The 57,671-nt window shown below is 69.1% G+C and carries 53 protein-coding genes and 1 pseudogene (2 of these 54 only partly in view); 17 read left to right on the top strand and 37 right to left on the bottom strand.

Going from position 1 to position 57,671, the window contains the following annotated elements; translation table 11 throughout:
• Positions 1–4 carry the end of a TetR/AcrR family transcriptional regulator gene (locus ACQPYS_RS19550; protein ID WP_245664713.1) on the top strand. Its footprint begins 560 nt before the window's first position, so the window shows 4 of its 564 coding nt (coding positions 561–564); its start codon lies off the left edge, out of view; its stop codon occupies positions 2–4.
• A 66-nt stretch (positions 5–70) separates the two neighbouring features.
• Here the strand turns inward: ACQPYS_RS19550 and ACQPYS_RS19555 are convergent, their stop codons facing one another.
• Positions 71–949, bottom strand: a complete 879-nt coding sequence (locus ACQPYS_RS19555; protein ID WP_433490411.1) for an alpha/beta fold hydrolase — start codon at positions 947–949, stop codon at positions 71–73.
• Between the two features lie 371 nt (positions 950–1,320).
• Here ACQPYS_RS19555 and ACQPYS_RS19560 point away from each other — a divergent pair, with 371 nt between their 5' ends.
• Positions 1,321–1,905, top strand: coding sequence for a TetR/AcrR family transcriptional regulator (locus tag ACQPYS_RS19560; protein WP_433490412.1), 585 nt, complete (start codon positions 1,321–1,323; stop codon positions 1,903–1,905).
• 215 nt (positions 1,906–2,120) lie between these two features.
• On the opposite strand, the gene ACQPYS_RS19565 is transcribed toward ACQPYS_RS19560, so the two are convergent.
• Positions 2,121–3,260, bottom strand: coding sequence for a serine hydrolase domain-containing protein (locus tag ACQPYS_RS19565; protein WP_433490413.1), 1,140 nt, complete (start codon positions 3,258–3,260; stop codon positions 2,121–2,123).
• Here ACQPYS_RS19565 and ACQPYS_RS19570 point away from each other — a divergent pair.
• Together ACQPYS_RS19570 and ACQPYS_RS19575 are read left to right on the top strand one after the other, a co-directional pair.
• Complete coding sequence (locus tag ACQPYS_RS19570; protein ID WP_433490414.1) at positions 3,259–3,387, top strand: hypothetical protein; 129 nt, start codon at positions 3,259–3,261, stop codon at positions 3,385–3,387. The genes ACQPYS_RS19565 and ACQPYS_RS19570 overlap by 2 nt on opposite strands.
• Positions 3,388–3,487: 100 nt before the next feature.
• Positions 3,488–4,108: an alpha-ketoglutarate-dependent dioxygenase AlkB gene (locus ACQPYS_RS19575; protein WP_433490415.1), complete on the top strand. Its 621-nt coding sequence runs from the start codon at positions 3,488–3,490 to the stop codon at positions 4,106–4,108.
• Between the two features lie 7 nt (positions 4,109–4,115).
• Here the strand turns inward: ACQPYS_RS19575 and ACQPYS_RS19580 are convergent, their stop codons facing one another.
• Positions 4,116–4,730: a TetR/AcrR family transcriptional regulator gene (locus ACQPYS_RS19580; protein ID WP_433493082.1), complete on the bottom strand. Its 615-nt coding sequence runs from the start codon at positions 4,728–4,730 to the stop codon at positions 4,116–4,118.
• Between the two features lie 37 nt (positions 4,731–4,767).
• Here ACQPYS_RS19580 and ACQPYS_RS19585 point away from each other — a divergent pair, with 37 nt between their 5' ends.
• Complete coding sequence (locus ACQPYS_RS19585) at positions 4,768–5,742, top strand: quinone oxidoreductase family protein (RefSeq protein WP_433490416.1); 975 nt, start codon at positions 4,768–4,770, stop codon at positions 5,740–5,742.
• Here the strand turns inward: ACQPYS_RS19585 and ACQPYS_RS19590 are convergent, their stop codons facing one another.
• The 4 genes from ACQPYS_RS19590 to ACQPYS_RS19605 all read right to left on the bottom strand — a co-directional run bounded on the left by ACQPYS_RS19590 (position 5,743) and on the right by ACQPYS_RS19605 (position 8,880).
• A complete protein-coding gene (locus ACQPYS_RS19590) occupies positions 5,743–6,276 on the bottom strand; it encodes a DUF4334 domain-containing protein (protein ID WP_433490417.1) in 534 nt (177 codons plus the stop codon).
• A gap of 353 nt (positions 6,277–6,629) precedes the next feature.
• Positions 6,630–7,142, bottom strand: coding sequence for a transcription antitermination factor NusB (gene nusB, locus ACQPYS_RS19595; protein WP_063039975.1), 513 nt, complete (start codon positions 7,140–7,142; stop codon positions 6,630–6,632).
• Between the two features lies 1 nt (position 7,143).
• Positions 7,144–7,707 carry an elongation factor P gene (efp, locus tag ACQPYS_RS19600; RefSeq protein WP_063039977.1) on the bottom strand — a complete coding sequence of 188 codons (564 nt, stop codon included), beginning with the start codon at positions 7,705–7,707 and terminating at the stop codon, positions 7,144–7,146.
• Between the two features lie 36 nt (positions 7,708–7,743).
• Entirely contained in the window at positions 7,744–8,880 is a 1,137-nt protein-coding gene (locus ACQPYS_RS19605) for a M24 family metallopeptidase (protein ID WP_431939629.1), read from the bottom strand.
• A 169-nt stretch (positions 8,881–9,049) separates the two neighbouring features.
• On the opposite strand from ACQPYS_RS19605, the gene ACQPYS_RS19610 reads away from it, so the two are divergent.
• From ACQPYS_RS19610 to aroB, 4 genes and pseudogenes are all read left to right on the top strand, one after another.
• On the top strand, positions 9,050–9,541 hold the full coding sequence (locus tag ACQPYS_RS19610) for a prepilin peptidase (protein WP_433490418.1): 492 nt from the start codon (positions 9,050–9,052) through the stop codon (positions 9,539–9,541).
• Between the two features lie 96 nt (positions 9,542–9,637).
• A complete protein-coding gene (gene aroC / locus ACQPYS_RS19615) occupies positions 9,638–10,855 on the top strand; it encodes a chorismate synthase (RefSeq protein ID WP_431939798.1) in 1,218 nt (405 codons plus the stop codon).
• Positions 10,855–11,373: pseudogene (locus ACQPYS_RS19620) on the top strand (shikimate kinase); the annotation flags it as partial. The gene aroC and the pseudogene ACQPYS_RS19620, both read left to right, overlap by 1 nt.
• A gap of 368 nt (positions 11,374–11,741) precedes the next feature.
• A complete protein-coding gene (gene aroB / locus ACQPYS_RS19625) occupies positions 11,742–12,860 on the top strand; it encodes a 3-dehydroquinate synthase (protein ID WP_433490419.1) in 1,119 nt (372 codons plus the stop codon).
• 204 nt (positions 12,861–13,064) lie between these two features.
• On the opposite strand, the gene ACQPYS_RS19630 is transcribed toward aroB, so the two are convergent.
• From ACQPYS_RS19630 to ACQPYS_RS19660, 7 genes are all read right to left on the bottom strand, one after another.
• Complete coding sequence (locus ACQPYS_RS19630) at positions 13,065–13,535, bottom strand: B-4DMT family transporter (protein WP_245664714.1); 471 nt, start codon at positions 13,533–13,535, stop codon at positions 13,065–13,067.
• Positions 13,536–13,603: 68 nt separating this feature from the next.
• Complete coding sequence (locus ACQPYS_RS19635; protein WP_433490420.1) at positions 13,604–14,443, bottom strand: shikimate dehydrogenase; 840 nt, start codon at positions 14,441–14,443, stop codon at positions 13,604–13,606.
• Entirely contained in the window at positions 14,433–15,905 is a 1,473-nt protein-coding gene (locus tag ACQPYS_RS19640; protein ID WP_431939634.1) for an endolytic transglycosylase MltG, read from the bottom strand. The genes ACQPYS_RS19635 and ACQPYS_RS19640 overlap by 11 nt, the downstream gene beginning before the upstream one ends.
• Entirely contained in the window at positions 15,902–16,492 is a 591-nt protein-coding gene (ruvX, locus tag ACQPYS_RS19645) for a Holliday junction resolvase RuvX (protein ID WP_063039993.1), read from the bottom strand. Before ruvX ends, ACQPYS_RS19640 begins: the two co-directional genes overlap by 4 nt.
• Entirely contained in the window at positions 16,492–19,170 is a 2,679-nt protein-coding gene (gene alaS / locus ACQPYS_RS19650; RefSeq protein WP_433490421.1) for an alanine--tRNA ligase, read from the bottom strand. Before alaS ends, ruvX begins: the two co-directional genes overlap by 1 nt.
• Before the next feature lie 36 nt (positions 19,171–19,206).
• Positions 19,207–20,577 (bottom strand): replication-associated recombination protein A, encoded by a 1,371-nt coding sequence (locus tag ACQPYS_RS19655; protein WP_063039997.1) that lies wholly within the window; start codon positions 20,575–20,577, stop codon positions 19,207–19,209.
• A gap of 102 nt (positions 20,578–20,679) precedes the next feature.
• The gene (locus ACQPYS_RS19660; RefSeq protein WP_063039999.1) at positions 20,680–21,846 is read right to left on the bottom strand and encodes a hypothetical protein; all 1,167 of its coding nucleotides are present in this window, start codon (positions 21,844–21,846) and stop codon (positions 20,680–20,682) included.
• A gap of 191 nt (positions 21,847–22,037) precedes the next feature.
• On the opposite strand from ACQPYS_RS19660, the gene ACQPYS_RS19665 reads away from it, so the two are divergent.
• The gene (locus ACQPYS_RS19665) at positions 22,038–23,042 is read left to right on the top strand and encodes a hypothetical protein (protein WP_433490422.1); all 1,005 of its coding nucleotides are present in this window, start codon (positions 22,038–22,040) and stop codon (positions 23,040–23,042) included.
• A 4-nt stretch (positions 23,043–23,046) separates the two neighbouring features.
• On the opposite strand, the gene aspS is transcribed toward ACQPYS_RS19665, so the two are convergent.
• Complete coding sequence (aspS, locus tag ACQPYS_RS19670) at positions 23,047–24,870, bottom strand: aspartate--tRNA ligase (RefSeq protein WP_433490423.1); 1,824 nt, start codon at positions 24,868–24,870, stop codon at positions 23,047–23,049.
• 145 nt (positions 24,871–25,015) lie between these two features.
• Between aspS and ypfJ the strand changes: the two genes are divergently transcribed.
• Entirely contained in the window at positions 25,016–25,942 is a 927-nt protein-coding gene (gene ypfJ, locus ACQPYS_RS19675) for a KPN_02809 family neutral zinc metallopeptidase (RefSeq protein ID WP_433490424.1), read from the top strand.
• A gap of 18 nt (positions 25,943–25,960) precedes the next feature.
• Here ypfJ and ACQPYS_RS19680 read toward each other — a convergent pair whose 3' ends face one another.
• Positions 25,961–27,574, bottom strand: a complete 1,614-nt coding sequence (locus tag ACQPYS_RS19680; RefSeq protein WP_433490425.1) for a hypothetical protein — start codon at positions 27,572–27,574, stop codon at positions 25,961–25,963.
• Positions 27,571–27,888: a type VII secretion target gene (locus ACQPYS_RS19685; protein ID WP_063040005.1), complete on the bottom strand. Its 318-nt coding sequence runs from the start codon at positions 27,886–27,888 to the stop codon at positions 27,571–27,573. The genes ACQPYS_RS19680 and ACQPYS_RS19685 overlap by 4 nt, the downstream gene beginning before the upstream one ends.
• A 200-nt stretch (positions 27,889–28,088) precedes the next feature.
• On the opposite strand from ACQPYS_RS19685, the gene ACQPYS_RS19690 reads away from it, so the two are divergent.
• From ACQPYS_RS19690 to ACQPYS_RS19705, 4 genes are all read left to right on the top strand, one after another.
• Positions 28,089–29,090: an NAD-dependent epimerase/dehydratase family protein gene (locus tag ACQPYS_RS19690; RefSeq protein WP_431939640.1), complete on the top strand. Its 1,002-nt coding sequence runs from the start codon at positions 28,089–28,091 to the stop codon at positions 29,088–29,090.
• 31 nt (positions 29,091–29,121) lie between these two features.
• Positions 29,122–30,138 (top strand): Rv2578c family radical SAM protein, encoded by a 1,017-nt coding sequence (locus ACQPYS_RS19695; protein ID WP_433490426.1) that lies wholly within the window; start codon positions 29,122–29,124, stop codon positions 30,136–30,138.
• A gap of 420 nt (positions 30,139–30,558) precedes the next feature.
• Positions 30,559–32,520 carry a 2-oxoacid:acceptor oxidoreductase subunit alpha gene (locus tag ACQPYS_RS19700; RefSeq protein WP_433490427.1) on the top strand — a complete coding sequence of 654 codons (1,962 nt, stop codon included), beginning with the start codon at positions 30,559–30,561 and terminating at the stop codon, positions 32,518–32,520.
• Positions 32,517–33,605: a 2-oxoacid:ferredoxin oxidoreductase subunit beta gene (locus ACQPYS_RS19705; protein WP_433490428.1), complete on the top strand. Its 1,089-nt coding sequence runs from the start codon at positions 32,517–32,519 to the stop codon at positions 33,603–33,605. The genes ACQPYS_RS19700 and ACQPYS_RS19705 overlap by 4 nt, the downstream gene beginning before the upstream one ends.
• 16 nt (positions 33,606–33,621) lie before the next feature.
• On the opposite strand, the gene ACQPYS_RS19710 is transcribed toward ACQPYS_RS19705, so the two are convergent.
• On the bottom strand, positions 33,622–34,266 hold the full coding sequence (locus tag ACQPYS_RS19710; protein ID WP_431939643.1) for a hypothetical protein: 645 nt from the start codon (positions 34,264–34,266) through the stop codon (positions 33,622–33,624).
• Positions 34,267–34,429: 163 nt separating this feature from the next.
• Positions 34,430–35,692: a histidine--tRNA ligase gene (gene hisS / locus ACQPYS_RS19715; RefSeq protein ID WP_431939644.1), complete on the bottom strand. Its 1,263-nt coding sequence runs from the start codon at positions 35,690–35,692 to the stop codon at positions 34,430–34,432.
• A 192-nt stretch (positions 35,693–35,884) separates the two neighbouring features.
• On the opposite strand from hisS, the gene ACQPYS_RS19720 reads away from it, so the two are divergent.
• Positions 35,885–36,772, top strand: coding sequence for a peptidylprolyl isomerase (locus ACQPYS_RS19720; RefSeq protein WP_433490429.1), 888 nt, complete (start codon positions 35,885–35,887; stop codon positions 36,770–36,772).
• A 323-nt stretch (positions 36,773–37,095) separates the two neighbouring features.
• Positions 37,096–37,689: a hypothetical protein gene (locus ACQPYS_RS19725; protein ID WP_063040019.1), complete on the top strand. Its 594-nt coding sequence runs from the start codon at positions 37,096–37,098 to the stop codon at positions 37,687–37,689.
• A 78-nt stretch (positions 37,690–37,767) separates the two neighbouring features.
• Here ACQPYS_RS19725 and ACQPYS_RS19730 read toward each other — a convergent pair whose 3' ends face one another.
• The 18 genes from ACQPYS_RS19730 to ACQPYS_RS19815 all read right to left on the bottom strand — a co-directional run.
• On the bottom strand, positions 37,768–38,199 hold the full coding sequence (locus tag ACQPYS_RS19730; protein ID WP_245664716.1) for a DUF4913 domain-containing protein: 432 nt from the start codon (positions 38,197–38,199) through the stop codon (positions 37,768–37,770).
• Entirely contained in the window at positions 38,196–40,145 is a 1,950-nt protein-coding gene (locus tag ACQPYS_RS19735) for a type IV secretory system conjugative DNA transfer family protein (RefSeq protein ID WP_431939645.1), read from the bottom strand. The genes ACQPYS_RS19730 and ACQPYS_RS19735 overlap by 4 nt, the downstream gene beginning before the upstream one ends.
• Before the next feature lie 28 nt (positions 40,146–40,173).
• Positions 40,174–40,779, bottom strand: coding sequence for a hypothetical protein (locus ACQPYS_RS19740; RefSeq protein WP_431939646.1), 606 nt, complete (start codon positions 40,777–40,779; stop codon positions 40,174–40,176).
• A complete protein-coding gene (locus tag ACQPYS_RS19745) occupies positions 40,776–42,401 on the bottom strand; it encodes a peptidoglycan DD-metalloendopeptidase family protein (RefSeq protein WP_431939799.1) in 1,626 nt (541 codons plus the stop codon). Before ACQPYS_RS19745 ends, ACQPYS_RS19740 begins: the two co-directional genes overlap by 4 nt.
• Before the next feature lie 67 nt (positions 42,402–42,468).
• Positions 42,469–42,777, bottom strand: a complete 309-nt coding sequence (locus tag ACQPYS_RS19750; protein ID WP_063040026.1) for a transposase — start codon at positions 42,775–42,777, stop codon at positions 42,469–42,471.
• Positions 42,774–44,813, bottom strand: coding sequence for a hypothetical protein (locus tag ACQPYS_RS19755; protein ID WP_431939647.1), 2,040 nt, complete (start codon positions 44,811–44,813; stop codon positions 42,774–42,776). Before ACQPYS_RS19755 ends, ACQPYS_RS19750 begins: the two co-directional genes overlap by 4 nt.
• A 7-nt stretch (positions 44,814–44,820) precedes the next feature.
• The gene (locus ACQPYS_RS19760) at positions 44,821–46,311 is read right to left on the bottom strand and encodes an SCO6880 family protein (protein WP_063040030.1); all 1,491 of its coding nucleotides are present in this window, start codon (positions 46,309–46,311) and stop codon (positions 44,821–44,823) included.
• Positions 46,308–47,870, bottom strand: coding sequence for a hypothetical protein (locus tag ACQPYS_RS19765; RefSeq protein ID WP_157107390.1), 1,563 nt, complete (start codon positions 47,868–47,870; stop codon positions 46,308–46,310). Before ACQPYS_RS19765 ends, ACQPYS_RS19760 begins: the two co-directional genes overlap by 4 nt.
• Before the next feature lie 5 nt (positions 47,871–47,875).
• Positions 47,876–48,682, bottom strand: a complete 807-nt coding sequence (locus ACQPYS_RS19770) for a hypothetical protein (protein WP_063040032.1) — start codon at positions 48,680–48,682, stop codon at positions 47,876–47,878.
• Entirely contained in the window at positions 48,679–49,329 is a 651-nt protein-coding gene (locus ACQPYS_RS19775) for a hypothetical protein (protein ID WP_245664718.1), read from the bottom strand. The genes ACQPYS_RS19770 and ACQPYS_RS19775 overlap by 4 nt, the downstream gene beginning before the upstream one ends.
• A gap of 31 nt (positions 49,330–49,360) precedes the next feature.
• Complete coding sequence (locus ACQPYS_RS19780; RefSeq protein WP_030521531.1) at positions 49,361–49,630, bottom strand: hypothetical protein; 270 nt, start codon at positions 49,628–49,630, stop codon at positions 49,361–49,363.
• A gap of 7 nt (positions 49,631–49,637) precedes the next feature.
• Entirely contained in the window at positions 49,638–49,937 is a 300-nt protein-coding gene (locus tag ACQPYS_RS19785) for a hypothetical protein (RefSeq protein ID WP_030521532.1), read from the bottom strand.
• Between the two features lie 96 nt (positions 49,938–50,033).
• Positions 50,034–50,699, bottom strand: a complete 666-nt coding sequence (locus ACQPYS_RS19790) for a hypothetical protein (protein WP_063040037.1) — start codon at positions 50,697–50,699, stop codon at positions 50,034–50,036.
• Between the two features lie 61 nt (positions 50,700–50,760).
• Positions 50,761–51,630, bottom strand: coding sequence for a MinD/ParA family ATP-binding protein (locus ACQPYS_RS19795; protein ID WP_433490430.1), 870 nt, complete (start codon positions 51,628–51,630; stop codon positions 50,761–50,763).
• Positions 51,631–51,644: 14 nt separating this feature from the next.
• Positions 51,645–52,574 carry a hypothetical protein gene (locus tag ACQPYS_RS19800; protein WP_433490431.1) on the bottom strand — a complete coding sequence of 310 codons (930 nt, stop codon included), beginning with the start codon at positions 52,572–52,574 and terminating at the stop codon, positions 51,645–51,647.
• Between the two features lie 57 nt (positions 52,575–52,631).
• Positions 52,632–54,278, bottom strand: a complete 1,647-nt coding sequence (locus ACQPYS_RS19805; RefSeq protein WP_063040043.1) for a cutinase family protein — start codon at positions 54,276–54,278, stop codon at positions 52,632–52,634.
• Positions 54,279–54,714: 436 nt separating this feature from the next.
• Positions 54,715–57,111, bottom strand: a complete 2,397-nt coding sequence (locus ACQPYS_RS19810; protein WP_433490432.1) for a RelA/SpoT family protein — start codon at positions 57,109–57,111, stop codon at positions 54,715–54,717.
• Between the two features lie 176 nt (positions 57,112–57,287).
• A protein-coding gene (locus ACQPYS_RS19815; protein WP_063040051.1) for an ABC-F family ATP-binding cassette domain-containing protein crosses the window boundary here: on the bottom strand, positions 57,288–57,671 show its end. The gene runs 1,194 nt beyond the window's last position; the window shows 384 of its 1,578 coding nt (coding positions 1,195–1,578); its start codon lies beyond the right edge, outside the window — the gene reads right to left on this strand; the stop codon is at positions 57,288–57,290.

Genomic DNA, 57,671 nt, shown 5'->3' on the forward strand with positions numbered 1-57,671 from the left:
GTGACCGCACCGCCGACAGGGCCGCACGGTCGAACTACTCGCCGAGTTCGGCCGGCGAGAACCGGTGCCCTCATTCCTCCGTATGCGTGAGCACGGCCGCGGCCAACTCCTCGTGTACCTCCTCCGGCAGCGTATGACCCATACCCGCCACGATCATCAGTCGTGCCCCGGGGATCCGCTCGGCGATATGCGCGCCGTGGCCGGGTTTGGCCGGCTCATGGCTGCCTTCGACGACCAGCGTGGGCGCCTGCACCCGATGCAGCACGCCCACCGGTTCGAAATCCGGCTGCGCCGCCGCAGCCAGCCGATGGTTGGCCACGGCCGACAGATCGCGGGCGCGATCGTGGATGCGTTCCTGCAGCTGGCGTGCCGCGTCCTCGTCGAACGGCAACCCGGTGCCGTGCAGTACGCGCTGCTCGGCGACCATGCCGTCGATCCGGTCCTGCCGGTTGTCCGGTGGCGAGCCGGCGAGCAGGGTGCGGTAGAACGCGACGAACTCCGGCGTCGGCTCGGGCAGGCTCCCCGCCTGCTGCGGCTCTCCCAGTATCGCCCGCATGAGGACCGCTCCTTCACCGCCGCCGAGCGGCGAGGAACCGATCACGGTCAGCGAGCGCACCCGCTCCGGCCGCTCCACGGCGATGAACTGGCCGAGCAGCCCACCCGCCGAGTGGCAGACCAGATGCGCGCTCCGCAGGCCGTGCGCGTCCAGGACGCGGTAGACGTCGTTTTTGATTTCGTTCCACGTGTACGGATGCGCCGCGAAATCGACGGTGTCCGACCGGCCGGTGTCGCGATGGTCGTACCGGATCACCCGGCGACCCCCGGCGACGAGGCGGCCGACGAACTCGTCCGGCCACAGAATGCCCTGCGACATCGATCCCATGATCAACAGGATCGGCGTTTCCGTCGCGGTGCCGAATTCTTCACTCCAGAGATTCACGTCGTGCACGGGGTGTCCTCTTCTGTAGACGCACCGGTCGCGCCGGTGTCGATTCGAGCTGCGTTTCGCTTCGTACTGCCCCGTCCCGGGCGGGGCGGACTTCCGGCTCCGCCTCAGCGGGCGCCGCGCCGGCCGGTCCGGGGTCCTGCATCGCGAGCGACTGTCCGCGGAGGTACGGGACGAGCCACGAACCGCTGCGGATTGTTTCGAACGGGGTAGGTGCTGCGCTGCTTTCGCATCTCGGTTGCGCCTTTCGTGTACCGGTGTGCACCGGGCCTTCGAGGGGACGGTGCCGGGGGGCTACCCACCGCTACCACCTCAGGTGTAGTACTCTGATCGAAGTGGTTTGAACGGTAGTACTACAGATGGAGTGGTGTCAAGTGGTCCGCACGAATCCCGAACGCCGCCAGGCGTTGCTGGACGCATCGATCGAGGTCCTGGCCCGAGACGGAGCCCGGGGACTGACCTTCCGCGCGGTGGACAAAGCGGCGGAGGTACCCGCCGGAACCGCCTCCAACTACTTCAGCAACCGCGACGATCTACTCGTCCAGGTGGGCCACCGGTACTACGAGCGGTTGATCCCGGACGAATCGGCCATGGCCGCCCTGCACGGACCACGCACCCGCGAGACGGTCACCACGCTCATGACCGAGGTCGTCAGCCGCGTCACCCACTTCCGCACCGGCTACCTCGCCCTGCTCGAACTCCGATTGGAAGCCACCCGGCGGCCCGAACTACAGGCCCTGCTCACCGAGCGCGTGCGCGCCGATCTGAACTTCAATATCCGCAACCACCTGGACTACGGGATGCCCGGCGACGAGGACACCGTCGTCCTACTGTTCCTCGCCCTGAACTGGCTGATTCTCGAACGACTCACCCTGCCCGGCGTATTCACCGAGGAGCGGGCCCGCGAGCTGGTGCGTACGGCCGTGGCGCGCGCTATCCCCGCCACCGCCGATTCCTGATATCCGCCCGCCGGCGCGTCGGTTCCGCCCGGGCCGCGACCACCGCACCCGGATGCGCGCCACAGACCACTCGACGGGCGGCACGGTTCGCGCCGGGGCAGACCGCGCCGAGCCCGGAAGCTCGGCGCGGCCGCGGATCGGCGTTCCGCCGCACGGACGACCGCCGGTCCGGCCCGCGCGGCCGGTGCTCATTCCGCCGGACGAGCAGGATCGTCCTATCCGCCGCCGAACACTTCGTCGACGAGTCGTCGTGTCGCCTGCCGGAACGCCGCCGAGAGCGACAGCGCGGCATCGTCCACATAGTTCAGCGTGCCGGTCAGCGTCGCGGCGCCGTCGGGCGTGCTGTACATCAGCGCCGCATGCCCCCCGGCGCCGCCGTTGTGCATGACGAGGGTGCCGCCGCCGGCGATCTCCTGAACGAAAACTCCCAGGCCGTAGCCCATCCCGGGGATACCCGTCGGTCGCGGAGCCCGCATCTCGGCCAGCAGGTCGCCCGGTAGGAGCTCGCCGCTGTTCAGCGCGGCAATGAAGATGTGCAGGTCCCGGCTGGTCGAGATCATGTCACCGCCACTGGAGATCCAGGAGGGATTGTGTTCGGTGACGTCGATCGTCCGGTCCGCGCCGGTATCCTCGTAGCGGTAGTAGGCGTGCGCGTGCGGCTCGGGGATCCCGGTCTGCGTGGTCGGGGCTATGGTGCCCGTCAGTCCCAGCGGTCCCGAGATCAGCCGCTGCATCTCCTGGGCGAGTGGGCGTTCGGTGACCTTCTCCACCAGCAGACGCGCCACCACGTAGTTGGTATTGGAATAGCTCCAGTCCGCCCCCGGCTCGAATCGCGCCGGCTTCGACAGCGCCAGCCGGACCAGCCCCTCGGGCGCATAGCTGTGAAACCGGTTGTCCACCCATTCCTTGCCCGAGATGGTGCAGGCGATCCCCGGCACGACCGTGCCGTCGCTGTGATACTCCCCGGTGAAGTTGAAGAGTCCGCTGGTGTGCTGCAACAGCATCCGCACGCTGATCCGGGGGTCGAACCCGAACTCCGGCAGATGGTCCCCCACCGAGTCGTCCAGCCCGATACGTTCCTCACCCACCAGCCGCAGCACCAGGGCCGCGACGAAAGTCTTGGTATTGCTGCCGATCCGGACATAGCCGTCGATCGGCGGCGGCACCGAACCGCCCAACTCGGCCACCCCCGCGCTGCCGGCCCATTCGCCCAACTCGTCGTGCACCCGCACCGTGATCCCGGTGAGACCGGATTCGACGATCTCCTCCAGCGCTTTGCGCAACGCGGGGCGATCCGGCCCGCCGCCCGCCGGCTCACGGGTGACTTCGTGCCGATCGGGCGGGGTGACGGACATGGCAATGCGCTCCTTCGACGGTGCTGCGGCGGATTCCGATCGGTGGAACACCATGTCCGGTCCGGTCGCGCTGTTGGCTGTGCTGCTCATGGGATCACTGTCGCCGGGTCCGCTGACACCGCCCTGACGTCGGTCCGACACCGCCGCTGACACGGCATGAGCCCCGTTCAGAGCAACGGATCGACCCGATGGGAACATACGTTCGAATTGCGGGGTAATCTGTCGGCATGACACTGCAGGGCTCGCTGTTCGACGGTTTCGGGGCGGCGGAACTCGCCCCGCTGACCGGCATCGGGCGCACCCCACTCACCCACGGCGCCTGGGTCGATCTGCGCCCCGGCTGGCTACGCGGCGCCGACGACCTGTTCGAGCAGTTGGCCGCGACCGTACCGTGGCAGGCCGAGCGCCGACAGATGTACGACCGGGTCGTCGACGTACCACGACTGCTCTGTTTCTACGGCGAATCCGACCCGCTGCCGGACCCTGTCCTGGCGAAGGCCCGCGAAGCCCTCAGCACCTACTACGGGCCCGAACTCGGCGAACCGTTCCGTACCGCGGGACTCTGCTACTACCGCGACGGCCGCGACAGCGTGGCCTGGCACGGCGACACCATCGGACGCGGTGCCGCGCACGACACCATGGTCGCCATCCTCACCCTGGGCGCCCCGCGGCCACTGCTGCTGCGACCCCGCGCCGGCGGGCCGAGCCTGCGCTTCCACCCCGGCCACGGCGATCTGTTGGTCATGGGTGGCTCGTGTCAGCGCACCTGGGAGCATGCGGTACCCAAGACTCGGCGGGCGACCGGACCGCGGATCAGCGTCCAGTTCCGGCCGCGCAATGTGCGCTGAACAATCGCTACGGCGCGCGTAGTACCGCGCGCACCTGCTGATCGATCGCCGCCAGCAAGCGATCGGTCGATCCGGCACGAACCATATCCGGCACGGTTTGGCCCGCCAAGCCGTCCAGCAGCAACCTGCCGACCGTCTCCGCGTCCAGATCCGGGCGCGCCTCGCCCAGCAACGCGGTGATATGGGCGCGCCAGAACCGATGGAACTCCTCGGTGCGCGGATGTGGCGGCACCACCCGGTAGACCTCCATGAGCGACAGATTGTCGATCACCAGCCGGGCCATGGCGGCGAAGAAGGCGAGCAGCCGGTCACCGGCCGGGGCCCCGGGCCCCAACGGCGGGGGGCCGTCGGTCACGGCGGACATCAGGGTCACCGCGCTTTCGGCGACCATTTCGTGCAGCAATCCGGCACGGTTGCCGAAACGATGGAAGATCGTCCCTTTCCCCACACCGGCGGCCGCCGCGACCCGGTCCATGGTGACCGCCTCCGGGCCGTACTCGGCGAGCAGCGCCGCGGTCGCCTCCAGGATGGCGCGCCGGTTACGGGCGGCGTCCGCGCGTTCTTTCGGAATTGTCGCACCACCTTCCTTGACAACTTGACCGGCGGTCCATATGTTGAGTATTCGATATCTGGACCGTCAGTCAATTTACGGAGTTCCAATGCAGGCAATCGTAATGACCGATATCGGCGGCCCCGAGGTGCTGGTATCCCGGGAAGTCCCGGAGCCGACCGCCGGGCCGGGCGAAGTAGTGATCAGAGCCGAGGCCATTCCCGTCCTGTACCCCGAAACCCAGCTGCGGTCCGGCGCGTTTCCGATGGCCGCGCCGCCGCCGGTCGTCTTCGGCTTCCAAGCGGCCGGAGAGGTGATTGCCGTGGGCGAGGGCGTGGGCGCCGAGTACCTCGGGCGGCGAGTGGTAGCCGCCACAGACGGGACGGGAGCGTACGCCGAATCGGTCCGCGCGAGAGCGGACGCCACGACCCCGATTCCCGCGGGCGTCACGGCCGCCGACGCGGCGGCGGTGATGATGAGCGGTTCGGTGGCGCTGGCACTGCTGGAAGCCGCGGCACTCACCGGCACCGAGACAGTGCTGGTCGAGGCCGGTGCCACCGGAGTGGGCGCGCACCTGGTCGAATTGGCCCGCGAATTCGGCGCGGCCCGGGTGATCGCGACCGCGGGCGGCCCGGACAAAGTTCGGCGCGCGAAGGAGCTCGGCGCCGACGAGGTGCTGGACCATCACGACGAGCACTGGCCCGCACAACTGCGCGAAGAGCCGGGCCGCACGATCGATATCGTGTTCGACTCGCTCGGCGGCCCCTCAGCGGCCGCGCTACTCGCGACCATGACACCCGGCTCCGGGCGAATGCTCAGCTACGGCTGGCTGTCCGGGGAACCCGCCCTCGTCTCGGCGGCCGACCTCATCCCGCACGGGCTGACACTCACCGGATGCTCCGGCCCCGCCTGGCACGGACGGGTGGGCCGCGCCCGCACCGCGATCCTCGAGCGGGTGCCGGCCCTGGCGGCGCCGGTCGAGACGTTCATGCCGCTCGACCGCGCCGCCGCGGCCCATGAGCTGCTGGAATCCCGGGCACCGCTCGGCAAGATCATCCTGCGGCCGGGCCGGGGGGCGGACTGATCAGCGCGTCAGGACGAAGAAGTACGGTTCGGCCAGACCGCGCATATCCATGACGCCGAGCAACCTGTCGTCATCGAGCCGGCGGAAATGATCGATGATCGGCAGATGGTCGTAGACCATGGCGGCGCTGACCACGCCGCGGTACTCGATATCGCGTAACCGGGCGGTCGCTTTACGGGTACGCAGCAGCGGGCCGAGGGTGCGCAGATTATTACGGACCGGGCGCAGCCAGTGCGCCGGAATCCGGCCCGCCAGGGAGAGCGGGACCCGGCGCGGATCCACCGCGAACACGGTGCCGCGCTCATCGGTGAACAGCAGCGGATGCACCTGGTCGGGCGCATCGAACTGTTTGCCGTACCAACCGGATTCGGACAGAATGTCATCCATCGGGTGACCGGTGGGCAGCTCCGAACCGCGCCAGCGGCCGGTGGTCACCTCGTCCACCCGTGCGGCCGGCAACCGGTCGAAGATCTCCCAGGCCTCCGCGGCGGTGCATCCGACGTCGGGCAGGGTGACACCCGCGTTCTCGGTCATGGTCCGCACTCCTCGACATCTGGGACGTTGCGATGAACAGCCTATCGCCCTCTCATCGAGTCGCACGGCGGACCCGGGCCAGAGCGAGGTTCGGTCCGGGCTCAGCCGGTGATCTCCCATTCGTGGACCGTGATCGCCGACGAGACGGTGGTGTGCAGCGGATCTGCGTACACCACCGCCTCGGCGGCCGCGAGCGAATCCGCGAGCACAAGGTACGCACCGCCACTACCGTCGGTGAACGGGTCAACTCGACTGCAGCATGTCCTTCGCGCGCAGGTCGGCGAGGAACCGGCGGTGCGGTTCGGCCAGGCCGGAGTCCGGAGGGCCGGCACCAGGCACTTGCGTTGCGCCTCTCAGTCCTCCGATTCCGGCTCACCGGCGCGCCCGGCGGCCGCAGCGGCCGCGCGGATCTGCGGAGCCACCAGCACCACCTGCCCGAGCACCCCGTTCACGAACCCCGGTGAATCATCGGTGGACAGCTCCTTGGCCAGTTCCACCGCCTCGTCCACCGCGACGATCGGCGGGACATCGGGCGCGTACAGCAGCTCCCATACCGCTACCCGCAGGATGGCGCGATCCACCGCGGGCAACCGGGGCAGCGTCCAATCCTGCAAATACGACTCGATGGTCCCGTCCACCCGGTCGAGTTCTTCGGCGATACCGTCCACCAGGGTGCGGGTATAGGCGTGTACCGGCGCCACGCCCTGGTCGCGGGCCGCGAGCTCGATCCGCTCGTCGGCCAGATCGGCGGGATCGACATCGCGGGCCTCGGCCTCGAAGAGCAGGTCCACCGCCCGGCGGCGCGCCTTGTGGCGGGCGCCGAGCTTCTTGTAGGCGGATTTCTTGTCCGCGGACTGATCGGGCACGTCAGGAGTTGACGCGGCCCAGGTAGCTGCCGTCGCGGGTATCGATGCGGAGTTTGTCACCGGTGTTGATGAACAGCGGGACCTGGACCTCGGCACCGGTCTCGACGGTGGCGGGCTTGGTGCCGCCGGTGGAGCGGTCGCCCTGCAGACCGATATCGGTGTGGGTGACCTCGAGCTCGGCGGTGACCGGGAGCTCCACGTACAGCGGCGCGCCCTCGTGCATGGCGACCTGCACGGTCATGTTCTCCAGCAGGAACCGGGCCTGCTCGCCGATGGTGCTCTCCGCGATGGCGATCTGGTCGAAGGTCTCGCCGTCCATGAAGACGTAATCGGAGCCGTCGTGGTACAGGTAGGTCATATCGCGGCGGTCGACCGTGGCGGTCTCCACCTTGACGCCCGCGTTGAAGGTTTTGTCGACGATCTTGCCCGACAGCACGTTCTTCAGCTTCGTCCGCACGAACGCGGGACCCTTGCCCGGCTTCACATGCTGGAACTCGACGATCTGCTGGAGATTACCGTCGATCTTCAGCACGAGGCCGTTCTTGAAGTCGCTGGTGTCCGCCACTGTCTTCGGGTCTCCTCGGTTCTCGGGCGATCGTCGTCATCCGACGACGATCAGATCTTTGCTGGTGTTGGTGAGCAGTTCCGGGCCCCCCTCGCGCACCACGAGCGTGTCCTCGATCCGGACCCCGCCGCGGCCGGGAAAGTACACACCTGGTTCGACGGTCACCGCCACGCCAGACTGGAGTGTACCCGTGCCGGTTTTGGCGATTCCGGGCGCTTCGTGGATGCGCAACCCCACCCCGTGCCCCAGCCCGTGGACGAACAGCGGACCGTGACCGGCGGCCGCGATGACCTCGCGGGCGGCGGCGTCCACATCGGCGCACGGCACACCGGGCCGCAGCGCCTCACGGCCGGCCCGCTGGGCGGCGTACACCAGGTCGTAGACCTCACGCTGCCAGGACGCGGGTTCGCCGAGTACGAAGGTCCGGGTCATATCCGAGTGGTAGCCATCCACCACGGCGCCGAAATCGATCTTCACGAAATCACCGGCGACCAGTACCGCCTCGGTGGGCCGGTGATGCGGAACGGCGGAATTCGCCCCGGACGCGACAATGGTCTCGAAGGCGATCCCGGCCGCCCCGCGCTCGAACATCGCCCATTCCAGATCCCGGGCCACCTGACGCTCGGTACGGCCCGGCCGCAGCGCCCCGGTCTCCAGCAGTGCCGCCAAGGCCCCGTCACCGACGGCGCAGGCGCTGCGCAGCCGGTCGATCTCGTACTCGTCCTTGACCATGCGCAACTGCTCGACCAGGCCCGGCGTCGCCACGAACTCCAGACCGGAGCCGAGCTCGAGCAGCGCGCGGTACTGATCGACGGTCACGATATGGCTCTCGTACCCCAGCCGCCCGAACTGCCACTCCCCCGCCAGTTCCACCACCCGGCGCGAGACCGCCCGGGCGATCTCGGCACGTAGATCGGGAACCTGCTCGGCGACCTGGGTGTCGTAGCGGCCGTCGGTCGCGATCACGGTGCGGTCCTCCGCGCCCGGGGTGTCCCACGAGTGCACCAGCAGCGCGGCGTTCGATCCGGTGAATCCGGTGAGATAGCGGATGTTCACCAGATCGGTGACCAGCAGGCCGTCGATCTCGTTCTGGACCAGCAGGTTGCGCAGTGCACCGCGCCGGGCAGCGTAATCGGGCCGGACCCGCGGGCCCCGACCGGCATCAGCAGACATGGCATAAAAGTACCGCCGACCCGGCCCGCGCACACGGGCCGACCGGACCACGGACGGTTCCGAAGATGAGGACCACTCGCTGTTCACACCTCGGCCACGGCGGCACACGTTATCCACAGATCGCTTTTCCCGCCCCCGGCAGGGCCCGCCGGCGGCGATCGTGGACGGCATGACGACCCTCGGCTTCCTGACGTTGACCGTCTGGTGCGCGGCGCTGAGCGTCGGCGATATCCGTTCCCGACGCCTACCGAACCTGCTCACGGTGCCCGGAGCCGTCGGCGTGCTCGGTTACGCGGCGCTGACCGGGCGCTTCCACACCGCCGCCTGGGGTGCGGCACTGCTCGCGACTCCTTATCTGCTGATCCATCTGACACGCCCGGCCGCGCTCGGGGCCGGTGATGTGAAACTGGCCGTGGGGCTGGGTGCGGCCGCCGGGCTGGGTGGCGGGCAGGTCTGGGTCTGGTCGGCCGTCGCGGCACCGGTGTGTACCGCGATCGCCGGAGTGGGCGCACTGCTCGGATCCCGGGCGGGCCGCCGGATGTTCGGCGGCCGGTACCGCTTCGCCGACCCGCGGGCACCCGCACCGGAACACGCCGGACGCACGGTCCCGCACGGTCCGTCGATGTGTGCGGCGACACTTCTCGGACTGGCCCTGTGGTGACCCCGCGGCAATCCCGGCGACGGTGCACTTCCCGGGGCGATGAGCACCGCCGACCGCCTCCCCCGTCCGTCGCGCCGACATGGGAAGATGGTCGGCGTGCTGCGCTGGATAACTGCTGGAGAATCCCATGGACCCGCTCTCGTCGCCATCCTGGAAGGGATGGTCGCCGGTGTCGAGGTGACCTCGGAGGAGATCTCCGCACAGCTGGCGCGCCGACGGCTGGGCTACGGTCGCGGCGCCCGGATGAAGTTCGAGGCCGATAAGGTCACCGTGATCGGCGGGGTCCGCCACGGCCGCACCATGGGCGGGCCGATCGCCGTCGAGATCGCCAATTCCGAATGGCCCAAGTGGACCACCGTCATGTCCGCCGACCCCGTCGACGAGGCCGAACTGGCCGAACTGGCCCGCAACGCCCCGCTCACCCGCCCCCGCCCCGGCCATGCCGACTACTCGGGCATGCTCAAATACGGTTTCGACGACGCCCGCCCGGTGCTGGAACGCGCCAGTGCCCGCGAAACGGCGGCCCGGGTCGCGGCCGGAACCGTGGCGCGGGCCTTCCTCCGCCAAGCTCTCGGCGTGGAGGTCGTCTCCCATGTGATCTCCATCGGTACGGCCGCGAACACCACCGGGGTGGTCCCCACCGGCGCCGATCTGGCAGCGATCGACGAGAGCCCGGTGCGCGCGTTCGACGCCGACGCCGAGGCGGCCATGATCGCCGAGATCGAGGCGGCGAAGAAGGACGGCGACACGCTGGGCGGGGTGGTCGAGGTCGTGGTCACCGGACTGCCGATCGGACTCGGCTCCTTCACCAGCGGCGAGAACCGGCTGGACTCGCGGCTCGCGGCGGCGCTCATGGGTATCCAGGCCATCAAGGGCGTCGAGGTCGGCGACGGTTTCGAGACAGCGCGGCGACGCGGTAGCCAGGCCCACGACGAGATGCGGCCCGGCAGTGACGGCGTCCTGCGCTCCACCAACCGCGCCGGCGGTCTCGAGGGCGGGATGACCAATGGGGAGGCCCTGCGCGTACGTGCGGCCATGAAACCCATCTCCACGGTGCCGCGCGCGCTGGCCACGGTCGATATGTCCACCGGCGAAGAAGCCGTGGCGATCCACCAGCGTTCCGATGTCTGTGCCGTCCCGGCGGCCGGGGTGGTCGCCGAATCGATGGTCGCACTGGTGGTGGCCCAGGCCGCGCTGGAGAAATTCGGCGGCGATTCGCTCGCCGAGACGGTCGGCAACCTCGACGGCTACCTGAAGCGGATCAGCGGGCGCCCCCACCTGAACCCGGGCGATACCGTCGCCGACCCGGCGTAATGACCGAGCAGACCGGTCCGCACGGCCCGCTGGTAGTGCTGATCGGCCCGCCCGGGGCGGGCAAGACCACCATCGGCCGCAAACTCGCCCGGGAACTCGGCGTCGAGCTCTACGACACCGACGCCGGGATCGAGGAGGCGACCGGCCGGACCATCCCGGAGATCTTCGCCGACGACGGGGAAACCGAATTCCGCCGGATCGAGGAAGAGGTGGTCGGCGACGCGCTCGCCACGCGCCGCGGTGTCGTTTCCCTCGGTGGCGGCGCGGTGCTCTCCGAACGCACCCGGGCCCTGCTCCACGACCGGACCGTGGTGTACCTGGAGATCAGCATCGCCGAGGGACTGCGCCGCACGGGCGCCGGTACCCACCGGCCGCTGCTGGGCGGCGCCGACCCCGGCACGAAATACCGGGAACTCATGCGGACCCGGCGGCCGCTCTACCGCGAGGTGACCTCGGTCCGGGTGCGCACCGACGGCCGCAGTCCGGGCCGCGTGGTCCGCTCGATCCTGGGGAAGCTCGCACTGGAGTCGGTCCGGGTGGCCGCCGACACGCCCGACACAGCTCTTCCCGGAGGCGCAGGTACCCAGCGCACCAGCAGGTCCCGGGCCCGCCGGCGAGCCCGGGCGCGGGCGCGCCGGGCCGCGGCACAACGCGCGGCGACCCCCGCCGAGGCCGGTACTCCGGCCGCCACCGGAGACGATGTCGCGGCACCGGACACCCCGGGAAGCAGCCCCGGAACATCACCGGCCACCGAGCCCACGCAGGCCGCCGACAACGATCTGCGCACCCCGGGCAGGTCCCGGCGGGCGCGCGCCAGACGGGCCCGGGCACGGCGGCAGCAACGAGAACAGGCCGAACAGCCACAAACAGGATCGGAGCAGCACACGTGACAGAACCGACGCGTATCGAGGTCCGCACCGCACAGCCCTATCCGGTGATCATCGGCCGCGGTTTGCTCGGGGACCTCGTCGAGGCGGTCACCGGCGCCGGCGGTGTACGGACCGTCGCCCTGTTCCATCAGCCGTCGCTGGTCGAGACCGCCGAGGTGGTGCGCACCACGCTGGCCGAGGCCGGCCTGGACGCCCACCGCATCGAGATCCCGGACGCCGAGGCGGGCAAGGAACTCGCCGTCGCCGGTTTCTGCTGGGAGGTACTGGGCCGGATCGGCCTCACCCGCAACGATGTGGTGGTGAGCCTCGGCGGTGGCGCGGCCACCGATCTCGCCGGATTCGTCGCCGCGACCTGGATGCGCGGGGTGAAGGTCGTCCACGTACCTACGACGCTGCTGGCCATGGTGGACGCCGCGGTGGGGGGTAAGACCGGTATAAACACCGAGGCCGGGAAGAACCTCGTCGGCTGCTTCCACGAGCCGTCCGCGGTGCTGGTCGATCTGGTGACCCTGGAAACCGTGCCGCGCAACGAGATCGTGGCAGGTATGGCGGAGATCATCAAGGCCGGGTTCATCGCCGACCCGGTGATCCTCGACCTGGTCGAACAGGACCCACAGGCCGCGCTGGACCCGACCGGCGAGGTACTGCCGGAGCTCATCCGCCGGGCAGTGGCCGTCAAGGCGGAGGTGGTCGCGGCCGATCTGAAGGAGTCCGCGCTGCGCGAGATCCTGAATTACGGCCACACGCTGGGCCATGCGATCGAACGCCGGGAACGCTACCGCTGGCGGCACGGCGCGGCGGTGTCGGTGGGCTTGGTCTTCGCCGCGGAATTGGGCCGGCTGGCCGGCCGGCTCGACGACACCACCGCCGACCGGCACCGCAGCATCCTGGAGAGCGTCGGGCTGCCCACCACCTACGATCCCGACGCGCTGCCGCAACTGCTGGAAAGTATGCAGACCGACAAGAAGACCCGTTCCGGCGTGCTGCGGTTCGTGGTGCTCGACGGACCGGCCAGACCCGGCCGGTTGGAAGGTCCCGACCCGGCCCTGCTCGCCGCCGCGTATTCGGCGGTCGCCGGCTCTGGATCCACCGGAGGTAGCGCGATCCTGCTGTGAGACCTGTGGGCCGCGATCGCGGCCCTACAGCACGGTACGCATCCTGTCCCCGGGGGGACTCGACCGATCCAGGCCCTCATCTCGGTGCCGACACCAACCGGGTGCGGCGGGCGGCGGCCGTGACCCCAGGCAATTCCGCCGGTCCGAGCCCGTCCCGCCCGCCGCAGCGGGCACCTTGCCGGCGGGTGCGGGCTCGTCGGACAGTCAGGCGGGCGAACCGAGTGCGGGCGTGATGCCGCCCGCCGAACGCTCGTTGTCGCGGCTGCCCAGCCGCCGTCCGATGGCCACCCCGACGAGTCCGGGTACGAAGACCAGCAGGACGATGAACGCCGACGCGGCGGTGGCCTCGAACAGCAGGCCGCCGTCGCCCAGGTCGACCTTCGGCAGGAAATCGAGTAGCCAGGACACCAGCCCACTGCCCAGGCCGGCGACCACCGCGGTCTGCAGCCACCGAATCGTCAGATCCGCGCCCTGTTCGGGGTTCGGGTGCTCGTGGCGGTCGGCCCGGCCGTCGCGCACACCCCAGGCCACCGCGGCACCGATCAGCACCACCAGGCACAGCAGCCGCAACCACACACCGTAGGTCGGGATGTAGCCCATCGCGAACCCGAGGAGCACCCGCAGGGCGACGGCCAGCCCACCGAGCGCCAGTGCCCGCAACAACCACGCAGTCATGCCGATCACCATAACGCTCCCGCGCACCGGACTAGAACCCGTTACAGATATTCGCCGAGTCCGGTGCGCTAGCGGTGACCTCCGCCGAGATCGGCGAGCGCGGCGGCCATCGCTTCCCGGGGTGCGGGGCGGCCGGTGAACTGCTCGACCTGACCGTAGGCCTGTTCCAGCAGCATCTGCAGACCACCGATCACCGTATGCCCGGCGGCGGCGACCGCCTCGGCCAGCGGTGTGGGCCACGGGTCGTACAACGCGTCGAGTACCACGGGAGCCGCGGCCACCGATCCGGCGACCGCCGCCGCGGCGACGTACGGGACGGTACTCACCGCGGCGTCCGCGCGGCGGCAGACATCGGCCAGCTCCGGCGCGTCGAATCCGATCACCCGGACGGCCACGCCGAGCCGCTCGGCGAGTTCCCGCGCACCTGCCGCGCGGCCGGCATCACGGGCGACGATGGTGATGGTCGTGGCGCCGAGTTCGGCCAGCGCCAGCAGCGCGGGCCGGGCGGTGCCCCCGGCGCCCAGCACCACCGCCTCGGACAGTTCCCGCACCCCGCCGCCCCGCAGCGCGCCCAGTACCCCGTCCACATCGGTGCAGTCGGCACGCCAGCCGGTCGCCGTCCGCACCAGAGTGTTGGCCGAACCGACGAGTACCGCGCGTTCGGTGCGCACCTGCGCGTATGCGAGGGCCGCCTCCTTGCCCGGCATGGTCACCGACAATCCGGCCCATTCCGGGCCGAGTCCCGCCACCAGACCGGGCAACCGGTCGGCGGTGCATTCGATCCGCTCGTAGGTCCAGTCCAGGCCCAGGGCACGGTACGCCGCCAGATGCAGCTGCGGGGATTTCGAATGGGTGATGGGGCTGCCGAGCACAGCGGCGCGGCGCGGGCCCGCCGGTTCAGCGCCCACTGTCCAGGATCCCGCTCTCCAACGCCAGTTCGATGTTCTGCAGATGTTCGGAGTAGCTCTGGGTGAACAGCGTCGTCCCTTCCTTGTCGACCGTCACGAAGTACAGCCACGTCCCTGGCTCTGGCTCCTCCATGGCCTCCAGCGCCGCGATCGAGGGCGAGGAGATCGGGGTCGCGGGCAACCCGGCCATGGCGTAGGTGTTCCACGGGGTGGTCTGCCCGCGATCGGCGTCGGTGGTCGCCACCTCGGTTTTGTCGAGTGCGTAGTTGACGGTGGAATCGAACTGCAACGGCTGGTCGATCTCCAGCCGGTTCACGATCACCCGGGCCACCTTGCTCATATCCTGCGGCAGCGCCTCGCGTTCCACGAGGGAGGCGCCGATCAAGGTTTCGTACGGGCTCAGCCCGTTGATCCGGCCGGATTCCAGCAGCCCGGTGGACTCGTAGCTGCGGGCGCTCTCGGTCACCAGCTGCCGCAGGATGTCCAGCGCGGAACCGCTCGGATCGAAATCCCAACTGCCGGCGGCGATGAGGCCCTCGAGCTGGCGGGCCCGGTCGGGCACCGTGCGGACCGACTCCACGGCCCATTCCGGGACGCCGAGCGCGGCCGGATCGGCGGTCGCGCCGGCCTGCTCGAGTTCTTCATAGGTGACACAGCGGCGTTCGGGTTCGGCACCCACACAGCTGGCGGCGGCGATCTTGGTGTAGATGCCCTCCTTGCGCGCGCCGGTATTCACATCGTGCTGATCGTGTAGTTGCCGGCCTTCGGAGACGACGACATTGCCGACCCGTGATCCGGGCGTGACGAGTGCCGCGACCGCGTCCGCGGCCGGACTGTGCACCGGGATTGCGTAGTAGCCGGGCTGGACCGAGTTCATCCCCTCGTCCTGCACGGCGGCCTCGTAGAAGGCGGCGGAACTGGCGACGATTCCCGCCTCCGCCATCGTCGAAGCGATCTCGGTGGCGGTATCGCCGGATTTCACCTGGACCACCACGGGCGCACCGGCGGGGCCGGCGAAATCCTCGGCCGGGGTGTAGCGGTTGACCAGCTTGTACACCCCCGCCCCGACGACCAGCACCAGCAGGACCCCGGCGGCCACCCAGATCAGCCGCCGGCGGCCGCCCTCTTGTTTACGGGCGGCCTTCCGGGCCGCTGCCCGGCCGCCGCGGGCCGGCGCGGTCCGCGCGCCGGCGCGGCGGCGCGGGCGCGGCTCGGGTTCGGGCTCGTCGTCGAAATCGTCGTCATAGTCGTCTTCGTCCACATAGCGGGGAATGACGGCGGTGTCGTCGTCCTCATAGGGATCCCAGCCGTCCTCGGGTTCGTCGGCCCAGTCCGGCTCGTCGGCGACCGGTGTGGCGGAGGCCCGGCGGGACCGCTCCCATGCCTTGTCGTCGCGGCGATATTTTCGCTCGGCCTCACGCTGCCGGAATTGCGCTTCCGCCCGCGCCCATCGATCCGTCATTCATCGTCTCCGGACAACGCGGTACGTGCCGCGTCCTCGGCCGACCTCATCACAGAACTCCGTTCGTCCAACCAGCTCTGCAGGATCGACACAGCAGCAGCCTGGTCGATCACCTGCCGCTGTCCGCGCGCTCGAACACCGCTGTCCCGCAGAGCGCGTGCAGCAGACACCGTAGTCAAACGTTCGTCGGAAAGCCGGATCGGCACTTCGGGCAGCGAGTCGCGCAATCTTCCGGCGAACTCTGTCGCCATGCGCGCCGAGGTCCCTTTCTCGCCGCGCAACGTGCGGGGCAGCCCGACGATGATCTCCACCGCTTCGTACTCGTCCGCGATCGCCGCGATACGCGCGATGTCGGCGCCCGGTCCGGCAGTGCCGGCCCGGGCGCCCCGCGGCGGCCGCCCGGCGCGCCGGGAGCCGGTATCGCGGGGCACGGTCTCCACCGGGGTCGCGAGGATTCCGTCGGGATCACTCGCGGCGACCCCGATCCGCACACTGCCCACATCGATGCCCAGCCGTCGGCCCCGGCCCGGATCCGTGGCAGGATCGGGCCGGTCGACGGGCGGGTCGTCCAGCGAGCCCACCGTCATCAGCCGGCGTGCGCGCCGATGTGATCGCGTACCGCCGCCAGACCCGCGTCGATACCCGACGGGTCCGAGCCCGCGCCCTGCGCCATCTCCGGCTTACCGCCGCCGCGGCCGGAGATCCGTGGCCCGAAGACGGCCACCAGTTCACCGGCGGCGAAACCGAGGGCCTGGGCGGGCTTGTTCACGGTCACCACGAACGGCACCTTGCCCTCGTTATTTCCGAGCAACACCACGATGGCGGGGGTGGTACCCAGCCGACCCCGGATATCGGTGGCCAGAGTACGCAGATCGCCCGCCGCGACCCCCTCGGGCGCGGCGGCCGCGACCAGCAGCACATTCCCGAGGCGTTCGGCGGAGTCGGCATAGGAACCCGCCGACGACAGCACGGCCGCGATCTTGGTCCGGTCGAGTTCCTTCTCGGCGACGCGCAGCCGGTCCACCAACTGCTCGACCCGCCCGGGCACCTCGTCCGAGGGCACCTTCAGCATCGAGGCGACCCCGGCCAGCAACGCACGTTCCTTGGCCAGATATTGATAGGAGTCCAACCCGACGAACGCCTCCACCCGGCGCACGCCCGAACCCACCGACGACTCGCCGAGTAGGGTGATCGGGCCGATCTGCGAGGAATGACCCACATGGGTACCACCGCAGAGTTCCATAGAGAACGGTCCGCCGATCTCGACCACGCGGACCCGGTCACCGTAGTTCTCCCCGAACAGTGCCAGCGCGCCCATTTCCTTGGCCTTGGGCAGATCGGTGACGAAGGTGTTCACCGGGAAATCCGCGCCGACGCCGTCGTTGGACACCGCCTCGATATCGGCCTTCTGCTGCTCGCTGAGCTGCCCCTGCCAGTTGAAGTCGAACCGTAGGTAGCCCGGTTTGTTCAGCGAACCCGCCTGGACCGCGTTCGGCCCCAGCACCTGGCGCAGCGCGGCGTGCACCATATGGGTACCGGAATGCCCCTGGGTTGCGCCGCGCCGCCAGCCCGGATCGACCTGGGCCAGCACCACATCCCCCTCGGTGATCTGCCCCTCTTCGACGGTGCACCGATGCACCCACAGCTTCTTCGCGATCTTCTGCACATCGTTGACGACGAGTTTCGTCCCCGCCGCGGTGATCGTGCCGCGGTCGGCGATCTGACCACCGGATTCCGCGTAGAGCGGGCTGCGGTCCAGGATCACCTCGATATCGGTGCCCGCCGGCGCGGTCGGCACCCGGACTCCCTCGGAGATCAGGGCCAGCACATGGGCCTCGGAGGTCAGCTCGTCGAAACCGGTGAACTCCGTATCGCCGCGGTCGACCAGGTCCTTGTACACCGAAAGATCGGCATGCGCGTGCTTGCGGGCGTGCGCGTCCTCCTTCGCCCGCCGCCGCTGCTCGGCCATGAGCGTGCGGAAGCCGTCCTCGTCCACCGAGAGGCCGGCTTCCGCGGCCATCTCCAAGGTCAGATCGATCGGGAAACCGTAGGTGTCGTGCAGGGTGAAGGCGTCGGCGCCGGAGATGGTGCCGGTGCCGCCACGCGGGGTCGCCGACCTGACCTGCTCCGCTGTTTCGTCGAACAGCTTCGAGCCCGTGCTCAGGGTTTTGCGGAACGCCGTCTCCTCGCCGACCGCGACGGTTTCGATCCGCGCGTAGTCGGTGGACAGCTCGGGATACGAGGGCGCCATGAGCTCGCTCACCACCCGCATGAACTCGCTCATCACCGGCTGTTCGGCGCCGAGCAGCCGGGCCGAGCGGACGATGCGGCGGAGTAACCGGCGCAGTACGTAGCCGCGGCCGTCGTTACCGGGGTTGACGCCGTCGGCGATCAGCATGGCCGAGGTGCGCGCGTGGTCGGCGATCACCCGGAACCGGACGTCGTCGGCGTGTTCGACACCGTAGGAGCGGCCGGTCAGTTCCTCGGCCTTGTCGATGATGGGACGCAGCAGATCGGTTTCGTAGACATTGTCGACACCCTGCAGCAGCAGGGCGATGCGCTCGACGCCCATCCCGGTATCGATGTTCTTCTTCGGCAGGACCCCCACCGGCGGAAAGCCCAGTTTCGGGCTGTCCTCGCCGCGGATATCCTGCATGAAGACCAGGTTCCAGATCTCCAGGTAGCGGTCCTCGTCGGCGACCGGGCCGCCGTCGCGGCCGTACTCGGGCCCACGGTCGTAGTAGATCTCCGAACAGGGCCCGCCGGGACCGGGCACGCCCATATCCCAGTAGTTGTCCTTACCGTCGCGGAACTGGATCCGCTCCGCGGGGATACCGGCCACCCGGCGCCAGATCTCGGCGGCCTCGGGATCGTCCTGGTAGGCGGTGACCCAGATCCGCTCCGGGTCGAATCCGTACCCGCCGTCCTCCTGCGCGTTGGTGATCAGCTCCCAGGCGAAGCGGATGGCGCCTTCCTTGAAGTAGTCGCCGAACGAGAAATTACCCGCCATCTGGAAGAACGTATTGTGCCGAGTGGTGACGCCGACTTCCTCGATATCACCGGTGCGCACACATTTCTGCACGCTGGTCGCGCGCGGGAACGGCGGCGTCTGCTGACCGAGGAAATACGGCTTGAACTGCACCATGCCCGCGTTCACGAACAGCAGGTTCGGGTCGTCGAGAATCAGCGATGCACTGGGCACCTCTGTATGCCCGGCACTTACGAAATGGTCCAGGAACCGCCGTCTGATCTCGTGGGTCTGCACGAATATCCAGCCTACCGGTGCCGCGCACCCGAATTGTCACCGAGCCGGGTTTCCGGGGCGCAGCCCGCGCACGATCCGGCGCAGCGTACTCACCCGGGGCCCGACGGCCCGCTCGTGACCGTGATCGGTGGGGTGGTAGTAGTCCACGCCCACGAGTTCGTCCGGCGGGTATTGCTGGGCGAGGACCCCGCCCGGGTCGTCGTGCGGGTAGCGGTAGCCCTGGGCATTGCCGAGCCGCTCCGCGCCCGCGTAGTGCCCGTCCCGCAGATGCGCGGGCACCGTGCCCGCCTTCCCGGCGGCCACATCGGCCATGGCCGCGCCGATGGCCGCGACCACCGCGCCCGATTTCGGCGCCGTCGCCAGATGGATGGTGGCCTGCGCCAGCGCCAGCCGCGCCTCCGGCAACCCGACCAGCTGCACTACCTGGGCCGCCGCGGTCGCCGTCTGCAGCGCGGTCGGGTCGGCCATGCCGATGTCCTCACTGGCATGGATCATCAGGCGGCGGGCGATGAAGCGCGGGTCCTCCCCCGCGGTCAGCATGCGGGCCAGATAGTGCAGCGCCGCGTCCACGTCGGAGCCGCGGATCGATTTGATGAACGCGCTGATCACGTCGTAGTGCTGGTCACCGGCCCGGTCGTAGCGGACGGCCGCCTTGTCGATACTGGCGGCCACGAGGTCGAGATCCACCGTCCCGTCCAGCGAGGATTCCGCCGAGGCCTCCAGCGCGGTGAGGGCCCGCCGGGCATCACCGCCGGCGATTCGCACGATGTGGTCGAGTGCCTCGCCGGTCACCGTGTACTGCCCGTCCAGACCGCGCGGATCGGCAATGGCCCGCGCGAGCACAGCCCGGATATCGTCCGTCCCGAGTGAGTGCAGCTGCAGCACCAGCGACCGCGACAGCAGCGGGGCCACCACCGAGAACGACGGATTCTCCGTGGTCGCGCCGACCAGCAGCACGATGCGGTTCTCGACGGCGGCCAGCAATGCGTCCTGCTGTGTCTTCGAGAAACGGTGCACCTCGTCGATGAACAGCACGGTCTGCTCGCCCGCGGTGAGTCGCCGCCGCGAGATATCGATGACCGCCCGTACCTCTTTGACCCCGGCCGACAGTGCCGACAGGGCCTCGAACCGGCGCCCGGTGGCATACGAGATCAGCGACGCGAGCGTCGTCTTCCCGGTGCCGGGCGGCCCGTACAGCAGCACCGACGCCGCGCCCGACCCCTCCACCAGCCGCCGCAGCGGCGAACCGGGGCCCAGCAGATGCTGCTGCCCGACGACCTCGTCGAGCGAGGCGGGCCGCATCCGCACCGCGAGCGGGGCACGCGCCCCGCCGTCCCGTGCGGTCTCGCCCGTGAAGGCGATATCCGGCGCCCCCGCACCGGGCATATCGAATAGACCGTCACTCATGCCAGCGACCGTACCGCCCGCCGCCGACACTCCGTCCGGCACGCGTACAGCATCCCGGGGCGGAGCCGGCGCCCATGGAGCGCAGGCGGTGCCGGGGCCTACTCAGCTGAAATGTTCGTCGAGGACCGCGCAGACGGCTTCGGCGAAATCACCGACGGCGTCGTTACCGAGGCATCGCGCGTCCTCGGCCAGACCGGCCCACCGGTTGAGCAGCGCGTCCGAGCGCGGTACCGACAGGCCGTGTTCGCGGGCGGCGGCGATGCGCGCGTGGTCGGCCGGGAGGAACCAGTAGGTGCTCAGCCATACCCAGATCAGCCGGGCCTCGAGGATCTTGTCCGCGAGCAGCGCGTCGTCGGCGAGGGCCGGCCAGACGCCGACCACTTCGGCGCGCCACGCCTCCACCATCTGCAGGGCTCGTTCGCGGGAGAGTTCGATATCGCAGAGGCATCCGGGGAAGGAGACCAGTGCGTAGGCGATATCGAGGGTGGCGTCCCGGAACCCGCCCCATTCGTAGTCGAGGATGCGGGCGCCTTCTTCGTTGAGGATCACATTGTCGGGGCACAGGTCCGACGGGCTGAACGCCCGGAACCGGCCGCCGGTGAACAGGCGCGCGCCATGCGCGATCTGTTCGCTCACCTCGTCGGGAACCTCCATGCCGAGTTCGCTCCGCAGCAGCGCGGGCATCTCCGCGACCGCGGCCTCCGCCTGCTGGGCGATTCCGTCGACCCGGTGCACGACATCGACACGGCGCAACAGAGCCACGAAATCGGGTTCTCGGCCCACGGTGGCGGCGTGCATCCGGCCGAGCGCCTGCGCGAACGCCATCATGGCATTGCGGGTGGCCGGTTCGGTCCCCGAACGCAGCACATCGGTGAGTTTGGTGTTCTCCCCGAGATCGCTGAGGACGAGCAACCGGTCGGGCAGGCTGTGCGCGATCAGGTAGGCGCCGGGACGCTCCCCGCGACTCAGCGCGGTGGTGAACTGGTAGGACACCGCCTCCCGGAGGAAGGCCGAATCGACGCTCGCCACACCCGGGGTGACGGTCACGTTCTTCGGGTCCGAGACCGACCCGCGCACCTGCTTGATGATCAGGGTGCGGGGTAGCGAGAAAGCGTTCTCGGCGACCCGGACGCGGAGGACGGTCGTCCGTCCACTGCCGCTGAGTTCGGTGGGGTCGCTCAGCTTCACCGGAGCACCCATTCGCTTTGTGAGCAACTGCTGTGCTGCGGATACGACTTCGGTGGCTCGTTCGGCCAGTAGTGCAGTCATCGCACCTCAAGTTACTCGCATTCGGTCACTTCTAGCGAGCGGTTGAACAACCTTTCCGTGTCGTTCGGCGTGTCCGCCGCGCTCCCCGCCGCTCGACCGGCCTGCTTGACACTGCTGTGCCGGTCGGGTTTTCTCGATCTGAACTGCTGTGCGCCACACCGGAAACCAGCTGCGTCGAAAGGTATGCCAGCGTGACCGACACACCGCGTTCCGCCCCGGCCTCTCCCGGCGATCCGGCAGGTGAGCAGCCCCCCGCCCCGGGTGGTCGGCGGCCCGCCCCCGTGCCCCCGGGCGGCAGCGCCGTGGTGAGCAGCGACACCCCGCTCCCCGGTACGCCACCACCGGCCGGCAAACCGCCCGCGACCGGGCAGGGCACCGGGGCGGAAACGTCCGGCGCCCCGGGCCACGCCCCACCGCCCGGGGCCGACGGCACACCGGGCCCAGCGGGCACCACACCACACGGCACCACCGAAGCCGGCGATGTCTCCGGTCAGCCGGTGTACGGCCCGCCCGGCACCGGACCGGATCCCAACATCCGAACCTACGGCTATCAGGCCTATGGCACCGGGTTCCCGGGCCGGCTCGATATCGGCCATGCGCTCAGCTACGGCTTGGAGAAGTTCAAGCTCAACCCGGGCCCGTGGGTCGCGGTCACCTCGCTCGGCCTGATCATCTATCTGCTGGTCTGTCTGGTCGTGCGGACGGTGGAGCCGCGCTCGGCACTCGCCTTGTTCCTGATATTCGCCGCTGTCATGGCCGGATTGTGGCTGCTACAGGCTGCCATGGTGCGGGGGGCCCTGTACGAAACCGACGGTTATCGGCCGGGTTTCGGCTCCTACTTCTATCTGGGCAGTATGGCGAACGCGTTCCTGACCGCGCTGCTCGCCTTCCTCGCGACCACCCTGGCCTCCGCGCTGTGCCTGCTCCCCGGGATCGCGGTGGGGATCGGCTGCATGTTCTCGCTGCACTTCGCGATCGAACAGGGACAGAGCCCGGTGGAGGCCATCAAGTCCAGCTTCCTGCTCGTGCTGCGGGACCCGGTACGGGTGCTGCTCCTGGTGCTCACCGTGATCGTGGTGACGGTACTGGGTCTGCTGGCCTGCGGGCTCGGCCTGCTGGTTGCGGGCCCGGTGGCGACGATCGCGGTCACCTACGCGTATCGCACGCTCACCGGGGGCCCGGTTTCACCCGTGTAGCGCCCTAGGCGCCGCCGGCCGGAGCCGCGGCGTGCACCGCGCCGTTGCTCTCCGCCCCCTTCTCCTTGACCTGGGGTGCGGCGTCGAGACCGGCTTCCTTGCGCTGCAGCGCGGTGATCGGCGCCGGCGCGTCGGTGAGCGGGTCGACACCGCCGCCGGTCTTCGGGAAGGCGATCACCTCGCGGATGGAATCGAGGCCGGCCAGCAGTGCGACGATGCGATCCCAGCCGAAGGCGATACCGCCGTGCGGCGGGGCGCCGAAGGCGAACGCGTCCAGCAGGAAGCCGAATTTCTCCTGCGCTTCGGCTTCACTGATGCCCATCACCCCGAACACGCGCTCCTGCACGTCCTTGCGATGGATACGGATACTGCCGCCGCCGATCTCGTTACCGTTGCAGACGATGTCGTAGGCGTAGGCGAGCGCGGCGCCGGGATCGGTGTCGAAGGTGTCCAGCGATTCCGGCTTCGGCGAGGTGAACGCGTGGTGCACCGCCGTCCACGCCGAATGGCCGAGCGCGACATCTCCGCTCGCGGTGGCGTCGGCGACCGGTTCGAACAGCGGGGCGTCCACGATCCAGACGAACGACCAGGCGTTCTCGTCTATCAGCCCCACCCGGTGGGCGATCTCGGAGCGGGCCGCACCCAGCAGCGCCCGCTGCGCCTTAACCGGACCCGCGGCGAAGAACACGCAATCTCCCGGTTCGGCGCCGACGTGCGCGGCCAGGCCGGCGCGTTCCTCCTCGGTCAGGTTCTTGGCCACCGGTCCGGTGAGGGTCCCGTCCTCGCCCACCAGTACATAGGCCAGGCCCTTGGCGCCGCGCTGTTTGGCCCAGTCCTGCCAGGCGTCGAGCTGCCGCCGCGGCTGGCTCGCACCACCCGGCATGACGACCGCACCGACATAGGGCGCCTGGAACACCCGGAACGGGGTGTTCGCGAAGTAGTCGGTGCACTCGGTGATCTCGACCCCGAAGCGGAGGTCCGGTTTATCGCTGCCGAACCGCCGCATCGCCTCGGCGTAGGTCATATGCGGGATCGGCGTGGGGATCCGGTACCCGACGAGGTCCCACAGCGCCACCAGGATGTCCTCGGCCAGCAGGATGACATCCTCCTGCCGGACGAAGCTCATCTCCAGGTCGAGCTGGGTGAACTCGGGCTGGCGGTCGGCGCGGAAATCCTCGTCGCGGTAGCAGCGCGCGATCTGGAAGTAGCGTTCGATACCGCCCACCATGAGCAACTGCTTGAACAGCTGTGGGCTCTGCGGCAGGGCGTAGAAGTTACCGGGCTGCAGCCGGGCGGGCACCAGGAAGTCGCGGGCGCCCTCGGGGGTCGACCGGGTGAGCGTCGGAGTTTCGACCTCGACGAACTCGTGCCGGGCCAGCACCGCGCGGGCGGCGGCGTTGACCTTGGACCGCAGCCGGATGGCATGGGCGGGACCCTCGCGGCGCAGATCCAGGTAGCGGTACCGGAGCCGGGCCTCCTCGCCGGGCTGTTCGTCGAGCTGGAACGGCAGCGGCGCGCTCTCGTTGAGGACTTCGAGTTCTTTGACATCAACCTCTACCGCGCCGGTCGGGAGTTCCGGGTTCTCGTTACCCGCGGGCCGCTGTTCCACCACGCCGACGATCCGCACACAGTATTCCGCCCGCAGCCGGTGCGCCTGCTCCGCCGCCGGACCTTCGCGGAACACGGCCTGCGCCACCCCGGACGCGTCGCGCAGATCGATGAAGATCACGCCACCGTGGTCCCGCCGCCGTGCCACCCAACCGGAGAGGGTAACGGTCTGACCGGCCTGTTCACTTCGCAATGAACCGGCCAAGTGGGTGCGCAGCACGGTATTCCTTTCGACGGTCGGAGCACACCGGGACGGCCTCCGGATGCGGTTGCCATCGTAGTGGGCCGCGCCGAGCGGACGTAAACGGATATATTGCGAGCACCCGAGCACGCTGCGGTGAACACGTTCACAGACGGGATCAGCCATGACCTTCAACGAGGGATCACAGATCGACCCCGGTCGCGCCTCATCGGGCCCGGGCCCGGGCCGGGGCGGGAAAATCGCCCTCGGTGGTGGCGCCGGCGGCCTGATCGTCCTGGTGCTGGCCCTGCTGCTGGGCGGGGACCCGGGATCGATGCTGGGCCAGTTCACCGGGGTCGAGGATGCGCAGCAGGGCACCGGGGAGACCGCCGGAACTCCCGAGCACTGCCGCACCGGCGCCGATGCCAACAAGTACGTGGACTGCCGGGTGGTGCTCACCGCACAGAGCCTGGACTCGGTCTGGTCGGCGGAACTGCCCGGACAGACCGGTGTCGCCTACGCCGAACCCGCTATCCGCCTGTTCACCGGAGGCATTTCCACCGGCTGCGGGTACGCGAGCAGTGCAGTGGGCCCGTTCTACTGCCCCGGCGACCGGACCGCCTATTTCGATGTCGGTTTCTTCCAGGAGCTGGTGGAACGGTTCGGGGCGAGCGGTGGGCCGCTGGCCCAGGAGTACGTGGTGGCGCATGAGGTGGGCCACCACATCCAGAACCTGCTCGGCGATATCGGCCGCGCGCAACAGGATCCCCGGGGCCCGGAGTCCGGCGCGGTGCGCACCGAACTGCAGGCCGATTGCTACGGGGGTCTCTGGGCCCACTACGCGGACAAGACGCCCGCGCCGGGGTCGGATACACCGCTGCTGATGCCGCTGGCCGATACCGATATCCAGGATGCTCTGTCGGCCGCCTCCGCGGTCGGTGACGACCGGATCCAGGAAGCCGCGACGGGCCGGGTGAACCCGGAGGCGTGGACACACGGCGCCTCCGACCAGCGCCAGAAGTGGTTCCTCACCGGATACCGCACCGGCGAGGTGGCGGCCTGCGACACCTATTCTGCCGGCGATCTGAGCAACCCGGCGAGCCTGCGCTGACCCGCCGGGACGGCCGGCTCAGAACTGGTTGTCGTAGCCCGCGTCCGCATCGGCGTCCACCGCGCCGATGACCTCCGGCGCGGATTCACCGAGCGGTCCGGTGAGGTCGTCGTTACCGGTGGGACTCCGGTAGGGATCGACCGTGCGGGAGTGTTCGTCGTCATTGTTGCGCTGCCCCGCGGCGCCGCCCGGTGACCCCATGAACGAACTGGACGCGGGCGTGGTGGCGGCGGAAGGCATACCCGTCACCGGCACACCGGGGCGGACCACACCCGTCAGCGGCGTCTGGCTCGCCCCGGGCAGCCCGGGTAGCGACGGCGAACCGGGCGTACCCGGTGTCCCGCCGGGCGAACCGGTGGACAGCCCCGGGCTTCCCGTGGTGAGTCCGGGGCTGCCGGGCGTGGTGCTCGGGCTCCCGGAGTGCAGGCCGGCCAGGGTGGTGGCGGCCGGGTCGTCGCCGGTGCCCAGTGCCGATTCGAGTGCCGAGGTGTCGGAGGCCATGCTCTGCGCCTGCTGCATGATCGGCTCGCCGACACTCTGCGCCACATTCTGCGCGACCTCGGCAGCCTTCTGCCCGTCCACACCGAGCAGGTTCTGCACCATTCCGCCCAGTTCCGCCGTCTTCCCGGCGAGATCGCCGCGGGTGGCGTTGGCCACGATCACGGCCTGCCCCAGATGCTCGGTCGCCGAGGCGATGAGGGCGGTCTGGGCGGGCGGCGTCATGACCACCGGGGCGAGTGCGACCGCCTGCCCCAGGAACGAGGTGGCGATGGTGTTGAGCTGCGCGTTGCCCTGCTGGACAACCGCGGCGGCGGCCTGGGTGAGGGCGGCGATATCGATACCGCGCCGACTGGTCTGCAGCCCGGAGTCGTTGGCCTCCTGCCCGGCGGTCTGCGCGGTCTGCGCGGCGTCGCTCTCCCAGACCTGTCCCATGGCGGTCAGGCTGCTCTTGCCCACGCTCATGGCGACCTCGATGATCTGGGAGGACTGGCTCAGGATCGCGGTGGGATCCAGGGCGCCGATGACCCCGGTGCCGAAACTGCTCAGCAGGTCACGGATCGGCTGGAACAGCACATCGATACCGGGCAGGGCGGGTAGGGCGGCGCCACCGAGCAACGCTCCCACCGGATCGGCGGGCAATGCCGGGGCGGCCGCCGCCGGTGTGGCTCCGGCCGCGGCGGCGGCACCGGCGGGGGCGCTCCCGCCGGTGGCCGTGTTCAGCACCTGCCCCAGCACGCCCTCGGCGGTCTCCAGCACCGGCGCCGCGGCCTCGTTGACGACTCCCAGCAGCTCGTTCGCCCGGGCGGAGGCCTCCGTGGCGGCACCGGAAAGGATGTCCTGCACTCCGGACGCCTCCCCGCCCGCACCGGACAGCCCCGGCAGACCCACCGCGGGTACGCCGGTCTGTGCCGCATCGTCGGAGATTCGCCGGGAGAGCACGAATTCCGGTGCGTCGACGGGCTGCTCGCCCTCGGGCAGCCGAGCGAGCGGAATATCCTGAACGGCGGCAGCCGGGTCGGGCGCGACAGCCGGCACAGCCGTTTCCGGAACATTCACGGGGACGTCCGGGGCCGCCTGCCGGAGCTCGGGGGCGATCAGGCCCGCGGAGGCGGTGGTGTCGAGCGGTTTCACAGGCCGCCCCCGGCCGCGCCCAGCACACCGGCCGTACCGTCGTCGGTGGCGTCGTAGTTGAAGGCGGAGGTGAAGGCGGCCTCCGAGAGCTTCTGGTATTTGGCCGACAGATCGTTGATATCGCGCGCCTGCAACACCTGGGCGGCGGCGAACATGGCCAGATAGTCGGCACCGATCAAACCGAAAACCGGTGTGAGGGCGGCGACATTGGCCACGGCGTCGATATTGCCGGCCGCCGCGATCTCGGTCCCGATTCCGGAATTCGTGATTCCGAACGCTCGCAGCGCTTCGGTCGCTACCGAGAGATCACTCATCGGGCTCCCCCCTGATTCTTCGTGAACATCATTGTGGTCACCGTGTGGAACGTGTCGTATGCCGCAACGACGCACACCCCTTGCGGCACCGAATGGTTGCCGCCCGAATATAGCCCACTCGACCTGCCGCACACGAGACACGACGGCCGCGCTAAACTAGAACCTGTTGCAAATTAGAACGAGTTCTATATTCTCGTCCCATGAAGGTCGCAGTGACCGGCGCAGCCGGCTACCTGGGTACGAATCTGCTCCCGCTGCTCGCCGAGCGGGGTGACGAGATCGTCGCCATCGACCGGGTGGCGCCTCGGCAACCCGGTGCGGCGAACATCTCCTGGGTGAGCGCCGACGTCCTGGACCCCGAATCCATGCGGGCCGCGCTCGACGGCGTCGAGATCGTCTATCACCTGGTCGCGGTAATCACCCTCGCCGACAAACACGATATGGCCTGGCGGGTGAACACCGAGGGCGTGCGCGTGGTCGCCGAGGCCGCCCATGCGGCCGGAGTACGGCGGTTCGTGCACGCCAGCTCGATCCACGCCTTCGATCAGTACAGCTGCGGCGGCGATATCGACGAGACGACACTGCGGTCCACCGACGCGGGCCTGCCCGTATACGACCGCTCCAAATGGGCCGGCGAGATCGCCCTGCGCACGGTGGTCGACGCCGGTCTGGACGCGGTGATCTGCAATCCCACCGGCGTTTTCGGCCCGGCCGATCACGGCAGCCCGCTGTCGCGTATCAACCGCTCGCTGCGCGACGCCGCGCGCGGCCGCATCCCGGCCATGATCGACGGCGGTTTCGACCTGGTGGACGTCCGCGATGTCGCGCGCGGCCTCGTCCTGGCCGGTCAGCACGGCCGGACCGGGGAGAACTATCTGATCGGCGGCGAGATGATCTCCATGCTCGATCTGTGCCGGATGGCCGCCCGGCACGGCGGGAAGAAAGGGCCGCGCTTCTCCATCTCCCCGAAACTCGTTTCGGGCCTCATTCCCGTGATGGAGCCGATCGGTAAGCGGCTGGGCACCGATATCGTCTCCAAGGCCGCGCTCGGCGCGCTGGTTTCGGCGCCGCTGGTCGACCACGGCAAGGCCGGCCGGGAACTCGGCTACCGACCACGCCCCATCGATGACACGGTACGTGACCTGGTCGCGTTCTTCGCCGACCCGCACGCCCCACTGCCGGATTTCACCCCGACTGCTTGACAGCGCATAGAACGCGTGTTCGACTGGTCCGGTGCGGTGGCAGAACCAAACCCTGGACGCCGACGACGGCGCGCTGCCCGGACTGGACCGGGCCGGATTCGCCCGCACCGTACAGACTCCCGAATTCGACGGCATCACCTTCCATGAAGTGCTCTGCAAGAGTGCGCTGAACAAGGTCCCCGACGAATCGAATCTGCCGTTCCGGTGGACGGTCAATCCGATGCGCGGTTGTTCGCACGCCTGCCGCTACTGTTTCGCGCGCGGGTCGCACGAATACCTGGATCTCGACGCCGGAACGGATTTCGATACCCAGATCGTCGTAAAGACCAATATCGCCGCCGTGCTGCGGCGCGAGCTCACCCGCCGGTCCTGGCACCGCGAGAAAGTGGCGCTCGGCACCAACACCGATCCCTACCAGCGCGCGGAGGGCCGGTATCGGCTGATGCCCGGAATCATCCGCGCGCTCACCGATTCCGGGACGCCGTTCTCCCTCCTCACCAAGGGAACCCTGCTGCACCGGGATCTGCCGCTGCTGACACTGGCCGCGCGGGAGGTGCCGGTGCATATCGGTATCTCGCTGGCCCTACTGGAACCCGAGCTGCATCGCGGATTGGAACCGGGCACCCCGTCGCCGCGCGCCCGGCTGGACCTGGTGCGCGCCTGCAGCGACGCGGGTTTCGCGGTGAACGTCATGGTGGCGCCGGTGATCCCGTACCTCACCGACGGCCGGTCCCAACTCGACGAACTGTTCGGTGAGCTGGCCGCGGCCGGTGCGGCGTCGGCGGTCGTGCTGCCGCTGCACCTGCGCGGCAGCACCCGGGGCTGGTTCCTGGGCTGGCTGGCCGAACACCATCCGGCACTGCTGCGCCGCTACCGCCAGCTGTACCGGCGCGGCGCGATGGTCGCCCCCGAATACGCCGGCTGGTTGCGCGAACGTATCGATCCGCTCCTGGAGCGCCACCGCCTACTCCCCGAACGCGAAGCCGAACCCCGCATTCCTCCCCCGGCCGAGCCCCGGACGGCCCCCCAGCTCGAGCTCTTCGCCTGACCGGGCCCGGTGCCGCGTCTCCCGGCCACTGCGGGTGGGCGAGTGCGGTCACGTCGTGGGGCACAACCTGCCGATACACCGGATAGACCGGCCTTCGAACACGCCGACGTACCGTTCGAACGTGCGCGTGCCGCGGACGAGGTCGGTGATCCGCAGCGGTATCGACCGGCCTCTCCGGGCGGAGAAGCAGCCCATGCCCGGGAGGCGGGCTCCTCCGATGGGCCGCATACGGCGGGGCCCAGGTCGTAGCACCTCCCGCCTCGGCGCATCTACCCTGGTGGTATCAGACAAGCACGACGCAGGAACACCTCGTTCCGCTTCCGCCGCCGACCCGGCCGTACGCTTTTCCGGCGCGGCGACCCCGCGCCGGGGTAGGTTGGCGACCGGCAGCTCATTTCGACGAGGAAGTGAAGCACGCATATGGTTTCGCACCACGACAACATCGGCCGCCCCGAGACCGAATCCCCCGGGAACGATTCCGGCACAGCGGTATTGGACCGTGTCGTCATCCGCTTCGCGGGCGACTCGGGCGACGGTATGCAGCTCACCGGCGACCGGTTCACCCATGAGGCGGCGGCCTTCGGCAACGATCTGGCCACCCAGCCCAACTTCCCGGCCGAGATCCGGGCACCGCAGGGGACGCTGCCGGGTGTGTCGTCGTTCCAGATCCAGATCGCCGACCACGATATCCTCACCGCCGGCGATCAGCCGGATGTACTGGTCGCGATGAACCCGGCGGCGTTGAAGGCCGATCTGGGCGAGTTACCGCGCGGCGGCACCGTCATCGTCAACACCGACGAGTTCACCAAACGCAGCCTCACCAAGGTCGGGTACACGACCGATCCGCTGGCCGACGACAGCCTCGGCGAGTTCGTGGTCCACCGGGTACCGATGACCTCGCTCACGCTGGCCGCCACCGAGTCCACCGGGGTCGGCAAGAAGGACGGCCAGCGTGCCAAGAACATGTTCGCGCTGGGTCTGCTGTCCTGGATGTACGGGCGCCCCATCGGCGGTACCGAGAAGTTCCTGCGGGAGAAGTTCGCCGCGAAACCGGATATCGCCGAGGCCAATATTCTCGCCTTCCGGGCGGGCTGGAACTACGGCGAGACCACCGAGGCCTTCGCCACCACCTACAGCGTCGCCCCGGCGGTCCTGCCCACCGGCACCTACCGGCAGATCACCGGTAATACGGCGCTGGCGTACGGCCTGATCACGGCCGGTTCGCTGGCGGGCCTGCCCGTGTTCCTGGGGACCTATCCGATCACCCCGGCCTCCGATATCCTGCACGAGCTGAGCAAACACAAGAACTTCGGCGTCACCACCTTCCAGGCCGAGGACGAGATCGCCGGGATCGGTGCCGCGCTGGGCGCATCCCTCGGTGGCGCACTGGGGGTCACCAGTACTTCGGGTCCCGGCCTGGCACTCGAGAGCGAGACCATCGGTCTGGCCGTGATGACCGAACTTCCGCTGGTGATCATCGATGTGCAGCGCGGCGGCCCGTCCACCGGGCTGCCCACCAAAACCGAGCAGGCCGACCTGCTGCAGGCGCTGTACGGACGAAACGGCGAGTCGCCGGTAGCCGTGCTGGCGCCACGCTCACCCGCCGACTGTTTCGCCATCGCGGTGGAAGCCGCGCGGATCGCCCTCACCTACCGAACGCCGGTGCTGTTGCTGTCCGACGGTTCGATCGCCAACGGTTCCGAACCGTGGGCCATCCCGTCGGTCACCGACCTCGATCCCATCGACCCGGGCTTCGAGACCGACGCGGAGGGCGAGTTCCGGCCCTATGCCCGTGATCCGGAAACCCTGGCGCGTTCGCTGGCGGTCCCGGGCGCGGCGGGCCGGGCCCATCGGATCGGGGGTCTGGAGAAGGCCGACGGTAGCGGCGATATCTCCTACGATCCGGCCAATCACGATCTGATGGTGCGGTTGCGGCAGGCCAAGATCGATGGGATCACCGTGCCGCCCGCCGAGGCGGACGACCCCGACGGTGCGGCCGAGGTCCTGGTGGTCGGCTGGGGCAGCTCCTACGGACCGATCGGTGAGGCGTGCCGGCGGGTGCGGCGCCGGGGCGGCCGAGTGGCCCAGCTGCATCTGCGGCATCTCAACCCGCTGCCGCCCGGTCTGGGTGAGATTCTGCGCCGGTACCCCACAGTGGTCGCCCCGGAGATGAACGGCGGCCAGCTGGCCATGCTGCTGCGCGCGAAGTACCTGGTGGACGTCCAACCGTGGACCAAGGTCGCCGGTACGGCGTTCGCCGCCCAGGAACTGGTGGACGTCATCGACGCGGCACTGGCCGGCACCCTGGCCGGACTCGAGCACGACAAGGCCCGCGCCGCACGGGCCCGGGCCACGTATCGCACGGACGGGGGCGCATCATGACCATTATCGAAACATCGCTGACCAGCACCGAGCTGGGACTCACACCGGTCTCCGGGCTGTCCGGGGTGCCGACAGCCGACGGCCCGCAGAAGGCCAAGGACTACACCTCCGACCAGGAGGTGCGCTGGTGCCCCGGCTGCGGCGACTACGTCATCCTCGCCACCGTGCGCGGTTTCCTCGCCGACCTCGGCCTGCGCCGGGAGAATTTGATGTTCGTCTCCGGAATCGGCTGTTCGAGCCGCTTCCCCTACTACCTCGACGCCTACGGTATCCACTCCATCCACGGCCGCGCGCCGGCCATCGCCACCGGTCTGGCGGTGACCCGCCCGGATCTTTCGGTCTGGGTCGTCACCGGCGACGGTGATGCCCTCTCCATCGGCGGCAACCATCTGATCCATGCGCTGCGCCGTAACGTCAATATGACGATCCTGCTGTTCAACAATCGGATCTACGGCCTGACGAAAGGCCAGTACTCCCCCACCTCGGAACCGGGCAAGGTGACCAAATCGACCCCGATGGGTTCGGTGGACCACCCGTTCAACACCCTATCGGTCGCCCTGGGCGCCGAAGCGACCTTCGCCGCCCGCGCCCTGGACTCCGACCGCACCGGCCTGAACGAGGTGCTGCGCGCCGCGGCCGCACACCGCGGCACCTCCTTCGTGGAGATTCTGCAGGACTGCCCGATCTTCAACGACGGATCCTTCGACGTGCTGCGCCGCGGGGACAGCGAATCCCGGCTGATCCGCCTGCGCCACGGGGAACCGCTACGGTTCGGCGCCGACGGTGAATACGCCGTGGTGCGCAGAGGTTTCGGTCTCGCCGTGGTGCCGTCGGCGAATGTGCCCGAGGACGAGATCGTGGTGCACGACGCGGATACCGACGATCCCGAGTACGCTTACGCGCTGTCCCGGCTCTCCGATCAGGACCTGGACCATGTGGTCACGGGAGTTTTCCGGGCGGTGGACCGGCCCACCTACGACGACGGCGTCCGGGCCCAGACCGCGGCGGCGCGGGAACGGTTCCCGGTGGCCGGCGATTCGCTGCAGAACCTGCTCACCGGTTCCGAGACCTGGACGGTGGGCTGAGCGCACCAGGCCGCGCTCAGTACAGGGTCGCGATCTCCTGGTCGGTGAGCACGATGGGAGCGACGTAGTCCTTGGCCCGGGTCAGCCTCACCGCCCGGTACAGCGGCCGCTGCGGCAGCGGTGCGTCGCGGGCCTCGGCGCGGAGCTGATGGACGAGTAGGTCGGCGACCGCCAGTCCCGCGGGCAGTGCACTGCGCGTCAAGGCGTCCGCCAGCCGCCGCAGTCCCAGCAGGTGCAGCTCGCGGCCGCTGCCGGCGTCGGTGTACATGGCCAGCGGGACAATCTGCCGGTCGGGACCGGCGGTGAGACGCAGTACCAGGCGGCTGAGCCGTCCCGGGTACACGAGCAATTCCACGCCGGTGACGGCCGCGATATCGAGTGACCGGGTACCCAGCAGGGTGCGGGCCTCGACGACGGCCCCGTGCAGCGACAACCGCCGCCGCTGGACTGCCACGACATATCCGACAGCCGGTACCGCCACGACCAATGCCGCCACCAACCCCACCGGCGGGCCGAACAGCAATCCGGCGAGTACGCCTGCCCCGAGAGCGAGCGCGACCGCGACCAGCGCCAGCCGCCGCAGCACCGGGCCATAGACCTCGGGGGCGACAAGGTCCAGCCCGATTCGCTGGTCGGGGTCGGGTGGGGGTGCATCGGTCACGGCGCGCATTTCGGTCCGGGAACAGGGTCCACCGGACAGTACTACGAGCCTTCGGACCGCGCGTATTGCACAATCGCTCGGTTCCGGCGACCGGTGTTCCGCCGGACGATTCCCTCCGGGGCGGGTGCCGGAGCTCGCTCCGGCCCCGTGGCGGCCGATCGGACTACCGCGTGGTCAGCGTGGCGACGATCGCGTCGAGGGCGATCTGCCGCTGGTCCCCGGTCCGCATATCCTTCAGTCCGATGGTCCCCTCGGCCAGATCGCGATCGCCCAGGATCAGGGTGGACTGCGCCCCCGACCGGTCCGCGGCCTTCATGGCGCCCTTCACCCCGCGGTCGCCGTAGACCAGATCCACCCGGACCCCCGCGGCGCGCAGTTCACCGGCCAGCACCACCATGCGCTGTTTCGCCGCCTCGCCGAGTGGGACACCGAACACCTCACAGCGGGCCGGATCACCCGCCGTGACGCCCTCGGCGGCCAGCGCCAGGATCGTGCGGTCGACGCCGAGACCGAAGCCGATCCCGGACAGTGCCTGCCCGCCCAGCTCGGCCATGAGTCCGTCGTAGCGGCCGCCGCCACCGATCCCGGACTGGGCACCCAGGCCGTCGTGCACGAATTCGAAGGTCGTTTTCGTGTAGTAGTCCAACCCGCGCACCATGCGCGGATTCAGGACATAGGGCACACCGAGCGCGTCGAGGTGCGCGAGCACCTGGTCGAAGTGGGTTTTCGCGGATTCGGACAGGTGGTCGATCATGAGCGGCGCCGTCGCGGTCATCTCCCGGACCTCGGGCCGCTTGTCGTCGAGCACGCGCAGTGGGTTGATCTCGGCGCGGCGCCGGGTCTCGGCATCGAGGTCCAGTCCGAACAGGAACTCCTGCAGCCGCTCGCGGTACTGCGGGCGGCAGGTCTCGTCACCGAGCGAGGTGATCTCCAACCGGAACCCGCTCAGGCCCAGGCTGCGGAATCCGGCATCGGCGATCGCGATGACCTCGGCATCCAGGGCGGGATCGTCTACGCCGATGGCCTCCACACCGACCTGCTGCAACTGCCGGTACCGGCCCTTCTGCGGCCGCTCGTAGCGGAAGAAAGGGCCGGCGTAGCTCAGCTTGACCGGTAGCTGGCCGCGGTCCAGGCCGTGCTCGATCACCGCACGCATCACCCCGGCGGTGCCCTCGGGGCGGAGAGTGACGCTGCGTTCGCTGCGATCGGAGAAGGTGAACATCTCCTTGCTCACCACATCGGTGGACTCGCCGACACCCCGGGCGAACAGTTCGGTGTCCTCGAAGACCGGCAGCTCGATATGCCCGTACCCGGCGAGTCGGGCGGCCCGGAGCAGACCGTCGCGTACCGCGACGAACTCGGCCGAACCGGGCGGAACGTAATCCGGCACCCCCTTCGGGGCGGAGAAGCTGCTGGTCTTGGTCACGGTGAACCAGTTTCCCCCACCCGCCCCGGTCGAGTCCAACCGGTTCCGCCTTACCCGCGCCCCGAGGCGGCCGGTCCGGTCGATATCCGGGTGCCGGGCGCCGAAGATGGCAGACTCTAGTGCCGGAAGCAACAGACCAGCCGCGACCGGCCGGGCCTGCCGGCCCGGCCGCCGCACGGGAGGAACGTGGTAGTGCCCAGCAACGAACAACGCCGAGCGGCGGCGAAACGCAAGCTGGAACGACAGCTCGCCAACCGGGCCGAACGCGCGCGCAAGCGTAAACAACTGACCATCGCCGGATCGGCGCTCGGGGTCGTCGTGGTGATCGCCGCGGTGACCGGGGTGTACTTTCTGACCCGCGGCGGCGAGAGCGCCGATACGGCCTCCAATGCCTCGCAGACCCCGGATGCCTCGCTGTCGAGCACACCGGGCGCGGCCCCGCCACCGCCCGCCGCCGCCAAACCGGCCAGCGTGAACTGCACCTACCGGGACAGCGCGGAACCCGCCTCCAAGCCGGTGGAGAAGCCGCGCGCGGAGGGTATCCAGACCGGTGACGGCAACTCCTCACTGAGCATCAGCGTGGACACCAACCAGGGACCGCTGGGGCTGACGCTGAACAACGCCGAGTCGCCGTGCACGGTGAACAGCTTCGCCAGCCTGGCCGGCCAGGGCTATTTCGACGGCACCGACTGCCACCGGCTCACCCAGGGTGAAGGTCTGAAGGTGCTGCAGTGCGGTGACCCGACCGGCACCGGCACCGGCGGCCCGGGGTACGAATTCGACAACGAGTACCCCACCGATCAGTTCGCGCCGAACGATCCGGCATTGCAGCAGCCGATCAGTTACGGACGCGGCGTGCTGGCCATGGCCAATGCCGGACCGGGCACCAACGGCAGCCAGTTCTTCATCGTGTACGGCGATTCGATGCTCCCGCCGAACTACACGATCTTCGGCACCGTGGACGAGGGCGGCCTGGCCACCTTGGACAAGATCGCCGGTCAGGGCCAGGACGAATCCAACGGTCCCGGCGACGGTAAACCCACGCAGCCGGTCACGCTGAAGTCGGTGCGAATCGACTGATTCCGGCGGCCCCGGCGCCGGGCGCGTTCCGCTCACCTCGGTTTCCGGCGATATATGCTGGTCGGCGCAACGTTGCGAAGACTGAGCCCCCATTTCTCGGGTAATCTCGAAAAAGGGAGTGCGCGTGACCAAGTCGTGTTCTCCGGCCGCAGTTCCGGGCCGGGGCACCGCTCGCGAGTTCTCCCGGTACTCACGTCGCGCCGGGCGTACCTTCGCCGGGCGGTTCCGCGGGCCGGCCGGTGGATCCCGATCCGCCGGCACGGTCCGTTACGCCGGAGCACCACAACATCCAATAGTGCACACCGCAGTATCGGGGAGCAGCCATGTCCGAGGAACTGGACGACATCGGCCGGGAAACCGCGGCCATGATGAAGACGATGTTGCAGATCGCGACATTGGTCGCGCTCAAGGCCCGGGAACGCGGCCAGCGTGAAGCCGAGATGCGGGTCAAGATGACCGAGGCCCGGGTGAAAGAGGCCCGGGAGCTGCAGATCCGGGAGGCGCGCGACGCCAAGGCCAAGGATCCGCGCAACCTCGCCCTGGCCCAGACCATTTCACGGTCGGTCGCGGAGGTCGGGCCACCGGGTACCTCGGTACCGCACCGGGAAACGCCCGGTTATCGGGGCGTCCAACTCGAGAAGGACCGCTTCTCGATGAGTTCGTTCGCCGAGAAATCCGATCAGGTGAGCAGCGCGGCGGACGCGGTGCGCTACGACTCGGTGGAGCGGCGGGCGGCCCTGGCCGCGCATCTGGCCAAGATCGGTGTCGCACCCGAACTGGCCGCGGCCCGGATGCTGGTCGAGGTCGGACAGGCCACCCCGCCGAGCGAGGCGGTACGCAACCGGCCCGATCGGGCGCCGTCGGTGCAACGCGCCCGGGAGCAGGAGCTCGCCCGAGGCCTCGAACGCAGCCGCTAGGCAGGGAGTTCCGGTCGGGATACGGAGAACGCCCGTCCAGCTGGACGGGCGTTCTCGGTATCCGGTGCCGGCGGGTCGTCAGCTCTTGACTTCGCTACCGGCCGGCCGGGCGGGCACCTCGGTCTCCTCGGTGCTGTCGAACGGATCGCTGAACATTCCATCGGGTGGAGCCGTCAGCGGCAGAGGCACCAGCATGTCTTTGTGCCCGTTGCGCACACTGCAATATTTGAACGGGCCCTTCGGGTCGAGGAGTACGGCCATGTGCTGGTCGGCGTGGTCGAGGAACCAAACGCTCATACCGGTGGCGCCGTCCTGCCGCAGATGCTCCCAGGCCCGCCACATCGCGTCCAGGCGCGCGATGGCCTCCGTATGCTTCCACCACTCGGGGCACCACACGGTATCGCTGAGATCGCTGACCTGCCGGCGGTAGACGACGCTGAGGTAGTTCTCGACGAACTCCACCACGTTCTTGTAGGTCGGTATCTGCTGCTCTCGCGAAATCTCGGTCACAGCGGTCGAACCTCCTGCCTCTCTCCCGGCCCGTTCTCCGGACCCGGTGGTGTTCCGCCCGGACCGTTATCCGGTTCCGTCTGTGCGCCCGCCGGCTTCTTGTCCAAGATCGTCGGCGCGCCCGCCGGGCCGTGGTTCGGCTCCGCGGGTTTCTCCTTGACCAGCGCGGGGGAACCGATGAGATCGGTGACCAATGTCTTGCGCTGTGGGTCGTGCTGTTCGATGGACTTCTTCACCGCGGACGCGTAATCGCCCTCCCACCAGGGCACCGTGCGCACCAGCACCGGTGGGGCCCCGGAGGAGAACACGATGGCACGGCCGCGCGGCAGCGTCGCCAGCGCCTGCACGGTGAAGGTCTTGGAGGACCCCAGCGACCGCGAATAGCTCTTACCGCCCTTGGATTCGGAGACCGAGGCGGAAATGGCGGAGTGTTCACCGATGGCCTCGGACCGTTCCCGCAGGAAGTTGGTGTCGTCGACACCGCTGCCGAGCACCTTGATATTGGCCGCCGACCACAGTGCGTTCATTCCATCGTCACCCCAGCACCGAGCGCCCTGCGCCCAGGACTGCAGCACGGTCATGACCACGATGCCGCGCGAGCCGAAGTGGCTGTACTGCTTGGGCAGGTCCTTCCACCGGACCACGTTCGCGGCCTCGTCCAGCACCGCCAGCAGCGGAATCGGCAAGCGTCCGTACGCCGAACGCGACGCCTTGCGCATGGCCACATCGATCACGGCCTCGGTGAGCGCGCTCACCAGCGGGGCCGCCGAACCGCGGCCCTCCAGCGATAGGCTGTAGAGGGTGCCGTTCTTCTCGATGAACTCCAGCTCGTCGAACTGGGCCCGGGCCGGCTCGTGCTTCTCCGGGTCGTGGGGGGTGACCCACTTGTGCACATTGCGCAGTTTCAGGCAGCGCACCATCTTCTTGGCGGTGCCGAAGATACCGCTGCGGGTCCGCGGGTCGGCGTTGTACTGTGCCGCCAGACCGGAGGCGGAGAAATCGTGGCCCGCATCGCGCAGGAACTTGATCGGTTCGATGTTCTGCGGATCGGTCACCCATTCCCAGATCTGGGTGATCGGCTTCTTCGCGATCGCGGCGGCCAGGAAGAGTCCGGCCAGCAGATCCTCGGCTTCCGGATCGAAGAAGGCGTCGTTGCGGGAATCGGAACCGCTGTCGCTGTCGGCGAAATGGCCGGCCAGGCGCGCGGCCCGCATCTCACAGCCGTCGCTGTTCGCGTCCACCCAGGCCAGCGGATTCCAGTACCAGGTGGGCTCTTCAGCGGCCACACCCTGCGGGTCGAAGACGAAGGTGCGGCTGCCCTTGGCCTCGCGGACATCGCGGGTCGCGTCGACCACATCGCGTTTGTTCGAGGTGGCCAGGACCGGGCCGATGGCGGTGAGAATCGCCGGGATGACCCGTGAGGTCGATTTACCCTGCCGCGGGCCCCAGATGTCCAAATGCAGATCCTCATAGGAGCCGTAGAGCATCGTGCCGTCGGCCACGGCGACGCCGATCGGCACCCCGGGTGCGTCGTTGTAGCCGAGCTTGACGCCCATGTTCTGGGCCTTCTCCCGGACGCCGGCCTCGGTCAGGGCGGCGATGGCGCCGCCGTTGCCCATCACGTCGGCCTTGTCGTCCACCGCGAGGCGCCCCACCAGGCGTCTGGCCGTGGCCCGGCGCCGGTACAGCACGAAAAGGGCCAGCGCGAGCAGGACGAGCAGCAGGATCACCGTCGTACCGGTGGGCCAGTGCAACTCACCCTTGACCATCCCGGCGATGATATCGATCGGGTTGACCGGCATGTCCTGCTTCCGCAACGAGAGCATATTGCCCAGATGCAGGGCCACCCAGAGGGTTCCCAGGACGGCGCCGCCGACGTAGATCGCGATGAGGGTCAGATCGGGCCCGATCGCGGCCGGGTCCTTCACCGGTTTCTTCTTGGCCATTACTGCCTCCTGAATGGTGCCTGCCGGGTCACCGGTAGCCGTCCAGACGCCAACCCTGCGGCGTACGAACGACGGTCGCGATGACAGTGGACGGCGCCAGGGGTTCCTCGCGGCCGTCCGGATAGACGACGGTCTGCTCGATTCCGATCTTGAATTGCTGCACACCGGGATCCGGCCCGGCCGGCGGCCGGTCGCCGGAGGCGAAGGTGAAGGCCTCCACCCGCGCCCCGGCCGCCGCCCAGTCGCCCCACCGCAGTGAGACCGCCGGCGCGCCGGCGCGGGCGGTCGACGCGTCCAGCACCCGGACCAGACTGGGGCCCAGCCATTTCCGCGCGCGTTTCAGCGAGTCACCCGGAACCTCGGTGGCGGGCTCCCACTGATAGATCTCGCGCAGGGCCACCACCGCGACCCCATCCGGGGTCACCGGGTCCGGGGCGGGCACGGCCTCGAGCCGCCGGGGGGTAGAGGTGGCCACGGTGCCACCCGATCCCACGTCCTCGCCACTGCCGCCGCATCCGCTCAGTACCGTGATGCCCAGCATCAGCACCACCACCAGTCCCGCACCAGCACTCGTCTTCTCGTTCCAGGCTAACCGCCCGGACCTCGGAAACGGCGCCGATCCGCGCGTGTTCACAGCACCCTCCTCGTCCGGGCGTCGCCGGGTACGGCGGTTTGGGCCACCCCACCGGGAGAGTCCGCGGTCAGCGCGGGCGCCGCCTGGATCATCTGCCCGTTCCCGCTGTAGATCCCGACCCGCGCGGGTCCGCGCGGGCCGAATTCGCTGAACACCAGATCCCCCGGTTGCGCCTTGGCGACCGGCACCTCGGTCCCGGCCTCCCACTGCTGTTCGGCAGTGCGCGGCAGCGAGACCGCACCGGACGAGGCGGCGAATATCGCCGCCGAGGTCAGGCCCGGCCCGTCGAGCCCGCCGCCGCTGGGCCCCTGCGGGCCACCGCCGCCCCACACGTAGGGCGTGCCCAGCCATTCGTGCGCGGCCTGGACCACCTGGTCACCGGCCGACCCCTCGGTGTCGGGAGTGAAACGGCCCGCGGCTCCCGGATCGCGGTATTCCGCTTCCATGGCCAGGATATTGGTGACGTAGGGCTGCGTTTCGGAGTAGTGCGCGGCCACCTGGTTCGGCATACCGCCGGATGCCAGCACCGCGCCCTCGCCCGCGTTGTAGGCGGCCAGCGTCAACGCCACCACATCGCCCTGCACCCGCCCCTCGCCGAGCCAGCCGGTGATCTTGTGCGCGATCGCGCACATGTACCGGCCCTGCCCGACGATGGCGTCACCGTCGTCCCATACGCTGGCCACCCCGTTACCGTCGGCATCGATCACATACGGCTGACCGTCGTCGGGATTGATACTCGCGGCGGTGCCGGGCAGGAACTGCGCGAGCCCCTGCGCGCCCGCGGGCGAGGTGAGCCCGCGCCGGAAACCGGACTCCTGCCGCCCTTGCGCGGCCAGCAGGGACGGGGTGACCTCGGGGCACAGCGACCCCGCCCGGCGGTACCAGATCTCCAGTTCCGGCGGCACCTTCCCATTCGCCAATGCCCCACCCGGCGTGCCGAAACCGCGCACACAGGCCGGATCGGTGGAATAGGCACGGGCACCACCCAGATCAGGGGTGGGTGCGCCGTCGAGCCAGGGCAGCGGGTCGATCTGCCGGCCGCCCGTGAACCGGCCACCCGGCACGATCTCGAAATGCAGATGGGGCCCGCTGGATTCACCGGCCGATCCCACCGCACCGATATGCTGGCCGGCCTGCACGGTCTGGCCGACCCGCACCAGCACCCCGCTGTCCCACATATGTCCGTACACCGCGGAATACGCGCGCCCGTTGCCCGCGTCGACCGAATCCACGACGATCCAGTTCCCGAAACCGGAGGCCGGTCCCGCGGCCACCACGACTCCGTCGGCCACCGAGAAGATCGGGGTGCCGTCCGGCGCGGCCAGGTCGACACCCTTGTGCCCGCCACCGCGCGAACCGAACACATCCGAGACCGAATAGGTGCCGGCGGCCATCGGCCAACTGCGGCCCAGCGGACCCGCGCCGGCGGCCAGCGAGGGCGTCGCGGTCGCGGTGGGGTTGACGGTGGCACTGTCCGGTATTCCCGTCGCTGCGGCCGCACGCGGGTCGCCGGGTGGGTACCCGCCCAGCGGCGGCAGCGTCGCCCGGCTCGGGTCGATAACCGATCCGCCCTCACACGGGTCGTCCACGGCGGGCATCACGATGACGAGGATGACCGTCATCAGACCGAGTACCAGACCGAGGCAGGTCCACAGCACCGATTTCGCGTTCACCGCGCTCCCGCGGGGTTCACGTCTCGCGCCGGGTTTCGTTGAGGGTGTCGGCCAGGGCGCGGTTCACCTCCGCGGCCGCCGCCAATTGCTGCTGTAACGCGGCGACCTTGCGGCGCAGGGCGGCCGCGTCCATCCGCTCCAGGCTCGGTCCCTCCGCCGCGCGCACCCAGTTGCGTACCGAATTGGTGTGTACCCCGATCTGTTCGGCGACCAACCGGCACGCCTCCGATTCGCTGCGCAGCTTGCCGGTGAGCGCGAGCACCTGTTCCACCGCGGCGGCCCGGACCTCCGGCGAGACCCGGCGATAGGACCGATGCGGCATCATGAATTGCTCCCGCCTACCGGATACGTACTGTCCGGCGCCGCGGCCTGCTCGGCCGCATAGCGCCCCGGATAGGAGGTGAATTCCTCGAAACGCTGGTTGGTGTCGTGGATCCCGCTGAGTTTCTCGGCCGCGGTGAATTCCATATGGAAGGGAATTCCCGGCCGCCGGTCCTCACCGATCTTCAGCAGGAACTTGCCGGTGCCCGGTGGCGACGGTCTGACCTGTCCCGGCCTGAGGGCCTCACCGGTCAGCGCCTGTGGCGCCGACCAGCTGGTCACCATCTCCTCTTCGGCCGCGGTGAACGGCACCGTGCTGTCCAGCCGTTTGATCTCCTCGGCGGGCAGGGCGCCGAAGATCTTGGCGCGGGCCCGTTCCAGGAAACCGAGGGCCTTGGCGATGGCCGCTTCCGAACCCAACGACTGCAGGTCCTTGATGGTGTGACTGATCATGATCAGGGCGGTGGCGATACCGCGCTGCAGACGGGTGAGTTCGTCGACCCGGTCGACCATGAAATCGCCCAGGCCCAGCACCTGCCACAGCTCGTCCATCACGACCTGGAAGTACCGCTGCGGGGCCATCCCCGCGTCGGTGAGCGTATGCGCTGCCTCCACGGCGGCGAATCCGTCGGCCCAGCAGGCCAGCATGACGGCGGCCTTGAGCTTCTTGTCCCCGTTCGGGATATGGGACACGTCGATGCAAACCGCTACCGAATCGGTATCGATCGGTACCGAGGTCTGCCCATTGAACACCGCGCCGAACGGACCCTGGGTGAGGGCCCGCAGCGACCGCCGCAATCCGCGGATCGCCTCGTGGTACTCGGTGGGGCTGTCGGCACCGGCATCGAGCATCATCTCCTCGCCGCCGGCGACAATGACCTCGAGCAGATTCTCCATGATCGGCGGCTGGTCGGGGGTGAATCCGCTGCCCGGCCGGTACAGGATCCGCAGAGCGGTGGAGATCAGTGTCTCCTCGTAATCGCGTACCCGCGCGCCACGCACCAGTTCCACCAGCCCGGCGATCAGTGTCACCTGCCGGGCCCGCAGATCCTGCAGCACCTGCACCTGCAACTCGGGATGCTCCCCCAGCCGCGGCACGATATCGCCGAGCACGCCGCCCGCCAGCGGGTTGAGTTTGCCGTGGCCGTACCCGAGATCGATCACCTGACCGCCGACCAGTTCCACCAACCGCCGATAATCGGGTTTCACATCGGCGAGCACCAGCGGCGTGATGTTCTGCGCGACCCCACCGAGCACGATCCGCCGCACCAGCGACGATTTACCGAAGCCGTTGAGGCCCAGCACGAACAGGCTCGGCGCGGTGATGAAGCTACCGCGCATGAACCAGTTCATCGGATCGAAGCACACCGGAGCCCCGGTGTGCAGATGGGAACCGAGCGGTGTACCGATCAGCGGTGCGCCGGCCCCGACCGACCACGGCCACAGCCCCGCGACCTGCGCGGTGGTGGCCCGGTACTCGACCGGGCGGCCCACCACGTTCATCCGGCCACCGCCGGCCCCGGCGAACCCGCGGTCGGTCAACTGGGCGGTCTGGCGGTCGAATCCGTCCTGGTATTCCTGTTCGGCGCGCGCGGCGTAGTTACGGCGGCGGATATCGTCGGTACGGATCCGGAAGGTGGCCCAGGCGGCCCGGATACCCGCGCCTTCCCGGCTCACCTCCTCGAGCCGCGAGCGGGTGGCCGCGTCGAGCAGCGGCGGGCCCTGTTGCCGGCGCTTCTCGGCCCGCGCCTTCGCCCGGCGGGCCGCCTTGTCGAACTCCGGTGTGCCCATTGCCCGGTCGGCGGCCGTATCGACCCGGTTGCGGCGGGCCCGTTCCCGGGTGCCCGCCGCGCCGTCGCGCCCGGTGCGGGTTCGGCGATCGGCCCGCGAGCGTTCGGGATCGTGCCCTTCGGCGGCGCCGGATCCGCGCCGGCCGTCCCGGATATGCCGTTCGTCGTCCCGGCCGGACCGCGCCCGGTCGCCGGTGGCGACCCGGGTTCTGTCGCGCTCCCGTACGGGTGGCTCGTGCTCGCGTGCCATCAGTCGTTCACCCCGCCAATGCTTTGGGAATGGTCGCGTGCTCGGGCAGGATCACCCCGCAACCGAGCGATGCCGCGAAGGCCGCCGCCTGGTAGCGGTAACAACGGCGGATCTTCAGCCGGGCCTGCGTGGACAGGTCGCGCGTGATCGCCTCGATCCGCGGCAGGTCACCGCGATTCGGCTCGGTGATGGTGACCAGGGCGCCGAACCGCGTGACACCGTGACCGCGCGCCTGCTCCTCCCGGGCCTGCTGGGTCGCGCCGACCCGCAGGGTCGCCGACGCCGACACCACACCCCGTTCGCTCTGCTGGGCGACCAGGGCGTTCTTGAAATCGTCGTCGACGATCTCGGCCGCGTCCGCCGCCGAATGCGGCCGGTACACAATGGCGATTCGTTTCCGCGGCACCTCCGGATTCGGCGCCAGCAGCCGCTGCAGCACCCGCTCGTCCACCGCGCCCTCCGGTGCGGTGTCCATTTCCCAGGTCACCGACCGGCCGCCGTCGTGGATGAGGTGATCCCATTTCTCGTCGTGCGAGACCGGCCCGGCATCGGCCCAGTCCAGGCCGTGGCCCTCGGGCTCGCCCGCGGCCACCTCGAGGTCGGCCTGGGAGGCCGGATCGTAGCTGCGCCGGATGAACGAGATCACCTCGTCGGCCGACATGGGCTGCGCCCGGACCCCGGCTTCGGCGAGCGCGGCGCAGATACCCGGTAGCCGGCGGCCGATCTCGACCGCTTCCTCCGCCGGATTCTTGCGCCGCTCGGCGGTGGTCGCCTTGAAGGTGATGGCGACCCGGGGCAGCAGTTGCACCCGCTCCTGCGGCAATTCGGTGGCCAGCTCGTACATCACCTGCTGTGCCAGATCCGGCGCCTCCGGCCGGGTAATGGTGGAAACCTCGGTGAGCAACCGGTTCCCGGTCTCCGGGACAGTATCGATCACCGGCACCACGGCGACGATATCGCTGGTCTGGCCGACCGAGGCGAGGAAGGTTCCCCAGGCCGACACCCACCGGTCGATCACCGGCTGGTCCACCGCCTCATGACCCTGCGGCCACGCCCGCAGCACCACCGTGTACTGCGCGAACTGCGGCAGGTGGATCATCCCGAAGCTGTAACCGCCGGCGTCGATCCCCTCGTAGAGCTTGGAGGGCGCGAGCAACCCCGGCAGCCGGGTGAAACCACCCGGCACCCGGGAGAACCGGCCGCCGCGGTACACGTGCTCACCGCGGTTACGCGAACGCATCCAGTGGAACATCATCAATCCCGTCTCGTAGCCCGAACGCCCACCGCGCCGCATGACGAGGGGGGCCATGATCACCACACCGACCCCGCCGACGACAGCGCCCCATTGGAAACCGCCGATCATAGCGGTGAGCAGCGCGGTGATCACCACCACGAAGCCGAGCACGGTCTCTTCCCACCGCAGCCCGAAAAGTCCGGCGCTGCGGGGCTTCTGCCACAGACCGTAGGAACGGCGTTCGTAGATTTCGGTGCTCGTCATCGCGGGATGGTGCTCCTACCGAGGTCGGGGGAACGGTTGGTCCAGCGGTCGCCCGCCACATCACCCATGGTCTGGTCCGCGCGGGTCATCCCGGCGGTCGCGGCACGGGTCGCGCCCATTCTGTTGGCCACACGGGACGCACCGGACGGTACACCGCCCGGCGACCCACTCGACCGAGGTCCCTGCCCACCGGCCGGCGCGCCGCCGCCTCCGCCACCCCGCGGCGGGGGCATCGGCCGGGGGGCGCCACCACCGCGGCCGCCGCCGGGCGGCGGCGGACCGGCCGCACCGCCCACATAGCCGGCCCGGCCGGGCGCCGCGGCGCCCTTCGCACCGACCGCCTTGGTACCCATGGCGCCCAGACCGGCTGCCGCGATGAGGGTTCCGCCGGTCGCGGTCAGACCCGAACCGCCGCTGCCGACAATGGCGACCGCCGGCGTCACCAACCGCATCAGCGCGGGCAGGACGAACGCGACACTGCACAGCAGCACGATGGCCACCAGCATGCGCTGGGCTTCCTCCGCCTCGGGTAGTCCGCCCGCCGGGGTCATCCCGTCCACGTGCCCGGCGGTGGTGAACGCGATCATGTAGACGATCGCCGCCACCGGTTTCCACAGCATGAAGGCGATGATCCAGCCGACGAGTTTCTGATACGACTGCTTACCGGTACTCATCCCGGAGGCGGCGGCCGCCAGCGGCAGTACACCGGCCGCGATCACCAGCAGGCCCTGCCGGACGATGGCCAGCACGATCTGGGCCAGCGCCCCGAGCAGGCCGACGATCGCGATGATGAGCACCAGACCGGGTGAGAAGGCCTGCAACTTACTGGTTTTCACCATGAGCTCGGCCATGTTGCGGGCATTGCCGTCGGTGGAGTCCTGGATGATCCATTCGGCGAAACGGTCGGAGGCCACGGTGCCCGCCACGATCACCGCGCCCAGCATCCAGGAACTGAACACCACCCGGGTGAACATCCGGAACGATTCGGCCGCCTCCTGCATCGCGCCGCCGCGTCTGGCCTCGGCCAATCTGAGGCCCGTGATGATGATGGAGGCCATCAACAGCAGTATCTGTATCTGATACGTGTAGTCGTTGATCTTGGTGAACAGCGAACCGGAATCGCTGGCCACCTCGTTGGGCACCTTCATCCAGAAGGTCAACGCCAGGATGATGGCTTCGCCCAGACCGTTCATCAGCGAATCGACCACTTTGCCGAAGGTCGAATCCCACGCCTTGTCCTTGACCGCGGTGGCCGCTTCCCCGGGATGGGTGGCGGCATTACCCGCCTTGCAGACCGCCGAGGCGGCGTCGCCGAGCGAGATCCCGGGGATACCGAGCTCGTCCAGCGCATCGTGTATCTCGTTACAGGTCTCGTCGAACCCGTAGGACTGACCGTAGGCCACCACCGGCGTCGCCATCGACACGGTGAAGATCACCGCGAGGATCGTGACGAGCCGTCTGGCCAGCGATACCCGGTACGAGACCGCGGGAGTTCGCTCCCCGCACCCGGAAGGGCTCTCTTCGCGCACTACCTGAGCTTCCACATTTCGTCCCAACATCGGAATCACCATCGAGTCCACCCCTCGAGCGATTCGACATACTCGGTCTGTGTGTTCGGCGAGGTGGTCGGCTTCAGCCGCCAATCCCCCGCGTCCCACACCATGATCAGTCGCAACGTCACCCACACCGGCTTCGCGTCGAGCGCCGGAGCACGCAGCGCCAACCGCACGATCGCCATATCGTCCGCGTAGTCGTCGATCTTGAACGCGTCGGACGCGACGAGGTACCGGGTCACCGATTCGGGCTGCTGTTCGGGCAGCCGATCCGCTTCCAGGGCCTTGTCGTAGGCCGCGATCTGCTGCGCCGAAACCCGCACCTGCCGTACATAGAGATCACGGTCCGCCGGCCGGGCGTTCAGCCGGTAGGTGATCTGGGCCGCGGCCAGCGCGGCGCCCTGCGGGGTGTGCGAGTACCCCACCGCCAGCCCGTCCTCGATCCGGTTCGGGCCGTCGGAACTCGAGAACGGCACCGACGCCCCGAACACCCGCTGCCAGCCGCGGGGATCGGTGGTGCCCGCCGGCGCGGCGGTCAGCCAATCGGGGTCGGTCGGCTTGCGTTGCGGAGACGGGTTCTGCGGAAGAACCTGCCCCGCCGGGTTGTTGGGGATATCTATACGCCGGTTGAACACATCCACCTCCGGATCGGCGAATCCCTCGCCCACCGTGGCCGGGGGCGGCGGCGCCGAGACGGGTTCGTCGTCGCGGCCCGTCCACATGACGACGCCGACCACCACGATCAGCGCCAGTACCGCCGCGGAGGCGATGACTCCGAAGGAGACGCGGTCACGCTGATAGGTCTCCTTCCCGCTCACGACGGCGCCTCCACTTTCACTATGTCACTGGGTAATTCGGTCACAGGGTCGATCGGTCGCGTGGTCGAATCCGGGTCCGGCAGTCGTAACCTCCAATCCCGGGCGAACCACTCCACCGTCGTGTGGTTCACCGCTCTCGAACTGTCCGAGTACTCGCTGTACACATCCACCGCGGCGCGCTGGTCGCTGTACTCGGTGATCCGGTACCCCAGCAGCCGCGGCGCGTAGACCGGATCCGCCGGACCGCTGATGGACAGCTGCACCCGGTTCACCGCCCATTCGTCCTTCGCCGGGCCCGGAACCACTTCCCGGGCAACAATATTCGACCATTGTCCGTCATCCGCTATCGCCAGGCGCACGGCGTGCACCATGGCGGAGATCCCGGCGCCGGTGGGAGAGTGCTCGAAACCTGTTGCGGCGCCGTTAGTTTGAGCCGTCGGACCCTGATCGCTATGCGGTAACGATACGCCCTGGAACGGCACCCAGCGCACATTCGTCGGGGGCGCCGACAGATCGGGCGGTGCCGCGGCGTCCCCGCCGCCACAGCCCGCGACGCCGGCCAGCAGCAGCGCGGACAGCATCTGGGCAGCCCTGAGGACATACGGCCGGCCGGACCGGCGCGCAGCCGGAATCACGGTCGATTTCATGCGCAGGTCGTTCTCCTCGCCTCGCCCCGGATCATCCGGGCAGGAACGCCAGGGCGATACCGGAGGCGCCGCTGGCCACGATCGCGCCGAGCAGGCTCATGAGCACCCCGTGCGAGGCGTCGTTCATCGCCAGATCGCCCTTGAACGTCAGCCACAGCTTTCCGGCCGAAACGATCATCCACGCCAGACAGCCCATGAGAACGAACCAGAGCAGCCAGTTCAGCAGCTGCATCAACGGTTCCAACACTTCGGCCGGCATCTGCTTGTACGCAAGAACACCGGCCGCCCCGACCAGATCCATTACAACCTCACGTTCCGATGACGGCGTTCATGATGGTGCCGGCACTGGTCGCGACCACGCCGCCGATCATCGCGCCGGCCACCATCTTCGGGGACTCCAGTCCACCGCCGGTCCATTTCTCCCACGCGAACTTGCCGCCCGCGTAGATGATGCCGCAGATCCCGGACAGTAGGACGAACCAGGTGAGGTACCGCACCAGCTGCAGGATCTTCTCCGACCCGGGCGGGGCCTCGGGCGTCGGATTGCCCACCTGGGCCACAACAACGGTGTCGTAGACCTGGTGAACGGCGAGAAGTACGGTGCTCATCGGGTGCCTTTCTCGATAGCTGAGGTGCAACATTCGGTCCGCGCGAGCGCGGGGAGCACGACACGGAATACGTGCTCGACGGCGGCGATCACGGCATCACTCCTCTACGAATCTCGATCGGCCCCGAGTGGGGGCGGCTTCCGATTCCTCCAGCGCGGCACGGGCGGCCGCGACGATTTCCGAACCGAGCTCCCTGATATCCAGAGGGACCTCGTCGAGTGGGTCGATCCGGCGGCGGCGCTGCGGCGCGGTCGCGACACCCGGCGTCCACACCGGTAATTTCTCCGGTTCGACCAGCGTCCACTCCTCGTACCAGGGCACCTGCCAGACCCGGCCGGCCAGTGAGGCGACCACATCGCGGTAGCGCCGGATCTCCGGCGCCATCCGGCCCGGCCGCGCCGCCACCGTGATGAGGCCGAGGACCTGGCTGGGCCCGGCGAATCCCGAATGGTGCTGGCGCAGCAGATCGTGCGCATGGGTCAGTCCGGCGATGGTCTCCCGCGCCACCAGCACCACGAACGGCGATTCCCGCTCGAAGACACCGGGCCAGCGCCGGCCCGAATCCGCGGCAGGGGCCAGCACATGGGCCAGCGAACTGGCGCCCGCGCCGCCGTGGACGCCCAGCAACCACACCAGCGGCGCACGGCCGGCGCCGGGAACAGGACGGTCCCAGACCGCGGCGCGGCGTGATTCCGGCGGCGGTACCACCCCGGCAGTGGTGTTACGTTCGGGTCGGCGTGGAAGATTCATAGCAACAGCCATGATGCCTCCCTCCGAGATGCGGCATATCCGCGGAGCCCGGAGCGCCGGTGCAGGGATCGCATCATGACGCCATCCCGGCGAGTAGTCGCTCGTAGGTCAGCCGCGTCTCGTCGGCGAGTGCGACGTGGCGCACCAGTTCACCGCGTGCCAGGTGCGGGTCGTAGGGCACCTCGACGATATCGCGGACCCAGCCGGCCAGATGCTCGCGCAAATGGTCGGCTACCCGCGAATCGGCGCCACTCTGTTGATGGGAGACCACGATGGTGGTGTCGCCGACAATTCCGCCGCCCATGGGTTCCGACGAGTCGCCGTATTCGTCGTCGAGCCATTCGAGGGTCACCCGCAGGCGGTTGGCCGCGTCGACCCGCGCCGGGATGGTCAGGACCAGCGCCACATCCGCGTCGTCGAGCAAGGGCCGCAGCTGCCGGCTGGCGATCGGGTTGCCGCCGTCGTAGACACCGATGTATCCGGCCTGGTCGACCGCCCGGGCCACGGTGAGATAGCTCGCGCGGCGGCGCAGCGGCGCGGCGTCCCGCCACAGCAGGCCGATACCGGAGGTGGCCCGGGACATACAGTCCTTCAACGGGGCCGGTTCGTCGTCGCCGCGACCGTACAACCACTGTTGCATGCTGATCGGGTGCAGATGCTCGTCGGCGCCACGCAGGGCCAGATCACCCCCGGCCGGCGTGGCGTCCACCGCGATCGTGGCGGTGCCCGCGAGACCGAGTTCGCCCGCCAATCCGAGCGTGGTGGTCGTGGTGCCGGCGCCGCCGCAGCCGCCCACCACCAGGATCGGCCGGGGCTCGCCGGCCGCACGGGTCCGGGCGCCACCCGGCAACTGCACCACCCGCGCCTTCCGGTCCCCGTCCGGCCCGTCCGTCACCTCGGCATCCGGTGCGGTGTCGAGCCAGCGGCTCCAATCCTCTCCCATCGCAGCACTCTCCTCTATCCGGCCGAGATACCCGTGATGAGGGTGCGGCCGTCGATCACCGCGGTGGTGACCGTTTGCCTGCTGTAGGTAGCGGGCTCGCCACCGGGCCGGAACTCGGTGACCTCGACTGTGTACCGGCCATCGGCCACGGTCACGATGCGCACACAGTGCGTGGTGCCAGGGGCGACACTGTCGATACCGGCCTGGATCACCTCTGCGGAGGACACCGGCGCGGCGGGCGCGACCGCGGCACGCGCTTCGGCGCCGGAACGCTGTACGTAGTAGGCGTATTGGAAGCGCAGCACGGCCTCGGGCCCGGAATTCGTGCCGCCCGGTCCCGCACCACGTACCACCTGTGCGGTCTGTTCGGGCGCACACGCCGCCGCGCCGGAATCGGCGCCGGTGCTCCCGGCGGTGAAGCGCAGGCCCGCGCCCCCGTCGGGCGCGGCGCCGGGGCCGGCGGCACCGGGTGTGCCGGGCGCCAGCAGGTACAGCACCACGGCGGCGGCGATACCGAGCAGCACCACCGCGGCGAGGAGCACTCCGGCGGTCCGGCGCCGACGGGCGCCGGGCTCGGCCTCGATATCGCGGAGCCGGGCCGGGGTACGGCCGATACGGGCCGGCTCGGTGAGTTCCTCGTCGTCGGTCCAGGGAAACCGCACCAGGTCCGCTTCGCGGTCGTCGCCGGGCGCGTCCACCCAATCCGACCAGCCCCCGGTGAATTCGGTACGACGACCGGACAGTTCGGCGGGGGCCGGATCGGGCCGGGCGGTCGCACTACCGGCCTCGGCGATGTAGTCGGGGTACCTGGCGGGGCCGTCCTCGGCCCCCGCGACGGCCTCGCCGCCGGGCTCCGGCGCGTGCGGCGACGCATCCGTGTCGCGCGCCCCCTCCGGCTCCAGCGGACCGTACCATCGATCGAGCTTTTTGTAGGACTTCAACATTCCCCCATTCCCGTGGCGCCGGGCGCATGATCTGGCATCATCGATCCCTCTCGGCGATCAGTTCACGGAGAACGAGTCGGTTTCGGTTGTACGGGGTGTGGGAGTGGTGGTCACCGGACCCTCCGGGGCACCATTGTTCACTCCTGTCCCAAATGGGAATTGTCCCGTACCGGAGGGAGCGGGCGCAGGCGACGCGCCGGGATCGGAACCTGAGAATCCGTTCGGCGCGGGAACTCCACTGTCCGGCATGCTTGGGACCTGCGGAATCGCCTTTTCCGCGACGGGCTCGTGGCCGCTGCCGTGTATCGCGGCGAGATCCCGCGCGGCGGCGGCGAACCAGTCGGCGATGAAGCGGGTGGGTGCCTCACCGGTGGCCGAAATGGCCGCATTACCATAGGCCTGGTGCCGCTGGATGGTGTCCCAGTAGCGCACCCAGGTCGTGGTGTCGAGCAGGGCATGATTGTCGGTGATGTTGTCGACGACCGCGTCGAAAGCCTGACTCACCAACCGGATACCGGTGGTGGGCGGCACGAGCTGCGGTACCGCCCCCAGCAGTTTTACTCCCAGCATCATCAGCGCCGCCGGCGGATTCGCCAGGCCGGCAGTGGCCAGTTCGGCGATCGCCGTGGGGTTCAGCACCGTACGGACCACCGTGACCACCGCGTTCAGCCCGATCATGCCCACTTTCAGCAGGGCTCGCATGGCTCCCGGAATATCCAGCGGGGTCCGCGGATCGGCGGCATCGGCCAGCCGTTCGGAGATCGACTTCTTCGGCGAGATGTTCAGCGTCGCCAGCGAGGTGCCCTGGATATCCTCGTTGACCACCTTGGTGGCCGTTTTGATCGAGGTGAACGCCAGGGCCTGGGCGATGGAGGTGAGCGAGGCGATCGGATCGCCACCGCTGAGCTTCATCTGCCCCACCACACCGGCCACGGCCTTCAGGATCGGTGCACCCTCGGGCGCATCGCAGGCGAGATCGCCCGCGGCACAGAAACTCGCCACGCGACCGGTGAGCGCACCGAAATTCTCCGCGGTGTCGCGGTCCGGGGCGATACCGCCGCCGGTGGCCGGCGTCTGGTTCAGTGCCGCGATATGCGCGATCTCGGCGCCCTCGGTACCGGGCGCGGGGTCTGGGTTGGCCTTACCCGGCGCACCGGGGAACAGCGGGGCTCCGGCGTTCCTGGTCGGATCACCGATCAAGGCGACGGCGGCGATCTTGTCGGCGGGCAGGCTGCCCTGCCCCTGGCCGATCTCTTGGGCGAACACCGAGGCCACGTGCGCGCCCTGCGAATATCCGACGATCGCGAAGCGGGTCTCGGGGCAGCGCTGCGCCACCGAGCTCGCCATACTGCGCAGCCGGATCAGGCCGCCCTTCACCGAATCCGAATACGGTGTGGCGCTTCCGCCGTCCACCCCGCCGAAGCTGGATTCGTAGGGCACGTAGGCACGCTCGACCAGCCCCTGATCGGGCGCTGCGGCCATGAGCGGCCGGAAGACGGTGGACAGCATGCCGGTATCGGTCGTGGGCGCGGCATCCGGCGAGGATTCACCGGTGCCCTGGATCCCCAACGCGTACAGTGCCGGACACGAGGTCACCGCGAGTTGGGTCGACGGGCCCGCCGGATTCGGCGGTTGAGCGTACGCGGGAGCGGCGAGTGTGCCCGCTGCCGCCGTCGCCACAGCGACGGTGAATGCGATCAGCATCCCCGAGAATCTTGTGCATCCAGCCATAGCGACCCGCAATCAGTCCTACCGCAGTTACCGAGCGCGACGAAACGCAGTAAACGGTAACAGATTCCGGCTATGACCGCTGAAGCGCCGAAGAGTTTACGCAACCCGCCAGCGCGACCCGTACGTGACGCGGCGCGCCGAAGCCCGAACGTTATATTCTTCCGGCGACCCCAGCGGGGCTGCCAAGACCCCGAAACACGGCCGCAGACACGCCTCTTCCGGCCGGAGCGAAGGGGAAAACCGCAGGAGACACCGGCGGTCACCCCGGACACACGGAACCACCGCCCGGCGCCCGCGCGTCGCCGGCCTCAGGGAAGACCGCGGCGGAGGCACAGGTGTACGAGTCCACGGCGCGGCGGGCGCGCGGGCACCCAGGGAGACCACGGCTACGACGAAGGCGCGGAAACGCTCAAGCGGCGGAGGTGACCCGGTAGACGTCGTAGACACCCTCGACATTACGGACAACATTCAGCAAATGCCCGAGATGCTTCGGATCCCCCATCTCGAAGGTGAATTTGCTGATCGCCACCCGGTCGCCGTGGGTGGCCACCGACGCGGACAGGATATTGACCTTCTCGTCGGCGAGCACCTTGGTGACATCGGAGAGCAGCCGGGTGCGGTCCAGCGCCTCGATCTGGATAGCCACCAGGAATATCGAATGCGGCGACGGCGCCCATTCGACCTCGATGATGCGTTCGGACTGCCCCCGCAGCGAATCGGCGTTGGTGCAGTCGACCCGGTGCACACTCACCGACCCGCCGCGGGTCACGAAACCCATGATCTCGTCACCCGGTACGGGAGTGCAGCATTTGGCCAGCTTCGCGACGGTCCCCTCGGCGCCGGGGATCAGCACGCCGGCATCGCCGGTGAGCCGCTGCCGCGACGGTGTGGTGGACGGCGTGGAACGCTCGGCGAGTTCGTTCTCGACATCACCGATCCCGCCCAGCTGAGCCATCAGCCGCTGCACCACATGGTGCGCGGAGACCTGATGCTCGCCGACCGCGGTGTAGAGCGCGGAGATATCGCTGTAGTGCAGTTCGTGGGCGACGGCGGTCATGGCGTCGACGCTCATCAACCGCTGCAGCGGCAGTCCGACGCGACGGACCTCCTTGTTGATCTGCTCCTTACCGCTCTCCAGGGCCTCTTCGCGACGCTCCTTGGCGAACCACTGCCGGATCTTGGCCTTGGCACGCGGCGAGACGACGAAGGCCTGCCAGTCCCGGCTGGGCCCGGCATTGGGCGCCTTGGAGGTGAAGACCTCGACGACCTCGCCGTTCTCCAGCTGGCGTTCCAGTGCGACCAGCCGTCCGTTGACCCGGGCCCCGATGCACTTGTGCCCGACCTCGGTATGCACCGCGTAGGCGAAATCCACCGGAGTCGATTTCTGCGGCAGCGTGATCACATCACCCTTCGGGGTGAACACGAAGATCTCGGGCGCTTTGAGGTCGAACCGCAGCGATTCCAGGAACTCCGCCGGGTCGGCGGCCTCGCGCTGCCAGTCGAGCAGCTGCCGCATCCAGGCCATATCGTCGACCTCGGCGGCGTCCCCGGAATGGCGGCCCTTGGTCTCCTTGTAGCGCCAGTGCGCGGCGATTCCGAACTCGGCGGTCCGGTGCATATCGTGGGTGCGGATCTGCACCTCGAGCGGCTTACCGTCCGGACCGACCACCGTCGTGTGCAGCGACTGATAGACGCCGTAGCGGGGCTGGGCGATGTAGTCCTTGAACCGCCCGGCCATCGGCTGCCACAGCGAATGCACCACGCCGACGGCGGCGTAGCAGTCGCGCACCTCGTCGCACAGGATCCGGATACCCACCAGGTCGTGGATATCGTCGAAATCCTTCCCCTTCACGATCATCTTCTGGTAGATCGACCAGTAGTGCTTGGGGCGGCCCTCGACGGTGGCGGGGATCCGGGACGCCGCGAGGGTATTGACGATCTCCGCGCGCACCTTCGCGAGATAGGTGTCACGTGACGGCGCCCGGTCGGCGACCAAGCGGACGATCTCGTCGTATTTCTTGGGATGCAGGATCGCGAACGCGAGATCCTCCAGTTCCCATTTGACGGTGGCCATACCCAGCCGGTGCGCCAGCGGCGCGATCACCTCGAGGGTTTCGCGTGCCTTCTTGGCCTGCTTCTCCGGGGGCAGGAACCGCATGGTCCGCATATTGTGCAACCGGTCGGCCACCTTGATCACCAGGACACGCGGGTCGCGCGCCATCGCGATGATCATCTTGCGGATGGTCTCGGCCTCCGCCGCGGCACCCAGGTTCACCTTGTCCAGCTTGGTGACCCCGTCTACGAGATGGGCCACCTCGGAGCCGAAATCCGCGGTCAGCTGTTCGAGTGAGTACCCGGTGTCCTCGACGGTGTCGTGCAGCAGCGCCGCGACCAGGGTGGTGGTGTCCATACCCAGCTCGGCCAGGATGTTCGCGACCGCCAGCGGGTGGGTGATGTACGGGTCACCGGATTTGCGGAACTGGGTCGCGTGCCGCTCGTCGGCCACATCGAACGCCCGCTGCAATTGGGTGAGATTGGCCTTCGGGTACAGTTCGCGGTGCACCGTGGCCAGCGGCTCGAGCACCGGTTTGACCGCCGGGATGCCGCGCTGACCGGTCATCCGCCGGGCCAGCCGGGCGCGCACCCGGCGCGACGCCGAACTGGGGACCGCGCCGGAGGAGCGGGTACCGTCGGCGTCGGGCGCGGCCGTCGGGCGCGAACCGGCGGCAGGGGCAGGGGTGGCGGCACCATTCGACTGCGAACCGGACGCCTGCTCGACATTCGCCTCGCCCAGATTCTGAGTCATGCCACCACCTCTCCGTGCCGCGGCAGATCACCGCAACGTTCCAGACCACCAACCTTAACCCCCACAGCATCGTGGGAAACCCCCGCCGCAACACCATCGACATGGATCGATATCCCCAGCCACCCGGTAGAACGCCCGATCGCACCCCGACGTTCCCCCGGCGGCGCGGTCCGGGCTCATTCCACCAGACCGGCCGGGGTCAGTTCCAATTGCCGAGTGACCCCGATCTCGTCCAGGAACCGCTGATCATGACTCACCACGAGCAGCGCGCCCCGGTACGCGGCGAGCGCTTGGGTGAGATGGCCGAGACTCACCAGGTCGAGATTGTTGGTGGGTTCGTCCAGTATGAGCAGGCCGGGCGCGGGCTCGGCGAGCAGCAGGACGGCCAGCGCGGCCCGCAACCGCTCGCCACCGGACAGGGCGGCGGCGGGCACATCGGCGGCGGCACCACGGAACAGGAAGCGAGCGAGCCGGGCGCGGATTCGCTCCGGTGTGGCGTGCGGGGCGGCAGCCGCGACATTGTCGTAGACGGTCCGCTGCTCATCGAAGATATCGAGACG

The organism is Nocardia grenadensis, from assembly GCF_050942415.1.
Classification (GTDB): Bacteria; Actinomycetota; Actinomycetes; order Mycobacteriales; family Mycobacteriaceae; genus Nocardia; species Nocardia grenadensis.

Excerpts from the sequence above, each read along its gene's own strand:
- ypfJ (WP_433490424.1), top strand. The coding sequence starts at position 25,016 with ATGACCTTCAACGAGGGATCACAGATCGACCCCGGTCGCGCCTCATCG.
- ruvX (WP_063039993.1), bottom strand. The coding sequence starts at position 16,492 with ATGACGGTGGGCTCGCTGGACGACCCGCCCGTCGACCGGCCCGATCCT.
- ACQPYS_RS19780 (WP_030521531.1), bottom strand. The coding sequence starts at position 49,630 with ATGGATCTGGTCGGGGCGGCCGGTGTTCTTGCGTACAAGCAGATGCCG.
- ACQPYS_RS19745 (WP_431939799.1), bottom strand. The coding sequence starts at position 42,401 with ATGACGGTCATCCTCGTCATCGTGATGCCCGCCGTGGACGACCCGTGT.
- ACQPYS_RS19585 (WP_433490416.1), top strand. The coding sequence starts at position 4,768 with ATGCAGGCAATCGTAATGACCGATATCGGCGGCCCCGAGGTGCTGGTA.
- ACQPYS_RS19805 (WP_063040043.1), bottom strand. The coding sequence starts at position 54,278 with ATGCTGATCGCATTCACCGTCGCTGTGGCGACGGCGGCAGCGGGCACA.
- ACQPYS_RS19765 (WP_157107390.1), bottom strand. The coding sequence starts at position 47,870 with ATGTTGGGACGAAATGTGGAAGCTCAGGTAGTGCGCGAAGAGAGCCCT.
- ACQPYS_RS19775 (WP_245664718.1), bottom strand. The coding sequence starts at position 49,329 with ATGAAATCGACCGTGATTCCGGCTGCGCGCCGGTCCGGCCGGCCGTAT.
- ACQPYS_RS19725 (WP_063040019.1), top strand. The coding sequence starts at position 37,096 with ATGTCCGAGGAACTGGACGACATCGGCCGGGAAACCGCGGCCATGATG.
- ACQPYS_RS19750 (WP_063040026.1), bottom strand. The coding sequence starts at position 42,777 with ATGATGCCGCATCGGTCCTATCGCCGGGTCTCGCCGGAGGTCCGGGCC.
- ACQPYS_RS19810 (WP_433490432.1), bottom strand. The coding sequence starts at position 57,111 with ATGACTCAGAATCTGGGCGAGGCGAATGTCGAGCAGGCGTCCGGTTCG.
- ACQPYS_RS19610 (WP_433490418.1), top strand. The coding sequence starts at position 9,050 with ATGACGACCCTCGGCTTCCTGACGTTGACCGTCTGGTGCGCGGCGCTG.
- ACQPYS_RS19690 (WP_431939640.1), top strand. The coding sequence starts at position 28,089 with ATGAAGGTCGCAGTGACCGGCGCAGCCGGCTACCTGGGTACGAATCTG.
- ACQPYS_RS19785 (WP_030521532.1), bottom strand. The coding sequence starts at position 49,937 with ATGAGCACCGTACTTCTCGCCGTTCACCAGGTCTACGACACCGTTGTT.
- ACQPYS_RS19575 (WP_433490415.1), top strand. The coding sequence starts at position 3,488 with ATGACACTGCAGGGCTCGCTGTTCGACGGTTTCGGGGCGGCGGAACTC.
- ACQPYS_RS19790 (WP_063040037.1), bottom strand. The coding sequence starts at position 50,699 with ATGGCTGTTGCTATGAATCTTCCACGCCGACCCGAACGTAACACCACT.
- ACQPYS_RS19800 (WP_433490431.1), bottom strand. The coding sequence starts at position 52,574 with ATGTTGAAGTCCTACAAAAAGCTCGATCGATGGTACGGTCCGCTGGAG.
- ACQPYS_RS19705 (WP_433490428.1), top strand. The coding sequence starts at position 32,517 with ATGACCATTATCGAAACATCGCTGACCAGCACCGAGCTGGGACTCACA.
- ACQPYS_RS19660 (WP_063039999.1), bottom strand. The coding sequence starts at position 21,846 with ATGACTGCACTACTGGCCGAACGAGCCACCGAAGTCGTATCCGCAGCA.
- ACQPYS_RS19795 (WP_433490430.1), bottom strand. The coding sequence starts at position 51,630 with ATGGGAGAGGATTGGAGCCGCTGGCTCGACACCGCACCGGATGCCGAG.
- ACQPYS_RS19605 (WP_431939629.1), bottom strand. The coding sequence starts at position 8,880 with ATGTCTGCTGATGCCGGTCGGGGCCCGCGGGTCCGGCCCGATTACGCT.
- ACQPYS_RS19590 (WP_433490417.1), bottom strand. The coding sequence starts at position 6,276 with ATGACCGAGAACGCGGGTGTCACCCTGCCCGACGTCGGATGCACCGCC.
- ACQPYS_RS19570 (WP_433490414.1), top strand. The coding sequence starts at position 3,259 with ATGGCAATGCGCTCCTTCGACGGTGCTGCGGCGGATTCCGATCGGTGG.
- ACQPYS_RS19735 (WP_431939645.1), bottom strand. The coding sequence starts at position 40,145 with ATGGCCAAGAAGAAACCGGTGAAGGACCCGGCCGCGATCGGGCCCGAT.
- ACQPYS_RS19565 (WP_433490413.1), bottom strand. The coding sequence starts at position 3,260 with ATGTCCGTCACCCCGCCCGATCGGCACGAAGTCACCCGTGAGCCGGCG.
- ACQPYS_RS19700 (WP_433490427.1), top strand. The coding sequence starts at position 30,559 with ATGGTTTCGCACCACGACAACATCGGCCGCCCCGAGACCGAATCCCCC.
- ACQPYS_RS19630 (WP_245664714.1), bottom strand. The coding sequence starts at position 13,535 with ATGACTGCGTGGTTGTTGCGGGCACTGGCGCTCGGTGGGCTGGCCGTC.
- ACQPYS_RS19760 (WP_063040030.1), bottom strand. The coding sequence starts at position 46,311 with ATGACGAGCACCGAAATCTACGAACGCCGTTCCTACGGTCTGTGGCAG.
- ACQPYS_RS19640 (WP_431939634.1), bottom strand. The coding sequence starts at position 15,905 with ATGACGGATCGATGGGCGCGGGCGGAAGCGCAATTCCGGCAGCGTGAG.
- ACQPYS_RS19755 (WP_431939647.1), bottom strand. The coding sequence starts at position 44,813 with ATGGCACGCGAGCACGAGCCACCCGTACGGGAGCGCGACAGAACCCGG.
- ACQPYS_RS19655 (WP_063039997.1), bottom strand. The coding sequence starts at position 20,577 with ATGAGTGACGGTCTATTCGATATGCCCGGTGCGGGGGCGCCGGATATC.
- ACQPYS_RS19685 (WP_063040005.1), bottom strand. The coding sequence starts at position 27,888 with ATGAGTGATCTCTCGGTAGCGACCGAAGCGCTGCGAGCGTTCGGAATC.